Consider the following 57671-nt stretch of genomic DNA (forward strand, 5'->3'; position numbering starts at 1 on the left):
TTCATTAAGTGTTGCAGTATACTTAATTGTAACAACAGATTCTGCTGTTAATGAAGGAGCTGCCGTCTTAAGATTTTCTACTGTAGCCTTATAAACTACACCATCATCATATTTTGATTTCTCACCTGAAGCAGAAAAGCTAATAGCTGTGCCGTCGACTTCAGTGCCATAGTAAATTTTAGCATCGCCATTATATGTAAGGCCAGCAGACATATCATCATAGAACTCAACTGTATATGACTTGTAATTAGCATAGTCAGCAGGAAGTTTAAATGTAAGTGTATAAGGAACGCTATCACCAAAATCATAGTCAGCAGAATCCTTAAGTTCAGAATGATCATCAGCATCTGAATCATTCTGATCGTCTACGTGCTTCTCGTGCTCAACTGTGCCATTCTTAGGAGTGATTTCATAATCCTCGTTAAGTACTGTAAATACGTAAAGTGTATAACCCTCTTCACCTGTTAATGTGTTATCCTTGTCTTTAATAATGTAGTAACCTTCTACAAGACTTACGGATGTCTGTCCATCATCAGCATTTGAAAGAACAGCAACGGGTTCTGAATCAAGCTTAACAAACTGCTTTAAAGCTGTTATCTTGGCCTGATCATCAGCATATGTTGTCCCTGCTATATCAGAAAGACTCTTAGCATCAGCCTGGCTGATCTTAGCTCCTGTTGTACCTGTTTTGGCATTTGTTCCATATGCAAGATCTGCAAGCTGTTTACTGGTACTATCATATCTACCTGTAAAAATCTGATAAATCTCATACTGATGTTTTTTAGCTGCAGTTTTTGAAATACTTACTGTATGGCTAACCGGTGTAGTTGTTGTAGTTTCAGTATTTTCTGTGCCTGAGTTATTGATGGGTGTTTCATCTGCAAATGCTGTCATGCTGGAACCCATAATAAGAGTTGCAGCAAGAATACCTGTTAATAGTTTCTTAAATCCTTTCATTTAACCTCTCTCCTTTTTCGATTGAATCTTGTCTGTTCTAGACGTTTAAAGCTTCTTTATAAGTGCAAATGAGCACTTTGTTTTGATATGCCTTGCGGCATCAAAAACCTTTGTGGTTTAGTACCTGCAGGGAGAAGTCCCCGCAGTACTTAGTAGTTTTTACTCTTCTTCTCGTTTTCGTCTTTGGTTATTTAAGCTAAATCCAATAAACGATGTTACAAGAAGCGCTATTCCTCCAAATGTAAATGGAGAAGTTCCTGTAGAACCTGTGCTGGGTAATGATACAGTTGGAACCAGTTCATTCTGAACTGTAATAGCAATCTTTCTTGGTTGATGATCGTAGCTGATTCCATACAGCTTATAATCAAATACCCTACTGTTCTCTGATATATTCTCTTCAGGCTTTCCTTCTCTTACATAATAATCTATGCAATATAGCAATCCATCGGAGCTTTCATAATATCTGGGTAAGCTTTTCCAGGTATGCTTCCAGTCGCAACTGGGGGTAAGTGTAATAGTTTCAACAACCTGTTCCTGCGTATTTACTGCATCAGTCTCTCCGCTGATTATCACAGGCCCATTTATTGTTACCCCGCTGTAATAATCGCCCATAGTAGTAACATTCAAATCTCTGTTGATCGGAACATAATAAACTAATGTGGCAGTATATGTAGCGGCATCATACGAGATTTTAGATTTTTCAGGCTCAAATGTTTCGCCTTCCGCTTTAACAACTATTTGATCTAAAAGCTTTCCATTTCTCTCTTCATATATCTTTTCAATAATGGCGCTATCAGCATACTTCTGATTAGAATCGTACAAATTGAACCCGGTAACATACTGAACCTGGTTTTTACCCAGAGTGAATTCAAATTGCAGTTTTCCGCCCTTTTGAATAGTAAGGTATTGAGGAACTCCTTTTTGTTGTGCTTTCGTTTGCTGCAGATAGTGATCAGTATATACAACATCACAATTCACTGTTTCAATCGGAACACTACTCAACTGTTTATAAAGAGTCACATCAATTGCTGTTCTGTTCGGATTACTTTCTTTTACAAACTCATCATCAACTATATATCCCCATTCCTTCTCAACGCTGATTTCTATGTTCTTAGGAAGGTCCTTGATAAATATCGTCTCTCCCTTAAACAATTCTTCACCGTGGAAGTCATCGGGAATCTTGCCGACAGAACCTGTTGTTGCATTCAGATCAACCAACGTGAAGTAATAAGGTTCATCCAAAATGTAATAATCATCGGTTTCGGTCTCCGGAAGATCAGGCGCTTTTGTTTCTACTAACTTATAAGCATATCCTGATTCCAATTGATCAAGAGGATAATATCCGTCTTTATCAGTTATGAAATGATACAGTAATTTGTAGTCTGTGCCGTCATATTTATAGAGATCAAATTCTGCACCTTCAAGTCTGATATCTTCATTGAGCTTATCCACTTTATAGAGGTTAATTCCGTCTATATCGGCACTCATATGAGATTTCTGGATCTGGAATTGTCTTTTATCGCTGGATGATACATCAGAAAAGCCATCCAATGTTGCTATATTTTCAGCAGTTATATCAAGTCCTTCTGTTCCCTTGAATAAGTACTGATATTCCACAATCAGATGCTGTTTATCTTTAATCGGCATCGTAATGGTGTTTGTTCTTTCATAATTGTGGTAATATCCATCGCTTCCACTAGATTTCTCTTCGAGCCTGGAATCAGTTGTATAGCTGTATTCCACACCATGCTCTAATACAGTAGCTGTACCATCATCATTTATTCTTGTAACCTTGAATGAGCCCGGAACCAATGTTGCATTAGCATATATTTCCTTTTTATCGTAGGTATAATATTTAAGTCTAAGAACATCAGTAAAGGTAAGTTCATCTTTTTCTTCAAGAAGATCTTCTGCATACTTATTTATTTCAACTTTGTAAGACACGATACCTTCTTCGGGTCCGTTCGCAGTCTTCTTGATAATTTCATTCTTGCGAATTACTTCTTCGTAGTATGAATCTCCGCCAAGCTCGCTATTATTGCTATCATACAGTGTTATCTGATTGTCAAAGCGCTCTACAGTAGGATTGCCCTCACTGTCAATACCCTTCCACTGATAGTTAGGATCAATCTGTCCTTTAATCGCGAAGTAAAGTGTTTTCCCTTTAAGGTTACTGTTGCAGGGTATATTGATTGTCACAACATCGTTATTATCTTCACCATCAGCAACTGTGGCTTTAATCTTCGTGTTATTGTAGGTAACTTCAGCAGTCTTGTTTGTACTTGTCAGATCAAATATTCTTGGACTATGCCCAAGTACATTTTTATCCTCTGATACAGCTAATCCGGTAACACCTTCTGATCTCTCCAAAAGCTTAACCGATCCGGGTAATGTCTCCACCAGTTTAAATTCGCCATCCGGAGCATCACTAGGAATATTTACCAAAAATCCCCATGAAAGAATTCCATCTATATCAGAATACTCTTTAACTTCCTGAGGCTTTTTTGCTTCACTTAAATCCTTTCCGGCGGCAACTGCATCGTAATCATATTTCTCAACATAAGGGGTGTAGTCATATTTTCCTTCTACGGACTTATCCTTAACCGTTCCCTTGTTCAAAATACTTACAGCCGAATTCTTATCAGTGATCTTATAAGAAGATTTGTATGTAAAGCTTATTGACTTATCTTTTGGTAACTCTTTATCAAACCTTATACTAAAACCGGTAATTAACCCATCCTTCTTAACAGGAGTAACTTCTGCTTTCTTTCCGAAATCATGGATATTTTTAACAACTTCTTTTAATTCGTTAATCTGCTGTTCTGTAAAATAGCCATCCGATAATTCGTCATTGTAGGTCCAACCGGGTTTTTGTCCTGGCTCATGGGTGTTTGAAATCTTGCCATGAATAGTAACATTCCATGTAATTTCTATTACATCATCTTTAATTTCACCAGATTGTGCTTCTTTGACTAATTCTCCCTCTCCGGGAATTGTCACCGTTGCTTCAGACTCTGCTACAGTTTCAGGTCCCTTTGAGATTACAACCTTATTAGTAGCTGTAGTCTGTGCCCTTTCTCTCCATTCCTTAGGATCTATAGAATACTCAAACCTGTACTTCTCGTTCTCTGAACTGTAGTTTTCTTTAGTGAACGTATAGGGCAAGTTCACTTCCACAGTGCTTCCATTTGGCTTAGTCAGAATCGCTTTCCCGTGGTATTCTTTCTCGTTTCCATTCTTAGGATCTATATATTTGTCAACAACTTTATATCCACTAAGATCATTGCCATTGGAATTTACTTCAATAACCCAGATAATCTTATCGTTATAATAATCAAAGCTTCCATACTTGCTTAATGTCGGATAAGGATTAAACTCAACGGTATATTCCTGGCTCTTTTTATCTTTACCGGCTTCTGTCGTAGCACTGTTTATAAGCTTTACATGTTCTGCAGGCTTGTATTCGACACTATAGGTTAAAATATATTTTTCACCCGCATTTAACTTAGGTAAGGTGATATTAAAATCCTTAAAGTCGTTTATACCGGTATTTAAAGTAGATTCACTTCCATCTTTTCTTATTAACTTAAGACTTTCTACTTTCCCGTTTCTGATTTGGTTAAGCTGATCTGCTTTTTCCGTCTCATTACCGTTTTTCTCAACCAGCTTTATTTTCATTTTATCTGACAGTGAAATGTCACCATCAGTTCCGTTCATACTGCTTATAACAATCTTGTATACTACCCTGCCATCTTTCTTTTCAGCAGTTTTTTCAAGGCTTAAATCGTGTTTTTCTTCAACCTTCTTAATTGGAACCAGAATATTTACGTTATCGCTGAACTTGAATTCAGCATTTCCTTCCTCTTTGTCAGTAGAAAACAATCCATCAAAATAGAATGAACTCTTAATTGCATGTGTTTCATTCTGTTTCGCAAATAATTCATCAAAAACTACTGTTAATTTTCCGTCAGTACCTAGCTTGTAATCACCAACGTCCATTCCTGATGAGTTTTTAACCTTACCATATTCTTCTTCAAGAGGTCTGACAGTCTTGGGTATATAGCCTTCTATTGTCCGCCCTTCCTCTGTAGAATAATCAAGTGTTCCTCTCGGAACTGTATAATCCATGAAAAAGCGCAGTGTATCACCATTTGCAATACTTACTTCTTCAACCTGAGTATGTTCTTCACCGGAATCATCTGATCCTACATCAACCCAATTTCCATTTTCATATTTCTGGACCTGAACCTTATCAATAACTACTCTGCTATTTTCATCTGATGATCCGCGTGTCGCATATAGAATAACTCTCTCTTCATATTCATTGTCTGCGGCGTATGCTTTCATATACAACAAGCTTGAAATAGCTGCCTTGTTAGCTATAAAAAAAGATTCCAGCCTCCTAAGAGAAGAATAATCATCATTTTGATTATTTTCTTCTACTTCATTTTTTATTTCTTCTTTAACGTCTTCGTTATACGAAATCTTAACCTTATTATCTTCGGTTGTTTCATACTCTCCGGTACCATTTTCCAAAGCAGTTTTTTCTAAATCTACAATTCCGTATTCCTCAGGAATGTCAAAGTAAATATCATCAGACGCCTTTGCTTCTTTTGGAAGTTTATATACGAGGGTAATTCTTACGATGTCGCCTTCGTTTATATCTTCTTCGGAAATCTCTTCCCACTCATCTTCAGAATCGGGAACCATTCTCTCAAATATAGTTTTTGTGACATAATCAGCCAGATTTACTGACTCCGGAATAGTTGAGAGGGTTCCGTCCGTGTTGGGATTAGCTTCCTGTGAATTCTCCAAAGTTTCATCGTCAGAAGAAATTATTTCTGATGAATCTGCATCTGTAGCGTCTGTTTCCTCAGAATTATCGGAAACCACCACTTCATCACTGCCTACTGCCTCATTAGCTGCTTCCGCTTCATCAGTAGCCTGTGCATCTGTATTATCTACTGCCACATCTGAAGCTCCAGCGGCATTTTCTGCAGTCTCAGCATTTTCTTGTTCACCGGTCTCTGCGTCGCCGTTTGATGCAGTACGCTCTTCCTCCGGAATAGGCTCCCAGAAGCTGTCCTCGGTAGCACTGTTGGTACCGGCGGTATCCATAACTACACCGATACTCTCTGCACCGTCCTCCGTCATGGCAGTTGCCGGTTTATTGAGGATATACATTGATACCGTCCCCGTAAGAAGGGCCACACACAGCATCGTGGAGATCCACTTCTTTTTGGTATCATGCCTTCTCAAGTATTTGTCAGCTTTAGTATTTCTTTGTCCCAACATCACTTCATACCACCCATAAATCTTTTACACATAACAGTTCTTAAATACTCTTCTTACTTTTCTTCTAAAAAACCTAAATTACAACCTTCCAAAGCTCTTGAAAGGGAAAATCCTAAACACCACTTCACCGATAAGCTGTTCAACGGTTACGCATCCTACCGTGCTTGAACGGGAATCAATTGATTCTGTTCTGTGGTCACCAAGAACAAAATATCTGTTCTCAGGCACCTGGTAAGGAAATTCTATCTTGTCTCCCTCGCCCACTCCTGTAGCATATTGGCTTGGATCCGAGACATAAGGTTCATCCAGCTCTACACCATTTACAAAAACTCGGCCGGCATCATCGATGTTTATCCAGTCCCCGGGGCTTCCTACAACTCGCTTGACCAGTACCTTGTTGTTGTAGTAGAAAGCAATCAGTTCTCCCGGTTCAAAGGTGCTGTAGTTATAAGCTATAACCAGCTGTCCGGTTTCAAGGGTAGGTGTCATACTGTCACCTGTTACCTTAAGAACCGTGATGAAAAAGCTGGAAACCAGAACCGAAAGAGCTGCTACAACCACAATTACTATAAGGGTGTTCCTCAGTGTCCTTGTGTAGTCGTGCTTCCTGTACTCCCTGTTAAGCTCTGCCCTCAGTTCTTCAAGAGAAGGCTTACTGTCCTTAACTGCGGCCGTAACGGAGCTGCCATCTGACCCGTTCTCTTTATTAAAATTTTCATCCGGAGTTTTGATCACATCCTGATTGTTCTTTTCTTCTGTGCTCATACTACCCACTATTCTTTACTTCCAAATGATTACCCGCAAAAGCGCGCTCTCTCATTATACTAAAAGCCCTTGTCCCAAAAAGTACCGAAAATGAATACTTTGTTTCATAATTCGTACTTGACACGACTATCTATTTATGTTTCTTGCTTTTCTTAGTGATCTGCTCAAACTCTTCTGCTGCCTTCTTCGCTCCGTCAAAAACCCCATTTATTGACAAAAGTGCTTCAGCTAAAGAGCCTGCATTTTCAATCTTGGCGAGCTTGTCATCGACCTCAGCCCTTATGGCTGCCTTCTCTCTTTCAAGGCGTGCCCTGAAGCCATCAAACTCCTTTTCATGCTGTTCGTTCAGTTCCTTTATCTCACGCTCGTAGCGACCCTTGATGCCGTTTATCTCTCTTTCCTGTCTGGCCTTTAACCCCGCGATATCGCCATTACATTTAGATTCATATTCCTCGCGCTGAGCGTTGAACTTTGCACGCATCTCTGCTTTTTCTTCATCAAATTTGGAAAGCAGTTCAGCTCTCTCTTCCGCCATCTGTGCGATCAGCTGCTCTCTCTCCCTGTCAAAGTTCTCCTGCATCTCTTTAACATGCTCTCTGGCTGCCTCAGTTTCCTCCGAGTACTCAACCATCATCTGGAGAAGTTCTTTTCTATTAAGTTTCCTAAGTTCTTTTTGTGCCATAAACTCTCTCTTTATTGCAATAGGGTACAAAAAATAGCCCGTTTGAGGTCAAACAGGGCTACGCATCACCAAAAGAATCTATGATGCCCCCCTCTCTTATTTCTAAGATCCTAAGCGCACCAGCAGCTGGCTATCTGTCCCGACTTAACAAAATCGAAAAAGACCCTTTAGCTTTGCGTCACTACCTTGCGGTAGCTTTGCCCTGCATTCTTCACTTATTATCAAAAATCCTTATTACGTGTTGTTGTAAAATCATATTAGAACTTTTGAAAATAAAAATCAATACATTAGCCTAGTTTTTGTAATATTTTTTTTACGAAAATTTTACGAAAATTTTATTTATTGTATTTCCGCCTTTTCTTTCTTACAATCTCTTCTCCAACAAGTGCCAGTGTAACCAGTGCTATTCCGCCGATTGTGAAAGGAAGTCTTCCCGATCCGCCTGTTGAAGGAAGTGAGTATGGCTGAATATCATTACGGGTATTGGTTATTGTAAACTCTCCGCTGTTTATTCCTACCTCATTGTTCTCAGATATTTTTGCGGTGTAATAAACGGAACTGACTTCTTCGATGTAATAGAGATACTCATACTTCTTAGTTACTGTTTTTCCATCCGCACCCTGTATTGGTTCCTCGTGATATCTGTCCAGTCCGGCGTTCTGATCCAATGAGTTCCATGACCAGTATCCGTCGTTATCCGGAGTAATCGTGATGTACTTCTGGAAGCTTTCATCTTCCACCTCCGATGAACTGCTGCCTGCCCTTCTAAGTCTATCTGAAGAGATACTGGGATGAAGTTCATCCCATCCATCCATCTGAGTGTTGTCTCTAACCGTAACATTCAGGTCTTTATCAACAGGAATGCTGATTTCCACAAACTGCTCACCACTGGTATCAAACAATGATGAAACATCCATTACATTTCCATTTACTGTGACTGTCGGTAAATGTCCATGTGTACTGAGATTTATTCCATATATAGTGAATTTCAGAGTTGATCCCGCTTTTACAGAGGGGAATCCGGTATAATCCGTTATATTGCCATTATCCCCGCTTCTGTGATCAACATGCACCGTGTAATAGGTTCCTGTGGGCGCATCTGCGTTAACTACATACCTTCTTGCAAGCTTTACCGAAATACTGTTTGGCTTTGTAGCAGCATCAGCATTTACCCAGTTCTTGTTTATTGTGATACTGGTCTTTTTGCTTTCATTTACAAAAGGAATTTCCTGTCCCTGAGTACAAATCATTCCGCCAAGCGCCTGAAAATCTTTCGGTATGTTCAATGGGAATTCCTTCTCATCGCTTGCACTTATGTAGAACAGCAGCTCCTTATCACTCTTTAGGTATCCTGCCGGAGGCGTGATTTCAACAAGCTTGTAGGCATTGTTAAATACAATATCCGATATAGCCATTAGGCCATCAGCTGCTGAAGTATATTCTTTTACTTCCTCCCAGGTAGTGCCATTCCACTTATAGAGTTTAAATACAGCATTTGCAAGGGCAGCTCCTGTATCCTTATCTTTTTTAAATACATTTATTCCTTTGACATCTGCATTTACGCCTGCTTTATCGATGACGAATTTTGTATTTTCCTGATCATTGTTTCCGGACACTGAAACCCCCTCCAGAGTTGCAGTATTGCTAATTTCAATTTCAGGCCAGATTTGGTCATTGGAAGCTCCTGTAAAAGTAAAGGTATATCTATACTTAACCTTCAGATGCATCTTGTCAGGTATCTTAAATACTATAGTGCTGGTATTTGAATAATGCCTCCAGTAATCCGTATATGCTGAATTTGTCGTTGTCTCATAACTGTATTTTGTTGAATCAAGCTCTTCTTCCCTTTGATTTCCCTGCTCATCAGTTATAACCTGATATACCTTTATGGAGTCATTCAAAAGAGTAGCAGCTGATTCCGCAGCACACTGTGCTACAAGATTGTCTGTCAGTGTAAGTGTGTCTCCGTTTGGCAAAAGATCCGATGCATTGGGGTTAATATCAAGACTATACTCAACAGTGTTTCTGGTGCCTTCGATACCTGTAATAGCACTCTTCGTTATGAAGGATTCTGTTTTGGTAATTGTCTGAGTCTGTAAATCCGATACTATTTCGTCATTATCCTCGGTGCCTGCTTTAACCGTGTTAGTAAACACACCTTTTTTGAGTGTTGCGAAATCAAAGTCACCATTTATCTTTGCTCTGACTCTGAGATACATATCTACTGACGAACCGGTCATCTCACCCTTAAGTTTCTGAGGGTTGAAAGACACTCTAATATTTCTGCCATCCTTTTCAAGTTTTCCCTCATAGTAAGCAAGAGTGTTTTCTTCAAGCGGTCTTACATAATTGGTATTCTGGAAGCTTTCATCCTGTCCCAGTTCCAAACCATTAATGGTAATACCACTTTTTGTCACATAGCCATTCTCAATCAGTGTGACATTTTCAGGAAGAGTATCTGTAACAACCAGCTTGTCATATCTGGTATTGAGCGGGATTGTAAATTTGATTATCCAGGTAAGAATTCCCTCGTTAAAAAGTGCATCATCGTAATACTCGTATTGTGACGCTCCGCCTACGCGATTGCCGTCCTTTTTTTCTATCTTAAGCTTATCAAACCCTATGCTATCGCCAATCTCTTTGCCATATACAATTGCATTATTGTAAAATCTGATATCCTCGCTTCCATCGCCTCTGTAACCGTATGAGTAGTATGAAAACTTCACATTGGTGTTCAGATCTCCGTAGAAGTACACTTTAAACCCTTTATAGCCGCTTTTGTTTACTCCATTGCTGCCATTTACTGTGATCTGTTCACCCTTCTCAACTCTGATAGTACCTGCGTAATTTACAGCTGTCAGCGCACTCCTTAAGTTGTTCTCGATAACAGTTAACTGATCCTCTGTTATAACCTGCGCTGAATCACGTATTATATCTTCATAGGTCCAGTATTCAGATTTATTAGCTCCATCATTGTTGTATATCGGGGCAAGGAGTGATACGTTCCACTTAAGTTTTACCCAGTTATCGTTATCCCATTCGTAGCCATCATTCTTTTTGTCAGCATAACTGTTATCAGATATTCCTACCCAGCCCTGATACTCATTTCCCTGCTTATCTACATTTAATATAAATGCCTTATTATAGATACCTGAGCCCCAGGAAATATCATCATTTGTGTAGACATAGCTATATGTGAAAGTATAGGTACTATAATCATCAACCTCAAACTTATAGCCGTCCTTGAGGCTTATAGTGCTGCCTTGAGTAAGTGAAGGAGTTACGCCATTACCACCAACTACTGATGTAACCGTTACATTTCCTTCATAGGGCACATACTGTATAGATGAATTCATCTTCTTATCCGATAAAGTAAATCCCTTTAGATTTCTGCCCCTGGTATTAAGTTTTATAGTCCAGGTAACAGTTCTTCTGCTCTTATCTGCAGAACCTTTTTTGTATATATCAGGAAACGTTCCTACATATGTAGTATCACACTCCATGGATACTTCCTGATCTTTTCCATACTTTGCATTTGCCTTGTTATGAATTTTAAGAGCACTACCGTTATTAACGATATCGTCCGGAACTACCAGCTTATAAGTAATGGTATAGCTCTCTCCCTTTTTCAGCCCTTTAAGTGACATACTAAACTTGTTACCGGAAAAGGTAGGCTGAACAGATACTGAAGAATTTTCTCCCTTCATTACAATAATTCCTTTAATAGCCTCAGCAACGTTTATTTTATTGGTAAGCTCATCGTTCTGTCCGTTATTGCCGGAGTAATCATTAAATACTGTAAGAACATCCTCCAGATTGATTTCATCACCTGACCCTTGGTTAGTTGTAAGTTTGATAGAATAATTTATAGTCTTTGTATTTGCATCAAGTGTGGCATTGCCTTTCTTTTCAATACCCAGATCATAGTTGTAAACTCTGACTATTTTTATATCAAAAGTTGCAGGGCCGCCAAAGTCGTAATGAATAGGTTTTTCATTTTCATTCTCATTAAGATTTGCCTTAGCTGCAAAGAAAAATTTACCATCAATAGGCTGAGTATCATTCAGTTTTGCAAATTCTTCTTCAAAATCAAATGTGACAATGTCTGTTTTACTATCAATAAAGAACGTACCTACAAAAACATTATTCTTGTTGTAGATGTATCCCTTTATATCATTTTCCACATCAATTTCATGGTCTGCCAGATTATATTTAGGCACCTCACCTGAACTAAGTGTCCCTGCTCCAAGCTTATAAGACATAGTAAAAAGGAGTGTGTCACCATTTCCAACCTCAGCACCGGATGAAATAGGTGTACCTCCACTGTATGTAAATGCATTATCCAGCCAACCGGGTTGAGGATTTTTTGTAACTGAAAGTCCTGTGATCTGCATGCCGGGAACACTTGTATAAGTCGTAAACTCACCGCTGGAGGTATTTCCGGTATTACCTTCCTCGGCATGAGCCACGATTACGAACTGGTTAAAAAAACTTGAAACAAGTCCTCCCTTTGCAAAAGGATTTATAAAGATAGCACGAAAAAAGCGATTAGCAATGCCGGCGGAGTCATTGCTTTTCTTTCCATTACCGGCATTATCATCACTGTTTTCTTCTGTTGAGTCATCACTCTGGATTTTCTCTTTTATTCCCTGCTTGTGTTCATCAGAATACTGAACTTTAACCTTATTGTCTTCCGATACTTCTACTGTGCCGTCTGCACCATCGATAGACTTTTCAGTACTCTCAACTGTGCCAAATTTAGAAGGAATCTCATAGTGGATATCATCACTTGCTGAAGCTTCTTCAGGAAGCTCATACTTAATTGTTATACGGAGGCTGTCACCGGGCATAATCTGATCTTCTGTGATTTCTTCCCATTCACCATCCGGTGTCTGGCGCTCAATAACTGTCTTCGTTACGTATTTTGCAAGATCTACAGACTCGGGGATTTCTACAGTTTTATCAGTCTGTTCCTCTTCCTCAGAAACCTCTTCCTCTACCTTCTCATAAACGAATGTAAGGTTAGTGTCGAGTTTGATTTCCATAACATCTTCAGATTCATCCTCTTCAGTCTCAGGATCATCCTTTGGAACTACTTCGTAATATTTGTAGCCCTCATCATCAGAAGTAGTATAGATCATAACCGTTATCTTCTCGATAGCGATCTTCTCTGTTTCTTCTTTATCTTCGTTGTAGTACTCGTAGATTACTTCTTTGAAATTATGACCATCAATTGTTCTGGCATCATCCTCGAAGATCATGCTGTCCATAAGACTGATCTTCTTTTCGTCAGCCAGAGCTTCGCCGTCTTCTCCAAGTATAAGCTCGCCGTCCTGATCCACGTAGGAAACAGTAAGCTCTACATCCTGTGTGAGCTCTTCATCCAGTGCGCCAGCTATAGTTTCTATTGAAACATCTTCATTATCAACTGCATCAGCGTCCTCATCACTCGCTTCTTCTGATGCTTCATCTGCAGCTTCCTCTGATACTTCACTTGAAGCTTCTTCGGAGGCTTCATCTGAATAGGACTCGTCCGCGGTTTCTTCAGCAACATCTTCATAAGCATCGATATCCTCAGTACTTTCCTCTTCGGACACTTCGTCTGTATTCTCATCCTCGCTATCATAAGAGGATTCTGCCTCATCTGAAGAATATTCCTCATCGCTGTCTATCTCAGTTGCTTCAGCATCATTGCCCTCTGTCTCAAGGACCATACCTATATCTTCCGCACCTTCTTCTGTAACAGCAGATGCCGCTCTATTCATTGAATACAGCGTTATTGTTGTTACCAGCATAGCCAGTACCAGCATTACAGAGCCCCACCTTCTTGCAAAGGCATGTCTCTTGATATATTCTTCTGCTTTTCTTTGTCCTGAATTTCGTATTGCCATATCAGGTACCTCTCTTACTACCAGGGCGCTTTAGACATAAAAAATGCCCTGTCTGAAACCGCGTCAAACAAGGCACATAATCTAGTAGTAAAAGCTGCACATCATTTGTGCAGGCAGCTGGCTGTCTGCCAGGCAAGCAGACCCTATAGCTTTGCGTCGCTATCTCACGATAGTTTTGCCCTGAATAACTATTTATTTAGTTGTCAAGTACGATGTACAGCCTTTTTCATCGCACTTGAAAGTAAATTTCACACTTACGTTAAATTTATGATAAAACATTTGAAAAGAAAAATCAATATTTATTTCTATTTTTCAAATATTTTTTCATTTGTGATTGCAGTGATATAAATCCATGGTTACCCTTACAATACAACACTATACTTAAAAGCGCCTATTTACAATAGATTACAGACTTTTTTTCTAAAGAATTTATCCTTGTTTATACTTTTTATAATTACATTATAAGAATTTCAATTTTCAGGAATATTGAAAGTGGAACGTAAAGAATAAAAAGAAAAAACGCATCATCCCATGTGGGATAATGCGTCTAGAAAATACCTCATTTAAGGAAGCTCTGCTCTCACTTCGTTCGACAGAGCAACTCCAAAACACTAAATTCGAAAATACCTCATTAAGTGTTTTGGGTTTAAGCAATCTTCTGCTTAGCGATCTCTGTAAGAGTCTTGAAGCCTTCTGCATCGTTAACTGCCATCTCAGCAAGCATCTTGCGGTTGATATCTACACCTGCAAGCTTGAGACCGTGCATAAGGTTTGAATAAGACATGCCGTTAAGACGAGCTGCTGCATTGATACGTGTGATCCAAAGAGATCTCATATCTCTCTTCTTCTGCTTACGTCCAGCGAATGCAGATGTAAGTGCTCTCATAACTGACTGCTTTGCTACTCTGTACTGCTTTGATCTAGCGCCTCTATAGCCCTTTGCGAGCTTTAAAACTCTCTTATGCTTCTTCTTGGCGTTCATGCCACCTTTAATTCTTGCCATTTTTGTTTCCTCCTAAATTATTCTGGTACTGCTCTTAAACGATAATACTTGGATTAAACGTAAGGCAGAATCTTCTTCATGTTCTTAACATTAGTAGCGTCAACAACTGCTGCCTGTCTAAGAGTTCTCTTCTTCTTTGTTGTCTTCTTTGTAAGAATGTGACGCTTGTACGCCTTGTTACGGATCAGCTTACCTGTGCCTGTTACTTTGAAACGCTTGGCAGCAGATCTGTTTGTTTTCATCTTGTGCTGCATAACTAAATCCTCCTATGCTTGTAAATTATTGCTATAGCCTGTCTAAGACAGCGTAATCATCCATGAATGTTTTTGAACAATTACTTTATATGTAACCTGCAATTGCAGGAGACATTACTTCTTCTCAGTAAGGAACATAGTCATACTGCGTCCCTCAACCTTGGGCTGCTTATCGATAACAGCAACATCCTCAAGAGCCTTGGCAAAATCTGTAAGGATATGCACACTTGCTCCCATGTGAGCCATCTCACGTCCTCTGAAGCGAAGAGTAATCTTTACTCTGTTGCCCTTCTCAAGGAACTTCTTGGCTGCATTAACCTTAGTATTAAGGTCATTTGTATCAATGTTGGGTGAAAGTCTGATCTCTTTGATCTCGACATTCTTCTGCTTCTTACGGGCTTCCTTCTCTTTACGAAGCTGCTCATACTTGAACTTACCGTAATCAACAATACGACAAACCGGCGGCTTAGCGTTGGGAGCGATCTTAACAAGATCAACACCGGCTTCATCGGCAAGCTTTCTGGCATCAGCGATAGGCATAACACCAAGCTGCTCATTGTCAACCCCAATTACACGAACTTCTTTGTCTCGGATCTGTTCATTGATGAATAAATCGTTGTTGCTAATTGCTTTGTACCTCCAATAGTAAATAAAAAAGTGGACTCACAAGGAATCCACTTAATAATCTTCAAAACAACCAATGTCATGATAATACAATTCGTAAATATAAACCATAAATCTCATGCATTGTCTGAAAATATTAACACCTGCCAGCGTAGCCGCAGGGTGAGAGTGGAATCCTCTGCTTTGTTTTCATACCTAACTAAGATACAATGTCAGTTCAAATCTGTCAAGCACTTTTTTCATTGTAATCCTTTTTCAATTTATCTTATAGAAGTTTTTGTATCGAATATTGTTTTATTTCAGCAAACTCCTAATGCCTGAAGTTCGCTCTCTACCTGCTCGTAGCTCTTAAAAACAATACCGTTCATGCCAAAATCTCTGGCTGCGATTATGTTCTTCTCGGTGTCATCTATAAACACGCATTCTCCAGGAACAAGATCATATCTTTTGGTGATAAGTTCATAGATAGCTCTGTCGGGCTTAATCACCTTATCCTTATAACTGAGGATGCCGCCATCTATCTCATCTAAAAATTCCTGCATAAAGGGATTGGCATCAAGAGCCTGCTTGGAAAAGTTCGAAAGAACAAGTACTTTATAGCCCTTGCCTTTAAGCTCCTTTATCCAGGGAATGGTCCTTTCTCTTTTTATCAGAAGACCTGTAAGATCGCTAAAAGCCAGTCTTATTTCATCCTCTATCTCAGGGTCATTTTTTACAAATCCATCAATGATTCCCTTTGTATCAAGGACTCCTCTGTCAAATTCATCCCAGGCACTGCTTCTGACACTGGCATTACCAATACGCTGTACCATATCTTCATCAAAGCCCTGTTTTCTGATAATGTTCTCCCAGCTAAAATCCACCAGAACGCCGCCAATATCAAAAATAACCGTCTTTATAGCCATCTCTTCACCTTCTAAATTACTGATCTGTGTTTTCTTTATCTGATGCCCCATCAAATTTTCCGTAGGGATCCGGGGATGCAACTGTTCTCTTTCCTGAAAGAGCAGTGTAAACCCAAAGGATGAGCCATACCAGTATCGGAATTGCTACAGTTGCAGCTGCACATGCAAGAAAAGCGCTGCCGGGGCCTGTCTTACCAAATAATGCTACAAAAAAGAATACCACATATACCAGTAAAAGCAAAACTATGCAGACCCATGCAATTACACGCTTTGCAAGCGGTGTCTTTTTATTTTCATTCTCCATAATTATTCTCCATAAAAAGGAATTATCTCAAATTAGATAAAAAGCCCCGCCGTAATATCAGCGGCGAGGCTATCAGTTACTCTCAAATTATCTGCTAAGAGGGCTCTCACGATAGATGATATCTTCACGTGAAGGACCGTTGGATACCATTGTGATCGGATATCCGATTTCCTTCTCAATGAACTCGATATACTTGCGGCAGTTCTCAGGAAGCTCCTCATACTTCTTGATACCACGGATATCGCATTTCCATCCGGGAAGAGTCTCATAAACAGGCTTAGCCTTCTCAAGAAGGTGTGTTACAGGGAATTCCTTGGTAACCTCACCGTCAATATCATAACCAACACATACCGGAATCTCATCAAGATATCCAAGTACATCAAGTACAGTGAAAGCTACATCTGTAGCGCCCTGAAGTCTGCAGCCATACTTGCTGGCAACACAGTCGTACCAACCCATACGTCTCGGACGACCTGTTGTAGCGCCGTACTCACCGCCGTCACCACCGCGTCTTCTGAGCTCATCTGCCTCTTCACCAAATATCTCTGATGTGAAAGCACCTGCTCCAACTGCTGATGAATATGCCTTATTTACAACTACAATCTGCTTAATATCGTAAGGAGCAATTCCTGCGCCGATTGCACCATAAGCTGCAAGAGTTGAAGAAGATGTAACCATAGGATAGATACCGTGATCGGGATCCTTCATGGTTCCAAGCTGTCCCTCAAGAAGAACAGTCTTATTCTCCTTAATAGCCTTATCAAGGAAAAGAGATGTATCCGCAACATAAGGCTTAACCATATCTCTCCACTGATGAAGAGTCTCAAGAAGCTCAGCAGGATCAATCTCAGGCTTGTGATAAAGCTCTCTGAGAAGAATGTTCTTTGTTACAAGAACTCTCTCAACCTTCTCTTTAAGAAGTTCTTCATCGAATAATTCATTTACCTGGAATCCGATCTTTGCATACTTATCTGAATAAAAAGGAGCAATTCCCGACTTGGTAGAACCAAAGGACTTACCGCCAAGTCTCTCCTCTTCATACTGATCAAACAGAATGTGATAAGGCATCACAAACTGACAACGATCTGAAATTAAAAGATTGGGTGTGGGAACTCCCTTTTCAATAACTGACTGAAGTTCACCGATAAGTACAGGAATATTAAGAGCTACTCCGTTACCTATAATATTTGTTATATGCTGATGAAAAACTCCGGATGGAAGTGTGTGAAGCGCAAATTTGCCATACTCATTTACGATAGTATGACCTGCATTGGCTCCTCCCTGAAAACGTACAACCACATCGGCATTGTCTGCCATCATGTCTGTAATCTTACCTTTTCCTTCATCACCCCAGTTTGCACCAACTACTGCTTTAACCATATTTCCTCCATTCTGTGTTACGCATGGGTTATTCGCAACGTTACAAAGATATCACGAAAATACTTTTTTGACAATGTATTTCCAAAGAACCTTGGTAGGCTTTGGAAGATAATGCACACCATCTCTGGTTTCGATGTACACATTATTTTTTGTATACTTATAAAGATCTATTACACTTACTCTGCTTTTACCCTTTGCCCATTTCTTAAGGCAGCTGTTATAGTGACCAATTATATTAACACCAAAGTAGTGCTCGTCGCCTTCAGGGAAATACTCAGGCTTTACAGCACCAACTGTGCAGAGAATTAAATTCAATCCCCTTGAAAGGAATTTGTTGTAAATCTTTTTATATGGGCTGAAATTACCGTAATTATTTGCTCCGAGCCATGAAACAACCGTGTCATAGTCGCTAAGATCTGTATATTTAAAAATTTTCTCAGCATAGCTGTCAGCAGCTCCGTCAGCGGTGTAAATCACCATGTCATGTTTGACATATCCCTCATAGGTTCCCGGCTTTGCCGTAAAGAGATCCACGCTTCTGGAATCACCTATGAATAATGTTCTTGTACTCTCGTCAGCTACTGAAAGAATTATCTTGAGCTTTCTGCCTGTTTTCTTCTCTTTTACATTAATTACCGTGCGTCCTGTCTTTACAGAATGAATCACGCCATCCTTATCAATAGTAGCAACCTTCTTATTGCTTGATGTAAACTTGCATTTAGCTGGATTCGCCTGAACTTTTCCCGAATAGAGAACCAGCTGTAAATCTTTTCCCAAATCAAGTTTTTTATAATAAGGCTGACTGCTATTTTTTAATGTGTATTCTTTGGTGAGAAGCTCTGCACCGGTCAAGGATGAAGCCTCTACTTTATCGAGTCTGTTATAACCGATAACCCCGGGCTTACATAGAATAACTGGCACAAGTACCAGTGCCAAAATCAAGATTTTTTTTAAAACTTTTTTCATAATACCTAATACCACTTCCTTTACGTTAAAACATTATACTCTTTTTTCCTGTAAATGGAAGAATTATTACTGCTCCTCAAGATGAGCAAGCTTCTGGGCCTGATTGCACCCACCAGCGCAAGTCCTACTGCCTCAAGTACATTCTCATATATCATGGGAAACTTACTCTCCTCCACATATTTAATCTAAGCATACTAAAACATTTTATACTATGGAGAATTTATCAACAAGAATTTGTTGGTAAAATTAAATACAATCTTGCATGAAAGAGATTTGCAAAAACTACTGAAGATTCATAATAAAGTATGAAAATTCATTTGCAAGTTCCTCATGTTTTTGAGACTTGTATAAGACAAAAAATTCCTCATCAGTCTGTCCTGATGAGGGATTTTCATAAGCTTAAACCATCGCAAAATTACTGAATTATCTCATACTCATAGGTAGAGAAATCTGCTTTAAGTGTAATCTTTGATCCGTTGTTCTCCCATGTAAAGCTTGTAACAGAACCGTCCTGAGTAATGCTAAGCTTTGCATCAAAACCAAAAGCAGGATTGGTGTTACGAAGTCTAAGGAGTTCAAGCTGCTTCTGAACTACAGGCTTAGCCATCATCTCTTTAATTGCTTCATTAGAGAGATTTGTGCGGTTGATTTCCTTATGTCCGCCGGCACCTGCTCTCTTAACAGCATCAAGGTCATTCTCGCCTGCAAAAAGGTCAAGATACCATACCTGAGGCTTACCGGGCATAAACATCTGCACTGCTCTTGCAAAAAGCATCTTCTGATCATCAGCACCAAGTGCACTGTAATATGTAGCATTGACCTGATAGTACATATTCTTCTGACCGTGAAGATTCTTTACTAGTCCGCCTCTTCCAACGATGGTCTGGATGAGATTCTCTATCTCTTCATCAGGAATAAATCCCTTAAGATCAAGAACCGGAATACCATCGTGACAGCCAAGCATGTTGACTACGCGGATATTTTTATCCATAAGCTCATTTGCCCATTTAGCAAGAACTTCTCCGCTATGTTTTTCCATTGCATAAATAAGGAGTCCCGGAAGGAAGAAGTCATAGGTCATATAGCCCTTGTCTGCCACCTTCTCATAAATTCCTGCGCTGTAACTGTCATGTATCTCAGGAAGAAGTCTTACTCCGTTCTTATCAGCAATACCCTTTACTCTCTCAAGAACATCCCATGTATCAGGCTCGTTCAGGAAGTTCTTCTTGCCGGGTTCTTTGGGAGCGTATGCAAAAGCATCTAGTCTTACGATTGCTGCACCGTAGCCTGCAAGAGTCTTAAGTGTATTTTCATAATGTTCCCACACAAGATCTGACTTGATGTTAAGATCCATCTGTCCAAGATATTTTCTGCCGTTTGCAAGGTATTCAAGAACCGCTGCGCGATACTCTTCATACTTGCCAAATTCGATCTCTTCAGGCTTCTTGCCCTCTTCAAGACCTTCGCATACGAGCTTTGCGATTCTCTCAGCACTCATATACTGAAGTCTTCCGCCGCCCTGCTCATCTACAGAAGCAGCGCTGCCATGAGCTTCCTTATAATCCTCTACTGCAGCAATTATATCCTGAGCATCGGGCTTTCTGTACTGAACCTCCTGATAGAAGGTGTTCCAGTAAGGAATCTCCTTTCCGTCAGGCATGCGAACCATGAGGATAGGAAGACCGGGTTTTCTGAAAAACATATCCTTGATAAGGTCTTCTCTTGGCTGAATGTAGCCCTCTTCTGTCATCTCGCCGCAGCCATCCCAGAATTTGTTCCAGTTAATGAAAAAGTCAGCGTATTTTGACTTTTCACCGTTTTTCAAAAGATCCTGAAACTGAGGTGAAAGAACTGATGCATGATTCAAAATAAAATCAAGCTTAAGGTCGATTCCAAGAGCTCTTAATCTGTCGAGATCTTCCTTTGAGCCAAGTTCCTTATTGATACCATAATCGATAACTGAGAACCCGCGATCAAGGTCGGTATTGTAAATGCTGGGAAGAATATAGAAGGAACTGAAGGTATCCTTGAACTCTTCTTTTTCAAGCACTGTCACAATATCATTAAGAGTACCGCCCATACTGTCCGGATAAGCATTAAGCATAGGTCCGTTATCTACAAATTTACTCATATTCTCTCCTTTAAATCCAATAATGAAGCCATCAACTCACTTCACAAAATGAGCACACTAAAGTCGTATTCTTACAGTCCCATGAGGGCCTTATATTCATCATAGCTGATGATCTCACCCTGCTTACTTACGATGATCTTAGCCTTGTGAGCCTGTGCCATAAGCTTGTTCTGCTCAAGCTCAAGAACCATCATTGTGAAAGGACTGTCTACCTTACCATCACGAGCTCTGCTTCTTCTGTGCTCAAGAGTCTCCTGAGGTGTGCTGTTAAGAAGGATCGGAATATCAACCTCCTTCATGCAATCTGTATTTCCGTGTGTCCACTCAATAATGAGAACCTGCTTTTTAGACATATCAACTTCGTCATACCAAAGTGTGCTCTCGTCTCTGCCCATTCTCTTGAGCCAGAGCTTATCTGCGCCGTTCTTGAAAGCCGCAAGGATTGAGTCAACTTCTGCAAAATCGGTCTCGTTAGGTGTACCAAGATATGCATCAAGTCCCTTTTTACCTGCCTCAAGATAAGTTTCAAACCAGGGATATTCTTTTACATGCTCTGCATTGGCATCGTCGTTCTTCTCCTGGAAATCCTTGACTACAGCGTAGTTCTCGGGATTCATAGCACCTCCGTCAACCATTCCTCTGATACCGCACTGTCTGAAAGTATGAAGTCTCTCAGCATCGTTATACATAGGAATTCTGTGAGGATAGTTATCACCTGACATTGTGTAGCTTCCGATTCCGCTCTGCTCAAGCATATATGAAAGAAGTGAAGCAATCTCGGATTTTCCTACACCTGATCCTCCGCATACAGTAACAACGGCTCTTCCAAAAGGATTTGCAGCAGTTACCTTTGAGAGCTCTTTAAGGAGCTTAGGGAAAACAGTCTTTGCCTTTGCAATATGGCTCTCGCCAATCTCTATCTTGTCTCCGGGCATATCTCCGTGAGGTATATCAGAAGGAATTGTAAACTCCTTCACACTAAGTGTCTCAACCATTTCATCAGTCACAGGTGTCATGGGATTTATCTTACCAAAAACAGTATTCATCTTTTATTCCTTTCAAAAAAAATCCTTGGTTTTAACTTTAACGCAAAAGTTTCTTATATTATGTGCATTTTCGAGTTTTTGACAGCACTTTTTTCTCGTGCTATGTTAACAATATAATCAATTTGGAACTTTTGTAAAGTAAAATTTTATGACCGGGTTTTTTCATGATTACAATTAAAGAAATTGCGACACAACTAAATATGAGTACCACTACGGTTTCCAACGTTATTCACGGCAAGACCGGAGAAGTTTCTCCTGCCACGATTAAAATTGTGGAGGATTACTTAAAGAAGGTCGATTATGTTCCAAATATCAATGCAAGAAATCTTGCACAGAATCAATCGAAGATAATCGGCGTTGCCCTGAAGGCCCGTGCTGACAAGTACGAGAATCTTCTGATGGATCCTTTCGTTTCCGAACTCATCGGTGGCATCGAGGAATCCATAAGGAACGCAGGCTACTTTATGATGCTCTATATTTCAAGAGATACCGACGAGATAATGCGTCACGTATCGACCTGGAATGTGGATGGTCTCCTTCTCTTTGGTATGATCGACAATGACGGAATCCGTGTCAGTGAAAGGTACAAAAAGCCCATCGTATGCATAGATACCTACAGTATAGAAGGTCTTAAGCACTTCATAAATGTAGGACTAAACGACAGACAAGGCTGCTTTGATATGGTCAACTATATGATAAAGCAGGGCCATAAAAAGATCGCCTTCCTGTCAGATAATATGCGAGGTGTCGACTATGAACGTTTCTCCGGCTACAAATATGCTCTTGAAGGAAACGGCATACATTATGATGAAAGCTGGTTCCTTCAGATTAAGCCCAGAACCGAAGACATTGAACAGTCCCTTGATGAAATATGCAAGCGAGTTCCTGAGTTTGATGCAATCATGTGTGTATCCGACCTGTATGCAGTACAGCTCCTGTGCGCCCTTGAGGACAGAGGAATAAACGTACCGGATGATATTTCCGTTGCGGGCTTTGACGATACTCTGCTTGGCCAGCTCCACAGACCTGCTCTTACTACTGTTCACCAGGATGTAAAGCAAAAGGGAATCATGGCTACGGATATACTACTTAAAAGAATTAAGGGAGAGAAAACTCCAAAACAGGTGCAACTGCCTACCGAGCTGATCATCCGGGATACAGTAAAATGCAGGCTATAACTATACAATCTATACAATAAAAACTTTAAGAATACCGAAAACGTTTGAGCAATATGTATACAAAACATATTGCTCTTCTTTTTTCACTTTTCAAAAATTTAATAATTTTGCAAAGTCAGTGATGACGGGCTTTTGCGCGTAAGGTGTCTTAAAATCTGATAAGTTTATAAATTTTTTTCTTGATATTATTCCATTAACGTGATATTTTACTTGTAGCATAAAACTTATGCGCAAAAGTAACCGCTAACCACTATGCGAGTGGCTAGCAAAGTGCACAACAAGGAGGGTAACATGAAAAAGAAAGTATTATCTATTCTTCTCGCCGGAACAATGGCGCTCAGCATGACAGCATGCGGCGGATCAACCGGCACAACTGACACAGCTGCAGATACTGCAGAGTCAACAGAGACAGCTACAGAGTCCACAGAGGCTGCTGAGTCCACAGAGGCTGCTGAGTCTACAGAGGCTGCTGAATCCACTGCTTCAGCAGGCGCTATCAGACTTCTTAATGGTAAGCCTGAGATCAACGATCAGCTTAAAGAGCTCGCTGAGCTTTACAAGACTGAGACCGGTAATGAAGTTGTTATCGAGACAATCGGTGGCGACACAAGCGCCGGTGATGAGCTCAAGAAAATGTACCAGGCTGACAACATGCCTGACATCTTCGTTATCGAAGCTAACCAGGCTGCTACATGGGACGGAATGCTTGCTGATCTCGCCGGTGAAGAATGGACAGACAAGACAGGCTTCGAGCTTGTTAATGATTCCATGGGAACAATCGGCTTCCCTTATACAGTAGAGGCTACAGCTCTTGGTTACAACGCTGACATCCTTTCACAGGCAGGCGTTGATCCTTCTACTCTTACAAGCCCTGATGCTTGGAAGGCTGCTTGCGAAGCAATCGATGCAAAGAAGGATGAGCTTGGACTTACAGCTGTATTCGCATGGTGCGCAGAGCCCACAAACCTTGGCTGGTCTTCAGGTACACACGTATTTGGTCAGTACCTTGATGCAGGTCTTAAGGCAGACGACACAACATACATCGATCTTCTTAACGACGGCGGTCAGATCGATGAGGCAAGAATGAAGGACTTCGCTGAGTTCGTTGGTATGATGAACCAGTACGCTGACAAGGATCATCTTCTTGTTGACGGAACATATGATGAGCAGGTTGCCGGATTCAAAGAAGGCAAGTTTGCTTTCATCACACAGGGTAACTGGTGTGTAACATCTCCTGATGATGTATCATTCGAAGTTGGTTTTGCTCCTTATGCATTCGAGGATGGCATAAACACAATCATCGCAGGTCCTCCGTCATACTGGGTAGCTTACAAGGACGGCAACGTAGATGCATCTAAGGCATTCTTCAACTGGTGCGCAGGCGATTCAGCTCAGAACATCCTTGTAAACAAGGCTGGTCTTGTATCTCCTTTCGATGATTGCCAGTATGAAGCAACAAATCCTTTCTACAAGAGCATGAAGAGCTACATCGATGCAGGCAACTACAGCGGATGGCACACAATGCTTAAGAAGGACGGTCTTCAGAACGAGACATGTCAGGTATTTGCAGATTATGCAAAGGGATCAATCGCTGACGCTGATGAGTTCGTTGAGAAGATTTCATCTGTAATCAAGGGTTACTACGCTGAATAATTTATAGTCACTTTTATAAATACCGGGCAGAGCAAATGCTCTGCCCGATTTATCTCGTAATACTAACTGATTTTCAACATATTTTACTTATCAAATTATTTACTTAGCAGAGAACTTTAAATCTATTGACAGGCTTTAGGCCATAAAGGAGATTCTTGCATGAAAACACCATCTTCGACTAAAGGAGCTCTTTCCATACTTTGCCTGATCGCAGGGCTAGGACTACTTATATGGTCTCTCGCTCTGGATTTCACTAAATCGGAAGCTTCTTTCCGTGGCACTACACTTATCCTGGGTATTGTAGGCATAGTTTTAGGATTATACTTCTTCCCCACACTTAAGCATCACCGTACAATTATTAACATTCTTTTCTTATTCCCGCTGCTGTTTGCCTTTTTGGTAACAGTTATCATTCCTCTCTTCCTTGGTATTGGTTATTCCTTTACTGATTGGGACGGAATCAGAGTAAGAAATTCTGTTGGACTTACCAATTACACAAGTATGTTTACACAGCCAAGTTTCCTTTGGTCTATATTCCTGACATTCTTGTTCGTTGTATGTAACATGATAATGGTTAACCTGGTAGCATTCCTTCTGGCTCTTCTTTGCACATCCAAAATAAAGGGTCTTGGATTCTTCAGAGCAGCTTACTTCCTGCCTAACCTTATCGGTGGTATCGTACTTGGTTACATATGGCAGTTCATTTTCAGTAACGTTGTTACAAAGTTATTTAACACTCAGTATTCAATGATCGCTGACACAGGAACAGCTTTCCTTGCAGTTATCATAGTTTATATCTGGCAGTACGCCGGATACATAATGCTCATCTACATCACAGGTCTTAATACTATCCCCGGCGATGTACTTGAGGCTTCAGCTATTGACGGAGCTGGTCCCATGCAGACTCTTTTTGAGATAAAGATTCCCATGATCGCTCCCACAATTACAATTTGTACATTCCTTACACTTACAAGTGCATTCAAGCAGTTCGATGTAAACCTTGCACTTACAAACGGTAAGGGATCCGTTGATATTTTTGGAAACTACCTCACAAATGGTACCGAGATGCTGGCTCTTAATATCTATAACACAGCTGTTATTAAGAACAACTACGCTCTTGGTCAGGCAAAGGCCGTACTGTTCTTCATCATTTTGGCCTGCGTATCCATTTTACAGGTTCGCATATCTAACAAGAAGGAGGTTGAATTATAATGCATACCAAGGAAAAAACATCCAGCGTAGTAATCCGCTTAATCATTGCAATTATAATTGCAGCTTATGTACTGTTCCCCTTCTTCCTTGTTGTAATCAACTCCTTCAAGGATTCAAATGAGATCACTGCAAATCCTATCGGATTAAACGGTGCATCCTTTAGCAAGCTGGTCAGAAACCTTGACGAAGTTATTAACAACTCAAGCTTCACATTCTGGCAGACCTTTGGTTATTCAGCACTTATAACTGTTCTGTCTCTCGGTCTCCTTGCTTTATTCGGAGCCATGGCAGCATGGGTTATCTGCCGTAACAAGACTGTATGGTCAAATGTGATCTACTTCACATTCATCGCATCCATGATCATTCCTTTCCAGGTAGTTATGCTGCCTCTTATCTCTACATTCAGAGATGTAGGAAAGTTCATCGGTATTCCGATGCTCAAGTCCGTTCCCGGTATCGTATTTGCTTACCTGGGATTCGGCGGTGCCATGACAGTATTCATCCTTGTAGGATTTATAAAGGGAATTCCTTTTGATCTTGAGGAAGCAGCATCAATCGACGGATGCTCACCTGAGCAGGTATTCTTCAAGGTTATCTTCCCTCTTCTTACACCTGTTATTACAACAGTAACAATCCTTAACGGAATGTGGATCTGGAACGATTACCTTCTGCCTTCAATGATGCTTGGTCAGAACGGTCCGGTTAAAACACTTCCCGTTGCAGTTCAGGCTTTCGTAGGTTCCTACGTAAAGCAGTGGAACCTGATTCTGGCAGCTGCACTTCTTGCAATCCTGCCTATGATCATTCTCTTCCTTATCGCTCAGAAGCAGATCATGGAAGGTATGATCGAAGGTGCTGTTAAAGGTTAACTTTCCATTTTAATAAGCCGTCCGGTTTACTACCACCGGGCGGCTTTTATATTGCATTTTATTCACTTACAGCACATCGCTGTCGATATTTCTAAATTCACAGCCTGCAAGCTGTTTTCGGTAGCGGCAGCTGGATGATACTATCAGCGGGCCACCGCGAAGCCCAAAGGGTATATTTGTTGCATTAATAAAATGGAGCTTTTTTAGGATAGCCCCATCTCCGCTCTCATCATTGGCGAAGGGCACTTCCAAAAGTCCGCCAAGATCAATGAATTTCGAGAATAGAAGTTTGTAGATTCTAATCTTCTCTGCATCATCCTTAGCATCGGTACGATAATCATCTATTATGACCATGTGTCCCTTTGCCTTTTTCCTAAGATGGCAAAGAGCATATCCGCGAAGTCTTCCATTTCTCTCCCTCAGAACTGACCAATAGAAATTAGTATCGGGATTATATGAAAACTTCCAGCGATATATATCCGTTGTATGCATGAAATGACACATGGATTCAGCCCACAGGATGGATATTTCTTCATCGGATATGGGCACGAAAAGCTTCTTCATTTCTTTTTTTACGTTATTCTTATCAAGCTCTCCGTATCCAATCACCGGGAAAAGCTCCAGTTCCTCATTGTCCTTAAGCTCAACCCTCTTTAGTGACAGCATTGCTCTCCAGCCCTTATCAAGGACTTTTGTGGCTATGTTTTTTCCAAATACAAATCCCCAGGGTGCTGTGGCATAAATGTAGTGGCAGAGCCATACAACTCTGTTAAATCCGTAGTGTATCAGCCTTGGATAAGAGTTTTTATTGGGGAGTCCTATTATAAACTCGCACTCCTTGTTTTTCTCTTCGAAGGTCTTAAAAGCCTTGGAATAATGGCCTTTTCCTCTTGCAAAATCGGCTACAGCACCATCTACAGCCTGGACAACCTTCATCACTCTTTTATCGTAAATAAGCTTCATGCCGATAAAAGCTGACAGTCCCGCAGGTTCATCTCCCTCTCTTGAAATAGAGAAGGGCTCTGATATCCTCAAGGGATTACCATAATGCTCGTTGGCATATATCTCAGGATCTATTTCATTATCATAGACCTGATTCATTATGCCCATAGCCTCTTCCAATGATCTGCGCTGGTCTTGTGTCAGTGCATCCAATACGGTCATGTTAATGTCTCCTCAACACTTTTTTGACATATTTAAGAGGATTCCACTCCATGTACTTAAGGTCGATTACTTCATAAGCATCATTGTGACAATAAGAATGGACCCCATCCCCCTTAGGAGCTCCCTTTACTATTATATCATCAGCAGGTATATGCCATTTAGCTTTATCTGCAAGAAGCATGCGCTCTTCACTGTAGGGATAAAAATTCATGGCTATACCATAAGAAGTCTGTTTACTTTCCTGAGCAGCTACATATCTCTTTCCTTCATAGGTAAGGATATTTCCGCCATTTCTGGATTTAAGATCATATTCCTGCGCTCTGTTGAACTTTACGTCCTCTTCGATGCTAAAGCCCTTCTCCTCATCAAAGCTGATAGTAAATTTCTGGAATCTGCACTCGTACTCCCTGTCAGGGCTTATCTCACAGGTCAGTATTCTGATGGTATCCTCTGAAACGTCGATAATTGCCGTATCAACGAATTTTCTTCCAAGCTTGAATACTTTTACGTTCTTCCATTTATCAGGGAATATAACCGCCTTATATAAGCGTATGGAGTCATCGGCACTGGTCTCAGGTATCATATAGGTCTCTCCCCTAAAGTCAAAGACCATAGGGAAGGACATATGGAAAGGTTCGCGGATAATAATTTCCGGTTTGGTGGCACCGGCAACAGTAAGCTCTGTTACCGCGACGGTTCCTATTGCCTTTTTCTTATCAAAGGCTTCCATAAAAAGATAGGAACTGCCGTTTCGGGTATAGAGCACAGGATCTGCATACCAGTATCTTTTACTTACAGGAACCACATCGAACTGTCCATGACCTGTTATTCCAAGAAAGGTATCATCGCTGTATTTTCTGTAGCCTGTCACATATACATCATCAAAGGAAAGAAGCTTCTTTACAACAGTCTTCTTATCCATTTTGGCGATCTTTTTAAGTTTGTTTGTAATACTCATTTACGGCTCCAATTACTCTTCGTCTTTTTTCATTAAGGCTTCAAGGCCGCCCTTGAACATATCCTCAAGGTCCTTGGTCAGCTTAAGCTTAACGGATTTGAACTCAAGTCCTGCCTGTCCAAAGTAGAACTTAAGATAATAGTTGACCATAAATGACGGAGGAAGTTCAACCTCTACTGTCTGCCATTCAGTATCCATACCTGTAAGAGTGATGGTTCGGATGAGATTTCTGTCCATAAATATGGAAAGCGGAAGCTGCGCCATAGCAGGCTGATCCTTTGCTCTCATCACAAGCTCGGCAGTGATAACACCTCTTCTTGCAGTAGTAATGGCAAAAGCTTTTGTCTCTCCTTTTTCTGCCTTTAAGTGCTTAGGATCAAGCTCTATCTCTTCCTTATCCATAAGAACAGGAACCATGCTCTTGAGCATAGCATCATCACCTGCTTCTACAGCCTTTGCAAGCTCCTTATCAAGAGCAGACTCAATACCAAGGCTGTGCTTCCATACAGGTGCCTTAAGAAGGAAATTACAAATGTTTGAAGCACATCTTACAAGCTCATATCTTGTTACTGTTCCAAGCTTAAGTGCTCCGTTAAGGTTATCATCATTGCTGTTGGCACCGGCATCGCTGTTAACCATGTTAAGGTCATTCTGTGCTCTTACCTGTGAAGCAAGGTTCTTGTAGCTGCCCTTTCCGCCTGCTTCATCGTTACCCATTGCCCACCAGTCGGTCATTACAATACCATCAAAGCCCCACTCGCCGCGAAGGATTGTGGTAAGAAGATCGTAGCTACTTGAAGTATAGATGCCGTTTACAGGGCCGTAGGTACTCATTACAGCGCGGGCATCGCCCTCTCTTACTGCCATCTCAAAGCCCTTAAGATAAATCTCACGAAGAGCACGCTCAGAAATAACAGAGTTCACGAAGTGACGCTTAAGCTCCTGAGTGTTGCCGCAGAAGTGCTTGATAACACCTGTGACATCATATTTGTGCATACCCTTAAGCTGAGCCACAACCATTTTTCCTGTAAGCACCGGATCCTCTGAGAAGTACTCGAAGTTTCTTCCGCCAAGAGGACTTCTGTGGATGTTCATTCCGGGGCCAAGAAGGGCATCAATTCTATTTCTTCTAAGATCAAGACCTTCCCATCTGAAAAGTTCTTCGTTTATATCTTCATTAAAAGTACATGCAAGGCAGGTTCCGTTAGGAAGTGAGAATGCATGTGTACCACAGTCCATTCTGATTCCGCTGGGGCCATCAGAGCAGCCGCCAACAGGGATACCAAAGCCCTTAAGATTCTCTGTAACTCCGCCGTATGCTCCTGCAATACCGGGGGTAACCTTAGGTGAGCACATACCCTCACCTCGCATCATAGCGCAAAGATCATCATCTGAAATCTGAGCAAGGAAATCCTCCATGGAAACCTTACCGTCTGCAACATCCTTAAGCTTATAGCCCTTGTCGCCTGTGTATGCCTTAGCTTTCTTAAGAGCTGCTTTTCTCTTCTTATTGGGATCGGAGGTTCTTGTGGGAACATCCTCGTAGCCCTTTGCGAAAAGTCCGCAGGCCTCTTCCGGAATAAGTCTCTTAAAGCTCTGAACAGGAGCATATGCCTCCTCGCACTTAGCTGTAACCTTGAGCTTCTTAATCTCAAACTCGCCTACAGCCTCGGCGCTTCTTATATCAAAGCCTCCATAAATAGTATAAGTACCTTCTTCCATTACATAGCAGGACTTATGCTTTGTTTTTCCGGAATCATCATAGGATGACATCCAGTAGTCGGGAACAGTGATCTCGACTGTCTGTGATGCTCCTGCAGGAAGAATATCAGTCTTGGTAAACCCGACAAGTACTCTTGAAGGCTTTCCAAGCTTGCCCTGAGGTGCCTGCAGGTAAATCTGAACTGCCTGCTTACCGGGAACCTTACCTGTGTTTGTAACAGTGAGCTCTACATTAGCTGCATCCTTATCATATTTAAAGGACTTCTTCTCGATGGCGAACTCTGTATATGAAAGACCAAAACCAAAGGGATAAAGAACCTTATCCTTAGCAAAGGTCTCAAAATAGCGATATCCTACATAAATATCCTCGCTCTGGAAATTCTCCTTCTCAGAACCGAAGTTCTCAGTTGAAGGATAGTCCTCGATGCGCTCTGCAATTGTATCTGCAAGATGACCTGAAGGATTAACGTCACCAGTAAGAACGTCAAGAACTGCGTTACCGCCTTCCTGACCGCCCTGCCATACGTAAAGTACTGCCGCGGGATCAAGCTCCTTCACCCATCTCATATCAATGATATTACCTACATTAAGAAGCACTACTGTACGTGTAAACTTCTTTGAAAGCTTGCCGATTGCATCTTTCTCAGTATCTGTAAGGAGGATACTTCCGGACTCGTTTTTGCTGTCCTGATCCTCACCTGCTGTTCTTCCAATTATGAAAATAGCAACGTCAGATTCCTTTGCAGCGTCTGCTACAAGTTTATCCGTAAGAGGCATCTCCTCCTGGAACCAGGGCTCTGCTGCCCAGCCCACACCTGTATCAAAGGGATGTTCCTTAACGAATTCCTCGTATGCTTTTCTTACTTTCTTGTTAAGCTTGAATTTCTTTGATGCCTCAAGAGCTTCATATATGCCGACAACATAGTCTACATTAACCATACCGCCTGAACCTGTACCGCTCTTGTAATAGTTCATCTGGCTTCTACCAAAAACTGCTACTTTAGCATTTTTCTCAATCGGAAGCGCACCTCTGTCATTTTTCAGAAGAACAATACCTTCTGCTGCTGCAGCTCGTGCAGTTTCCGCAAATTTCTTAATATCCCATGTCTTTCCCATATAAAAACTACCTCATTTTCTGTACTTGGTTGTTAGTGCATATTAAATATTATGCAACATAACATACAGAAAATGAAGTAGCGATATTTTACTTTTGATGCTCTTTTTTTGTTATTTAGATGTACGTTTTTTACATGTAAAAAATAGAATTCGGAAGGTCATACATTTATTTCTGCTGTAAGACCAAGCTCTTCTTTGTTGGCATCAAGGATGGGATTAACAACCTCTGCAAGGAAGCGCTCAACCTGATGTGCACTACAGCCTGTATACTTCCCCGGATCCAAGCACTCCTTGATCTTATCCTCTGTCATGTGGAAAGCAGGATCCTTTACGATCATATCAAGAAGATCGTTGTCGAGACCATCCTTCTTAACGTGGTCGCCGGCGATCATTGAAAGCTCTCTGATCTTCTCGTGAAGCTCCTGACGGTTTCCGCCAAGCTTAACGGCATCCATCATGATGTTCTCAGTAGCCATGAAGGGAAGCTCTGACATAAGGCGCTTCTCGATAACCTTGGGATAAACCACAAGACCGTCTGTAACGTTCATGCAAAGATCAAGGATACCATCGATTGCAAGGAAGCCCTCAGCGATGGAAAGTCTCTTATTTGCAGAATCATCAAGAGTTCTCTCAAACCACTGTGAAATCTCTGTGATTGCAGGGTTAAGTGTATCTACGATAACGTATCTTGAAAGTGAGCAGATTCTCTCACTTCTCATAGGATTTCTCTTATAAGCCATTGCGGATGAACCGATCTGCTTTGCTTCATGGGGCTCCTCAACCTCTTTAAGGTGCTGAAGAAGTCTGATATCCTGAGCCATCTTTGTAGCTGATGATGCAATTCCGGCAAGTACGTTTACAACCTTCATATCGATCTTACGGCTGTAGGTCTGACCTGATACTGCCATGCAGCCCTTAAAGCCCATCTTGTCAGCAAGCATGGGATCAAGCTTATCAACCTTTGTAAGGTCTCCGTCGAAAAGCTCAAGGAAGGATGCCTGTGTTCCTGTTGTACCCTTTGAACCAAGAAGCTTCATATTATCAAGAACATAGTCGAGGTCCTCAAGATCGATAGTGAAGTCCTGAAGCCACAGGGATGCTCTTTTCCCTACTGTTGTGGGCTGAGCAGGCTGAAAATGTGTAAAGCCAAGAGTAGGCAGATCCTTATACTCATCAGCAAACTTTGCAAGGCAGCTTATAACATTAAGAAGCTTTTTTCTTACAAGCTTAAGAGCCTCTGTCATGATGATGATGTCTGTGTTGTCACCAACATAGCAGCTTGTTGCACCAAGGTGAATGATGCCTGCTGCCTTGGGGCACTGCTGTCCGTAAGCATAAACATGGCTCATAACGTCGTGACGAACTTCCTTTTCTCTTGCTCTTGCAACATCATAATTGATGTCATCCTGATGTGCCTTGAGCTCCTCAATCTGCTCATCTGTGATGTTAAGACCAAGCTCCTTCTCAATCTCAGCCAGGGCTATCCAGAGCTTTCTCCAGGTCTTGAACTTCATGTCCTGTGAAAAGATGTACTGCATCTCCTTGCTTGAATAACGCTCTGAAAGCGGGCTGGTGTAACGATCTGTACTCATTTGTTTCTCCTTTTCCCTCATCCGTCAGCTTCGCTGACACCTTCTCCCAGAGGGAGAAGGCAAAAGCTTCTTCTGACAATGATATTTATACTCTTTTTATTCCTCGAACTCGCCCCTGATATCTTCTTCCGGAGGTGCTACAGGATATTCTCCCGTAAAGCATCCCTTACAGATATCGAATTTATGTCCAACGAGTTCTTCAAGTCTCTCTTCTTTAAGATATCCCAGTGAATCTGCACCGATTATTTTACATATATCATCGATGCTTCTATTATAAGCGATAAGCTGCTCTCTTGCAGGGACATCCGTTCCAAAATAGCAGGGCCATAAGAACGGCGGCGAGCTGACTCTCATGTGAACCTCTGTAGCTCCTGCATCTCTCAGCATTCTCACAATTCTGTCCGATGTGGTTCCGCGGACAATGGAATCATCGATCATGATAACTCTCTTACCGTCAACCACATGCTTTAAGGCGTTAAGCTTAACCTGCACGCTGCTTTCACGGCTCTTCTGTCCTGGCTTAATAAAGGTTCTTCCAATGTACTGATTTTTTACAAAGGCCTGTCCATATGGTATTCCTGATTTCATTGAATAACCAAGGGCTGCGCAATTTCCTGATTCGGGAACGCCTACTACAACATCAGCTTCCACAGGTGAATCCTGAGCAAGGAAGCGTCCTGCCTTGATTCTGGATTCGTATACGCTGACACCGTCAAGGATGCTGTCCGGTCTTGCAAAATAAATATACTCAAAAATACAATGGCCGCATTTTACGCTGCCTACCATCTGTCTGTTAGACTCTATACCCTTTTGAGGAGAGATAGTAACAATTTCTCCAGGCTCTACATCTCTGATGTACTCTGCACCAATGGTATCAAGAGCGCAGGTCTCGGATGCAAGGATATAGCAGTTATCTCTTTTTCCTATTACAAGGGGTCTGAAGCCGTTGGGATCTCTGGCTCCGATGAGCTTTCTGGGAGACATGATAACCAGTGAGTATGCTCCCTTAATCTTTTTCATGGCATTTGCCACAGCGCCTTCAACACTTGAAGTATTAAGCCTCTCTCTTGCGATGTGGTAAGCAATGACCTCTGAATCAATGGTTGTCTGGAAAATAGCACCGGTATAAGCAAGCTCTTCTCGAAGCTCCGGAGCATTAACCAGATTACCGTTATGGGCCATGGCTAAAGTCCCCTTAACGTAATTAAGGACAAGGGGCTGAGCGTTTTCTCTGGTGCTTGAGCCTGCCGTAGAGTATCTAACGTGGCCTACACCTATATCACCGTGCATTCCCGAAAGAATGTCGTGATTAAACGCTTCATTAACCAGTCCCATGTCCTTATGACTCGTTACTTTTCCTTTGGGTCCCATTGTCTCGCTGACGGCTATACCGCAGCTCTCCTGCCCTCTGTGCTGCAGGGACAATAACCCGTAATAAATTGATTGTGCGACATCACCGCCATCGAAATCATACATTCCGAAGACGCCGCACTCTTCCCCAATCTTGTCACTTTCACTTAAAAAGTAATTTTTCATATTCCTACCTGCTACTATAAGCAATCTTTTGAAACAAGACTTATAGTAACATTTCAAGGTCTATCTAAGCAATAATCCATAATAAAAAAATTAAGGCTTATACTGCATTAAATTTTGTGCAATACGCTCAGATTTTTGAAAAAGCTTCCTCATCTCCGATAATGGTAAAGTCGGGATGCATCTGAAGAATTGATGCAGGAACCTCAGGGGTAACTCTACCAAAGAGCGCGGTCTTTACTATATCAGCCTTACTCTCGCCGTTTACCACCATCAGAACCTTTCTTGCCTGCATGATGGATTTGATTCCCATGGTATAGGCCTGCTTTGGCATCTCTTCGTCACCAAAAAATCTCTGATTGGATTTAATGGTGCTCTCCGTGAGATCAACGCAGTGGGTTCTAAGCTCGAAGGCTTCGCCGGGCTCATTAAAACCGATATGTCCGTCTGTACCTATGCCAAGGAGCTGAAGATCTATTCCACCTGCTTTCTTAATAACCTCTTCGTATTCACTGCAGACCATGTCACTATCAGGGTTACTGCCATCCGGAACGTGAATATTGTTTTCAGGCACATTTACATGGTTAAAAAACATCTCATGCATAAAGTACCAGTAGCTCTGAGAATGTGTCTTTGGAAGGCCCCTGTACTCATCAAGGTTAATTGTAGTAACCTCTGAAAAGTCGATGTCGCCTTTGTTGTACCACTCAATCAGCTGCTTGTAGGTACCTATGGGCGTAGCGCCTGTTGCAAGGCCCAGCACTGAATCAGGCTTCATGATAACCTGAGCTGATATGATGTTGGCAGCCTTCCTTGACATATCGTTATAATCTTTAGCTCTTATTATTTTCATGAGTAAAAACTCCCATCAGCAATATAAATCGTAGGTATCGATTACAAAAAGCGAGAAAAGAGAATTAGACCATGCAAACCACTCTCTGGTAAATTTTGCAGGATCATCCTTATGGAAGCCCTCGTGCATGTAGCCTGTTCCTGCATCGGTGCTTATAAGCTTCTCTATAAGCTCAGCTCTCTCCTTCTTATCATCACTGGTAAGTCCCTGCATGGACAAAGCGATGTGCCAGATATAATCCTTTGGTGTGTGGGGTGAGCCGATTCCCTTTGCGGCAGTTCCCTCATAATAGTAAGGATTCATGCTACTAAGGACAGCTTTTCTTGTAGCCTTATAAATAGCGTCATTTCCGGATATTGATGTAAGGAAAGGAATTGACATAAGGCTCGGTACATTGGCATCATCCATGAAATTCACATTGCCAAGACCGTCTGTCTCGTAGGCATAGATAGTGTTGCCCTCTGTATCCTTTGTCATGCCATACTTTGCGATACCCTCTTCCACCTTTTCTCTTATGGCCTTTGCTCTTTTCCCAATTTCTTCATTGCCTATTCTCTCAGAGAGCTTCTCAAGGTATCCGAGAACCTCAACTGCAAAGAGGTTTGCAGGAATGAGATAGCCATATTTGCAGGCATCATCGCTGGGTCTGAAGCCTGACCAGATCATGCCGGTCTGTGCCACAGGATTACCCTTTCCTTCAAAGGGAAGGGTGTCTGATTCAGGGCAGTTATCTCTCTCAAAATAGTATGCGGATTTGTTTGTATGATCCTGCTCTGTCTCCATGGTATCAAGGATTTTACCGATTCCTTGAATTACTTCCTCATCAAGTACGGACTCATCTCCGGTAGCATCCACATACATATAAAGAAGTCTTATGGGATAGCAGATAGAGTCAAGCTCGTATTTTCTCTCCCAATCCCAGGGATTGTCTTCCGTTCTGTCCTTTGCCCAGCATCTGCCGTCCGGCTCTTTATTAAAAGCGTTGGCGTAAGGATCGATACATATCTGCTCGAACTGTTTTCTTATGACGCCTTTAACGAGCTCACCGATAGCCCCTGTTTTATCTGTTCCCGCAAAGGGCAGATAGTGGCAAACCTGAGCACTGCTGTCACGAAGCCACATAGCTTCTATGTCTCCTGTAATAAGGAAAACCTTGCCATCCTTTATGCACTGCATTGTGGTATCAGCAGTGTTTACGAAACACTTTTTAAAAGTACTTACAAGCTTATCGTCAGCGCCTTTTTCCTTAAGTCTTGCCGCAAGTACCTCAGAAAGTCTGTTTATACGTTCCTTGATCTCATTTTCTCTGGTGATGTCTCGTTCAAAGCTCATAATCTTACACCTCTAGGTTGTTGTTCTTAGCCCAATCAATAAGTCTGTCAACAGTTGTAAATGCCAGTCCTGTCACTGTGTCTGCGCATCCGTAGTAGATAGCAATTCTGCCTGTAGGAGCATCGCAAAGAGCAGCGCAGGGGAATACTACATTCGGCACATCACCGCAAAGCTCATAGGTCTCTCTGGGTGAAAGAATGTAGAATTTGGATCTGTACTTCACCTTCCAGGGCTCGTCAATATCAAGGATTGCGCATCCCATTCTGTAAACAAAACCGTTACAGGTATTGATTACGCCGTGGTAGATAAGGAGCCATCCCTCATCTGTTTCGATAGGGCAGGGTCCGGGGCCGATCTTTGTGGACTGCCATGCAGACTCATCGCCCTTGTAGGTACCCATTACATATCTGTGGTGTCCCCAGTACTCAAGATCAGGACTCTGGCTGTAGAAAATATCTCCGAAGGGAGTGTGACCTGTGTCACTGGGTCTTGAAAGCATAGCGTACTTGCCGTTTATTTTTCTGGGGAAAAGTACTCCATTTCTATTATAAGGGAGGAATGCGTTTTCAAGCTGAACAAATTTCTTAAAATCGTAGGTATAAGCAATTCCGATTGTGGGTCCGTGATAGCCGTTGCACCAGGTCAGATAATATCTGTCCTCAATGAAAACTACTCTGGGATCATATCTGTACTCTCTCTTGGCAATTTCGCCATCCTCACACTCAAACTTAACAGGCTCAGGATTGATTTCCCAGTTGATTCCATCCTTACTAAAGCCTGCATACAGGTCCATACTTACAGCCATGGAATCACATCTGAAAACTCCTGCAAAACCGCCCTCAAAGGGAACAGCTGCACTGTTGAATACGCTGTTGGATGTGGGAATAGCATATCTTTCTATAATAGGATTTTCGCTATATCTCCATACCGGTTTTGTCTCCCCTTCCGGGCAGTCCTGCCACGGAATATTCTTAAGTTCCTTACCGATTACCTTGCTCATAATTTCCTCCACTTCTCTTCTCTAAAAATTTATTTGCACTCTCTTAGTGCATCAGCGCATTTGCTAAAGACATCGCTTACTCTGAAAAGCTCGCTCTCTCTGCTGTCACTGCGCCATATTTTCTTATATTGATAAAGCCATCTCTCCAGTGCTGTTGCCATGTCATCGCACTTATCCTGAATATCCTTTTCCTCTGAGAAAAGCTTTTGTCCAAGCATGAAAAGAGCTCTGCTCATAAGCTTTTGTCCCTCTGCAAAAAGAATAAGTCTGGCCGTTAGGTAAATACCTTCATCTCCAAAGCTGACTGCCAAATTTCTAAGCTCATCCAGCTTTTTATCCATTAAAGCAGCGTTCGCCTCAGGGTCTTTAACCCCCAGCTCCTCGTAAAAAGCTTTCAGATCTGATGGCTGTGACTTTCCATCCAAATGCTCTATAAATCTGACAAACTGCCACCAGTTGTTGTCCTCAAGCATTCCGATGGATTTGAAAATATCAACAAGCTGCTCCGTATCGTCACCATAGTATAGCCTTGATATTTTTCTGTTTATCTCATCCTCTGCCACAATTCCGGACCAGGAAAAAGCTGCACCGTAGATAAGTCCCGGTATTGAAAAAGCGGGATCCTGAAGGTGTCCGTAATCACCCCAGTCAGTATTCAGAACGCCCTCTGCGTCGTATTTATAAGCATAGCCGCACATAAGCGAGACATTTTTATATGCTGAATCCAGGCGATTTATAAAATGATTCCAGCCATGCACTCCGGGACACAGGTACTGTCTTACCGGCACATCATGAAGGATTCTTGTGTTATCCTCTTTTTCTTCCTCGCCATAGCCCCAGTTCAGACATATGGCTTCCTCTGGAAGCTGTGATGCCTTCTCCGGTGAACCAACGATGATGTCGCCCCAGAACATTGGCTTTTTACCCTTTTCTATGCAGTACTTCATAATCTTATTTACAAAGTCCACATACATCTGTCCGGTGCCGATTTCCTCAGCAAGCTTTTTGCTCTTTCCTCTTCCAAGATCAAAGGTTTCGTCAGCACAGATATTTACATAATCCGTTCTGAAAAGAGGAAGGAATTCATCCAGCTCCTTTTTTACAAATTCAAAGGATCTCTCATCAGTGACATTAAGTGTGTGATGCTGCATTCTGTCTTCAAGAGAAAACTTCTCTTTTCTTGGATCATCCAGCTCGCAAAGATGCTGAAAGCTCTTGGTCCTCAGAACCTTATAGAGATGCCCAAAGGTTGATACGGACGGGATAAGCTCTATATGAAGCTTTGCACAGTAGTTATCAAGCTCTAAAATATCCTCTGCCGTAAGAGGGGTATCATCTCTGCAAACCTCAGTAAAATTACTGAATAAAAACGAATGCTCAACGTAGAGCTGCAGCTGATTCAATTTAAAATAGCTGCATATATCTGCAAGCTTCTTATAGGATGAAAGCTTGCGGATACGGCCTCTTGAGGCATCATGGTAAAAGCCTCTGTTGGGAATCTTTGGCCTGTCCTTAATGAGACAAGCTTCAATCATATATCCGCTGAGATTAACAAGCTGTCTCAAGGTCTGAATGGCATAGAGCATTCCTCTGTCTCCGGAAGCCCTTACAACAATCCCATCCTCTGAAACTGCCAGCTCATACTCTTCTTCGGACAAACCTTCGCATCTTTCCATAAAAATGCATCCGGTTTTCTTTTCACCCTTTTGAATCTCTATGGGGATTCCGGTCTTATCAAGGATAGTCTCCTTAAGAAGCTTTGCAGCGTCATAATCAGTTGCAGGAGCTTTTGCAGAAATGATGATTTCTGTGTCAAAGCAGATTCTGAAAAGTCCGCTTTTTGCCGATGCTTCCGCCGGCGCAGGAATTAAATAATCAAGTGCTGACTGTAACGAATTTCTTTTAATTTCATTTGCCATAGCCCTGTTAACTCCTTCCCTTTGACATAAAGCCCAAAAGAGTTCTGCCTATTTCTTTTCCCTGATCCTTAAGTACCACATCATAGCAGCCGCCCTTTACAGAAGGCTTCATTTGATAATCGTAAAATATCAGATCCTCGGTTTTGAGGTTAAGCTCCAATTCCTTTTCTTCACCGGGCATAAGCTCAATTCGTGAAAAATCCTTAAGCTCGATAACTCTTGCCGTTGTACCTCCTGCATGTCTGTGGATATAAAGCTGAGGTACCGCAACTGCCCCGTAGGTGCCGGTGTTTTGTACCTTCATTTTTATTTCAAGTACTTTCTCATTCGGAGCCTCAACCTCCGGCTCGTTACCGGTCAGTATAAATTCAGGCTGCAAATATTTAATATCTGAATACATTAGTCCTTCCCCAAAGGAAAAAGCAGCTTTCCCATCTGTGTCGCAGTATTTGATTCCTTCATAGGAATCCTTGTAATTGTAGTAAACAGGAAGCTGTCCCGAGCTCCTTGGAAGTGACGCCGAAAGTCTTCCCGTAGGACTTATCTCTCCTGCAATAATCCTTGAAATCGCAGTGCCTCCAAAGGGTCCCGGATAAAAAGCATACAGAAGTGCATCACTTGTATCAGCCATCCTTTCCGTAGCATAGGGCCTTCCGGCTACGCAGACTGTAACTGCGGGAATCCTTCCCTTTAAGTAGCCTTCAATGAAATCTGCCTCTTTGCCAAAGCATTCAAGGTCAGCTCTGTCCATGCCTTCGCCGCATTCCATTCGTCCGCCCTTTGAAAGAGATGCCCCGTTTTTGTCAAACTCAGCGCCCTCAAATCTTGATGAGCTGCCGCCTGTCACAAATAAGACAAGGTCGAATTCATTTACGAGCTTCTCTGAGAGCTCCTGCAGTTTTCCTTCTTCAAAAGCCTCCTGAAGATATGTCACTTTTGCATCACCAAAGGTCTGCTTTAATCCCTGAAGGACAGAAACCATATCCTGAGCTTTTCTTGGAGGTGTGTAGTCTCCCATTAGTGCATATCCGGAGTCTGCATTTTCTCCAATTACAACTATTTTCTTAGCCTCTCTTACAGGAAGCAGGTTGGCCTTATTCTTTAGAAGAACCACAGATTCTTCAGCCATCTTAAGGGATAGCTTATCTATTCCGTAGTCCTTTTCAGAGCCCATGTTTTTATCCATATAAGGATGCTCAAAAAGGCCTCTCTCAAATTTCATCACAAGAACAGGAAGCAGCGCTTCGTCTATATCCGCCTCTGTTATAAGCCCACGGTTTACAGCTTCTTCAAGTCTTGTAAAGCCCTGATCCCAAAGGCTTATGTTGACTCCGCTCTTAAGAGCCAGGGCCCCGCTTTCTACATTGTCATCCGTAACTCTGTCGAGGTTATCTATAGCGCAGCCATCAGCCATAACAACGCCCTTAAAGCCCATTTCATCTCTTAAGATATCCTTTAAAAGATGGGCATTGGCATGACAGTTTACACCGTCTATCTCGTTATAGGCCGCCATAACTCCCATGGCTCCTGCTTCCACAGCGCCTTCTGCAGGAGGAAGATGAATCTCTCTAAGCTCCCGCTCTCCAATTCTTGCTGCACTGGCATTTACGCCTCCTGTGGTTTCGCCCTGAGCACAAAAATGCTTCGCAACGGAATAAACTCCCGTTTTCTGCATTCCGGTAACCGCTGCAGCTGAAAGCCTTTTACAAAGTACCGGGTCTTCGGAATAGCACTCCTCGCATCTGCCCCATCTTGCATCTCGCAGCACATCAAGCATTGACATAAGAGCAAAGTCCACATGGCCGTCCCTTAGCTGTCTGCCGCAGGCTTCATAGGCTTCCTCCAACAGCTTTTCATCAAAGGTTGATCCAGCTGCCGTATTAACAGGAAGTATTCCTCCGCCAAGAGCCTGATGTCCATGGGGACATTCCGTAGATAAAAGGGCAGGGATTCCGAGCCTTGAGTGCTCAATCACATAGCGCTGAACCATGTTGTAGACTTCCATGCTCTTTTCCGGAGTAATCCCATTGTCTTCTGTTTTACCGGTCCAGGGATCTGCTCTGTAAAGTCCGTAGATTGTACCGATTCCGCTCCATCTCTCCACTTCAGACTTAAACTCATCTGTAAGCTTCATTTCAGGCTCAGTCTCGTAAATGGCAAATCCATAGAGTCTCTGATTAAGTTGTCCGATCTTTTCATTAAGGGTCATTTGCCCCATCAGGTCCCTGGCCCTTTCCCTCGGGCTTAAATCGGGATTCCTGTAAAGAGGACTATTACTTTTAGCCATTTCCCCACCTCGAATTGAGCCGGCCCGATCCGCGCAGTTTTACGCGAATCAGGCTCCGGCAACGGCCTTTCGAAAATTAGTAGTCTATTCTGAAGGTCTTGATCTCGAAAGGCTTGATTGTAAATGTGAACTTATTTCCATTTGCATTTACATCTGCAATATCCTTTTCCATAAGATCCGTCTCTTTTACGCTCTTAATATCCTTACAGAAGGTGAGCTCAGTCTTTGTTCTCTTATTGTTAACTTCGTAAAGTCTTACGATAATTCCGTTTCCATCCTCTGCCCTCTTAACGGTCTCAAGGATTACGTTATCGCTGTCAACAGACATGAATGAGAAGTCATTTCCTGCACTTCCGCCCTTAAGAGTTCTGAGAGGTACGTTTACATTGAAGCTCTCTGCAACTGTGCCTGCTTCCTTCCAGGTACCCTCGTGAGGCATGAAGGAATAGGTGAAGCTGTGAAGCTCAAGGTCTGCTGTCTCGTTAGGTTCAGTACCTGCCTTAAGCAGTGTGATTGAAAGGTTGCCGTCAAGTGCTGAGTAGCCATACTTACAATCGTTCATAAGGCTGACACCGTAGCCGCCCTCGGACATATCTGCCCACTTGTGTGCGCAGCTCTCGAATCTTGCCTCATCCCAGCTGGTATTCTGGTGAATCTTGCGGGTAAGGTTACCAAACTGGATGTCGAAGGTTGCTTCATCTGTGTGAACATCAACAGGGAAGTGAACCTTTACAAGGTGCTGACTGAGCTTCCAGTCAATAAGTGTCTCGAAGTCGATTCTGGGTGTGCCTGCATAGAAGTGGATCTTCTGAACGAACTCGTTATCAAGCATTCTCTTTGTAACCTTAAGAGTTGCTCTTACAGGACCTTCCTCAATCCATTCGCACTTGGCATCATCAAGAACGGGCCAAGATTTCTCTGTGTAGAATACGTCCACATTCCAGTTATCAAAGCTTCTGGGCTTATCCTCATAAACTCTGAGCTCGTTACCGATAGCGCCTTCCTTAAGAACCTCTCTGTCCTGTCTCTTATCAAATACAGAAGTAAACTGTCCTGCTTCGTCAATCTTTATCACATAGTAAGGAGTCTCAATGCCATCTGCGGTTATAACAAGGTCATTTGCGCTGTCAGCCTTAGCTGCTGTTTCAAGTCCCTTGTAGCCCTTTGAAGGTATATTCTCGATAAAGGCAATTGCTCCATCCTCAGTCTGCTGAACCGCATAGGTCTTAGTACCATCTGTAACAGCCTCTGCCTTAACATCACCGAGAACTACTACATCGTTTCTGTTAAAGCCAAGAGTATTAAGTACGGAAATGCCATCTCCTGAAGGAGTGATCGCATCCATTCTCTCATCAAGAAGCTTGCCGCTCTTTTCCATGATCTCAGCGTACTCAACATCGGTAACATCATATGCTTCCTTAATAGCAGAGCCGGGAAGAATATCGTGGAACTGGTTCATAAGAATTGTCTTCCACATAGCATCAAGCTCTTCTGCGGGATATGCTTTCTCATTCATTGCAAGTACAGATAAAAGCTCAAGCTCCATCATTCTGTACTCACTCTTTCTGTTATTCTTTTTATTCTTTGCCATAGAGGTATATGTGCCTCTGTGGAATTCAAAGTAAAGCTCACCTACCCATGAAGGAAGTCTCTTTGAATCCTTAACTCTCTCGTAAAGCTCCTCGAAATACTTGTGGGAGAACTCCTGGCGAACCTTCGGAATTCCCTTGATGCCCTTCTCCATTCTTGTGGAGGTCTCAAGCATCTGTCTTGTGGGGCCGCCGCCTCCATCACCGTAGCCATAGGAGATAAGTATGTCGTTGTTAATATCCTTCTGCTGATATCTGGTCCATCCGCCCATGATGGCATCGGGATGAAGCATACCATTGTAGGTTGTAAAGAAATCGGAGGTAGGCTGGCCTACTCCAAGGGTTGTAATAAGATGTGTAAAAATCTTACTTCCATCTATACCTTCCCACATGAATGTATCCATGGGGATCTTGTTGTATTCATTCCATGCAAGCTTTGTGGTCATGAAGTACTTGATGCCGCTCTTTTTAAGAATCTGAGGAAGAGCTGCGCTGTAACCAAATACATCGGGAAGCCAGAGAATCTCGTTATCCTTGCCAAACTCATCCTTGAAGAATCTCTTACCTACAAGGAACTGTCTTACCAGGGACTCACCGCTTGTAAGGTTACAATCTGCCTCTACCCACATGCCACCTTCGGGTTCCCATCTGCCTTCAGCGACTCTGTCCTTAATTCTCTGATAGAGATCGGGATGACGCTCTTTTACAAAAGCATAGAGAATAGGCTGGCTGGACATGAACTTGTAGTTCGGATACTCATCCATAAGCTTAAGAACGGTAGCAAAGCTTCTGCAGGATTTCTGTCTTACCTGTGCTACTGTCCAGAGCCATGCAACGTCGATATGTGTGTGTCCGATGCAGGTTGCGATTACATCTTCAAAGCCTGACATCTCAGGATTCTCATAGAGTTCCTTGCGAATATACTCTCTTGCAGCTCTTACGGACTCATAGAATTCCTTACTGCCAACAGCACGAAGATCGATATGGTTTGTGGTCTCGTTGATGATCTCAAGGATTCTTCTTGCTGTTCTCTCATCAGCGTCCATACGCTCAAGTCCCCAAAGCGGAACCTGAATGTCATAGTAGAGATCCTTTATCTCATCATCTCTTACCTCTACGTCTGCAAGGAGCTTGAACTCACTGTGGAGCGTTCCTGTATAGGACTGCATATCTATGCGGACTTTAGTGCCTGCCTTTGCCTCTTCAAAAAGAAGAATCTCTCTGTGGTTGATATCAAGTCCCTGTACGGGAGTTCCATCGATGAAAACAAGGAACTGAGGATTTCTTCCATCATCCCACTCTTCAAGCTGGGTTCTGACATGAAGCCATACCTTCTTACCCTCCATAGACTCAGGGATGGTAACATCTGTTCTAAACCAGTAGTGGGTGTCCTTGCCGTACCATCTCATGGTCTCAGCATCAAAGCTCTCCCACTTATTCTCAGCCTTATCGGCATCCTCAGGAGTTATATAGCAGCCGTCTTTTTTCTGCCACTCCTTAATATTTATCTGCTCTCTTACGATTTCCTTTTTGAGCTGATTGCAAATCACATTAACTCTGTCTTTTAAAAACTTCATTAAAACCTCCATGCTTTACGCTTTTTCTATCCACGCAGCTGTGTGCGCCGGAACGATATCATCAGGGATTCCCATGTTGTCAAAGGTCCCTGTGACAACTCTATAACCTTCAGGCAGTTTGTACATTAACGACCTGTGATTAACTATCACGATACCATTTTCAAATACCCCTGTCTCTAGACTTTTTTGTCTAATTGGAGATGCAGGAACAAGTTTTTCATACATGATATCTTTGAAAATATTTGAGCCGGAAAGAGTCAGCGGATACATCTCTTTATTTCCCTGATCATAGGGTACGTGGGGTATGTTCTTGGGCGTATAGCTTGCACCGAACATAACTCCAAGAGAATAAACCTTACCCTCTCCAAAGCTGTGACTTACTATGCAGGACTCGCCGTTTACATAGCTTGCAATGACTTCGCCGTCATGGTAGCTGCAAAAAGCATTTCCCTGGGGGATAATCTTCTTTTCACCTTCTCTGTAGTAAGGAAGCTTATCGCACTTTGTTCCGGTTATTCCGAAAACATTTTTTGCAAGATCATCAAGGGGTCCGTGAATCAGTGTTCCTCCCTTTTCCACAAACTCTCTGATTTTCTTTTCGGAAAGCTCGTGACCGACTGCCTTGTAGCAATCATTTGCAGGAACGATGAGAACAGCATAATCATCAAGTCGTCCCTTCTCTATCTCATGGGTGCTTATCACATCAACCTGATAGCCCAGGTCGCAGCAGTATTTATAATAACCAAGAAGATCAAGTCTTCTTGTGGTATTTCCTTCTATCTCAAAGGGTTCAAAATCTGACATCTCAAGAGGGAACAGAATTGCCACCTCCTTTTTCCTTGAGCCCTTCTTAACTGCATTCAGTCTTGTTAAGAATTCGTTTCCTCTCTTTAGGGAATCCATGAAGGTGTCGTCCATCTGATTCAGAACGCCGCCATCATCAAGGCCGTTCATACCATAGGCGTTGTAGCCGTCTATACCGCAGGCTGCCATGGTTCCGATTATTTCTTCCGGAGTGATGATCTGATAAATATCTCTGTAGATGTATCTGCCAAAATAGATACCACCAATCATCTGCCTTCCCTCATTCATGACACGCATCATGCTGTGCTGGCATGAGGTCACATAGGCATCGGGATGTCCGTCCGGCAAAACCGGTACTGTTATAAAATGAGTGCAGTCAAGATACGGTGAAAGTGCATACATATCTATTCCGCGGACCGAGGTATCCCACAGATCGCTGTAGTCGTTGTCATCATCAACCTGTGTTCTTCCGTCTATATTGAGGAAATATCCCCACTGTGAAAGATCGGGGCAAAGGAAAAGACTATTGTCCACATCCTTCAATTTATCCTTCATCTTCTCAAAATATGAATTCAGCTCAGCGATCTTCCATAAAAGGTTATCCCTTTTTATCCTGAATTTTACTGTCATATTCTGAACGTCAGCTGCTTCGAAGAGTTTATCGAATCTTACTTCGTACCAATAATCCGAAGGCTGTATTTCATCGAAGCTTTTTGCATTTATCTCATAGGCGTCATTAAGCTTTTCTATGTCGCCTTTATACTCATTTTTAAGAAATTCCCTGTATCTGTTTATGCCCTCTTCATCAAAGCTTGAGCACACAACAGGATCCCACATGCTGCATACAGGCTTAACTGTTTTTCCATCATCATCACATTCGCAGTAATTGTCAGCATAGAGCTCCATCATCTGCTTTACGTGTTCAGCCTGTGTATCCTGGGATTTTTCTGACCAGTATTTATACCATCTTCCCGGCTCTCCGCCGTACCAGGTAATACCTTCTCCCAGTACCGGAGGACTGAATCTGATGTGTGGATAAAGATTGTCTCCGTTTAAATAAAGAAGTAAAAAGTTGAAGCTAAGGCCATTTTCCTTAGCAGAGCGCATCATGAATTCCTGCATCTTAACGTACTGACTTGCAGGGCCAGCTGCCACTCTTTCTCTGAAATCCTCAGAGTCCTTGGTGTCCAGCATTACGCTGTTAAAACCAAGCTTTCTAATAAGTCCCATAGTCTCATGAACGAATTTCTCATCGTCATAGCCCGGGCAGTAAAAGTTACCGAATATTATATTTATGTAGGGTTCTTTAGTTCTCTTATCTATCATGTCTTTCCAATTTTGCCTGTGAAAGGCCTTTACATATTTAAGGACCGCAACCTTTATGGCAGCGGTCCCTATTATTCAGTTCAAAAATCCAGCCGCCAAATATAATTATTTGCTTGCCATGAATTCGTCAACCTGTGCCTGTGCAGCAGCAACCAACTCATCCCAACCTGCAGCTTCAAGTTCAGCCTTAATCTCCGGAACAGCTGTCTCAGGATCCTGAACACCTGTGATTACCTCACTCTTGTATCTTGACCAGATCTCTGTGCAGTTAGCAAGCTGATCAGAAACCTCTGTTGTGTCAAATGTGAATCCAAGAAGAACTGAAGGTGTTGCATTCTCGTTAAGTTCCTTAACCTCATCCCACTGATTGAACTCGTCAGCAGCGTTCTGAGTAACTGTGAAGAATGTTCCCTGTGTGTAACCAGCCATTGTCCAGTCCTCGTTGAGCTTCTCAACCTTGCCGTCAGCTGTGTACTGGAAGTTAACGCCCTCTTCACCATAGTAGAAGAGATCTCTTACCTTAGTATCTGTGTTAACAAGATCAAGGAACTGGAGGCACTTCTCAGGATACTGAGTATTAGCGGATACCATGTTGAGTGATCCTCTAACTGTATCGTTTGAAAGGATTGTCTCACCGATCTGTGAAACCTTAACATCCTTACCCATCTGAGGACCCCATGCTGTTACAGCTGCTGAAGGCCAACCCTGAGCTACTCTCCACATGTTGTAAACACGGCCTTCTGAAAGTGTTGAAGCATCTGAGTTGATAATGCCATCTTCATACCACTGATGAATTGTCTTAAGCTCTGAGAAGATGTCATCCTGCTCAAGTGTAAGGCAAACCTTAGCATCCTTGTCATCATATCTTACGCCAAGAATCTGGAGACCTGCACCAAGCTGATCATACTTATCAAAGATGTAGTAAAGGCCATCGTTCTTTACATATACAGGATAATCGTTCTTGTCTGCCTTAAGCTGTGTAAAGATCTCTGTCTTTGCATCAAGGCTCTTAGCAAGATCATCGATATCAAGGCTGTACTCGTCAACAAGCTCTGCATCCCAGATATCATAGTTTGAAAGTGAGCTGTCCTTGTAAGTAGGAACACCGTAAACCTTACCGTCAACAGTTACTGCATCCCAGTATGTCTCAGGCATAAGTGCTGTTAAGCCGGGCATGTTGTCCTTTACAAGATCAGAAATATCATAGTAAGCACCAAGTGCTACGTCTGATGTGAAGTTACCGCCGTTACCGAAGATGATATCGTAAGGCTCATTTGTGCTGATGATGATGTTTCTTCTGTTATCCCAGTCACCCCATGAGATAACTTCCATCTCTATGTTTACACCGATCTTCTCAGCGAGGTACTCATTAAGTGTTGCTGCCCATGAATCATAGTTGTCAGGCATACCTGAACCGATTGTAACCCACTTAAGAGTAACTACATCTCCTGATGCTGCAGCATCTGTAGACTCTGCTGCCTCCTCTGTAGATTCTGCCTCTCCGGCATCCTCTGTAGCCTCAGCCTTCTCTTCTGAAGCTGTGTCAGCTGTCTCCTGTGCTGCTGTGTCATTTCCGGCTGTCTCGTTTGATGAACCGGAGCCGCCGCAACCTGCAATAAGTGAAGCACCCATTGCGCATGTGAGCAGCATTGACAATACTCTCTTTTTCATTTCTTTCCCTCCTAATTAAGAATGAATATTTATCTTAACCCTTTAGGGGTTAGATTCATAAGGAAGTTCAGCCTTTAACTGAACCAATAGTTAGACCGGAAATAAAGTATTTCTGGAAGAACGGATATACACATGCAATAGGAACGATGATTACTATTGCTATAGCCATCCTTACACTCTCTGTCGGCATTGTTGATTTGTACTGCTGCATTGACAATCCGCCATAGGGGTTGTTTGCAAGGTACTCAATGTTGTTCTGAATGTTGTTAAGCAGTGACTGTAATGACTGCAGGTTCTTATCTGAGATATACAGTGAAGCCTGGAACCAGTCATTCCAATATCCGAATGCTGCAAAAAGTCCGATTGTTGCAAGGATGGGCTTGGAGATAGGGAGAATAATCTGGAAGAAAATTCTCATCTGACTTGCTCCGTCCATCTTGGCGGATTCTACTATCGAATCCGGTATCGTAGTTTTAAAGAACGTCTTACAAATAACGACATTGAAGGAGGACACCGCCAGCGGCAGTATAAGCGCCCATATGGTGTCTCTTAAATGAAGGATATTTGCATTTACCACATATCCTGCAAGCATACCGCCATTGAAGATCATGGGGATGAATACGAGCCATGTGTAAAGACCCTTAAGTGCATAATTCGGTCTTGAAAGTACATATCCCATTGTGGTGGTGAGCAGAACGGAAATCACGATACCAAGCGCCGTTACAAGTACTGATATGAAAAGCGCATGGAGGATTGTTCCTCTCTCATTCCACAAGAACTGATAAGCCGCCGATGAAAGCTCGGTAGGGATTATCTGATATCCATACTTCTGAATTCCCGCTTCACTTGATATTGATATGGAAAATACGAATACCACAGGAAAAATACAAACAAGTGAAAGTATAAGGAATATTATGTTGAAGAACGCATCTGTTCCTCTTGAAATCTGATTTATTGGTTTAGCTGTAACTATGTTTCTTCTTTTTCTTCTTCTGTGTCTCATGTCATGTCCTTCTGATTAGATAATTGCACTGTCCTCATCGATCTTACTTACGACGAAGTTAGCTAAAAGTATAGTCGCGCAGCAGCATACCGACTGGAAGAATGAAGCCGCAGCCGTCTTACCGATCGGAGCGCTGGACTGAATAGCTTTATAAATGTATGTATCAAAGGTTGATACCGTTGTGTAAAGTGACTGCGGAATTCCACCGGTTACCTGATAGAACAGACCAAAGTCAGAATAGAAGATCTTACCGGTATCAAGTATCAGCATCATTACAAGCACTGTCTTAATGGAAGGCATTGTGATGTATTTTGCCTGCTGCCACTTGGTAGCTCCGTCCATGACCGCTGCCTCATAAAGTGAAGGATCAATTCCAGTGATTGCTGCCAGGTAGATAACCATTCCGTATCCCATGCCCTTCCAGATCTTCATGAAGGTAAGGAAGAAGGGCCAGTACTGAGGTGACTGGTACCACATTACCTTTTCTCCTCCGAAGTGCATTATCAGTGCATTCAGATAACCCTTGTCGGGAGTCAGGATCGCATACACGATATAGCTGACTACAACCCATGACATAAAGTAAGGGAAGAACATCATAGTCTGATATGTCTTGGAAAGCATCTTGCTTCTTAAGTTGCTGAGCATAAGTGCAAAGCCTACTGCAACGGCAGCTCCGAGAATAATGAATATGATGTTGTAAACTATTGTGTTTCTAAGAAGCATTGCGAAGGCGTTGGACTTAAAGAAATATGTGAAATTGGACCAACCTACCCATTCGCTGTGAAGCAGACTGTAAAGGAAACCGTGTCCGCCGCTAAGCTTATAATTCTTAAACGCAATGATGATACCGAACATTGGAAGATACGCAAAAAGTATGAACCAAACTACTGTCGGTAATGAGATCAGCGTGAGATCAAGGTCATCTCTGGTGAATCTCCTGCGCTTCTTTACTTTTTTCTGATTCTTCATTTCTATAGCCTCTCTGTGTTAGCAATTTTCGTTAACAATTTTATCGTTTTGTTGTTAACATGATTTATCATTTATAAACACGAGTTTAATATTTTATTAAATTTATGTCAACAGCAATGTGCAGTTTTTCTATTTTGCATAATAAATTATTGCTCTTTTTGGCTGTTTTTATTAAAAACCAGTAAACTCTATAAATTATTTTTAGTTTCGTTATTTACTTTTTGTTAACATTATGTTAATTTAGATAAAAGAAACTTTTTAGAGGGTGTTAATATGCGTAAGGTAACAATGCAAACCATAGCAGATGAACTGGGCGTATCCAGAGTTACTGTATGGAAAGTATTCAACAATCAGGCAGGTGTATCGGACTCATTAAAAGCCGCTGTACTTAACAAAGCGGAAGCACTTGGCTACTTCAAGGGAGTAAATGAACTCAATCAGGCTTCTGTTCCAAAGAACATTGCCCTTGTGGTATCAAGACCCGAGTCATCCACATTCTGGACAGGCATCATCCACAGCATGGCTGAGGAGTTTTCCAAAAACAATGCCAATCTTATTTACACAAGTATCGATCCTATCTACTCAGATGGGTTCACTCTTCCCATCGGACTAAGGAACGGTTCCTGCGACCTGGCGGTTGTTTTGAACGTTTACGATGCCGAGATTGTAAAAAGAATAAATGCCATTTCCATACCCAAGGTTTTCCTTGATACTGTACCGGAACTCACATCTGCCGATATAACAGGTGACCTTCTTCTGATCGAGGGCTATCACACCACTTATAACATCACAAAGTCAGTAGTTAAGCAGGGTGCGAAGACTATAGGCTTTATCGGTGATATACATTACGCATGGACTAACGCAGACAGATATAAAGGATACAACCAGTGTCTCTCAGATAACAAAATAGAAATCAGAAAAGAATTCTGCATGACAGACAGAATCGATATTTTCTCATATAAGCAGACCTTATATGATTATCTGGACAGCCTTACAGAGCTTCCTGAAGCCTTTGTATGTGCCAGTGACTTCATAGCTCACTTCGTACACTTCTATCTAACCGAGCACCCGGAGCGCATTCCAAACGGAATGATAGTTACAGGCTTCGATGCCAGCGAAGAATATGCTAACGTAGAAGGTCTTATTACAACAGCTGATGCCTGCATCGACCTTCTCGGTAAGCGTCTTGCACAGCAGAGCCTCTACCGCATAGCTACTCAGGATGCACCCTTCGAGCTGACCTATATCAGGCCGAAGATCATGTACAGAGAATCAAGAATTACAGTATAAACAATGTTAAGGTAGGGTTATCAAAAATAAAATCCTCGTGCAAGCATAAAAAAGCCGGGCGATCACAAAACGTGATTCCCGGCTTTAAATATGTCTATTCTCTTTTCATATCCGGCTCAGGCTCCGGGATATTTCTTTTCAAACTGATCAACCATATCAAGTATCTCAGCGCGATAAACGGGATAATCCTTAACAAGATCCTGAATCTCATTCTTTGCATTTCCCGCAACAACGTCCCTGTTATAATCCATCTGCTTACGAAGCTGCTGTCTCTGCCCCACAAGTGAGTGTCTTATCTCAACCTCTTCGTTGTGATCTATAAGGGCCCCCGCCTGATGAATCCATATCTCAGGGTCCTTGATCCTATATTTTCTAAGAGTATAAACAAGGTTCTTCTGGTGACTGTCAAGGTATTTTGCAGCCTCTGCATACCTTGCGCGTTCCTCTTTTTCCAGCATAAATTTGTTGTAGAGCTGATATAGCTCCTTAGAATTCTCTACGCCGTACTTAAGGCACTCGTAGTCAATCAGATTCTTATTATTTACATAGCGGATTTTTACAGTGTTCTGAATCTGAATCAGTCTGGCTATGGTATTTAAAACAACCTTCTTTTCCTTCCTGTATTCAATGCGCTTCTGATTGTAGACAAGAAAAACAAGGGCACCGATAACTATAAGAAGCATGTAAGCATAGGAAACATCTAGCTTAAATGCTACGGATAATACAGCCAGAATGATGGTCAGAGCTATAATTACACAGGAGCCGATGATTATGAGCTTGTGCCAGTACTCTGTCGCCATCTCGATTTCAGCTTTTCTGAATTCATTGGCCTTACGCTCACCGTCCAGCCTTCTAAGGTCATTTTTGACCTTCTTTCGATATTCCTCCGCTTCCTTAAGAGCATTCGCTCCCCTTAAAACATCACCGGAAAGCCTCTCCATTTTCTCGTACTCTTCATCAGTCATACGGGTTCTGCGCTTGTTGAAATTCTTCTGCTTTTCCTCGCTCTCAAGGATTCTGTCAGCAATCTTGTTGATCTCAGCTCTCTGCTGTGGAGGAAGTGCATCTATTTCCTCCATATCCCTAAGGTGTGAGGTCACAGCCCTGTACTCAAACTGAAGAGAATCAAGGTCGCGGCTGGCTTCAGCCATCTGATTAAGGCAGTTCTCCACGTACTCACGTCTCTGAACCGGATCATCCATGTCTATATTTTTCCTGGTATAGGCAATGTCATTCCAGTTCTCCAGCGCGTGCTGTTCCTGCCTCTCGGCGCGATATGTGTCTTTTTTCCTGAATAAATCTAAGAACCCCATTAAATATCCCCAAAAACCAATTACTTCACCAGATCGCGATATTCAGTCTTCATATCCTGCGTCAGGCGTTCTACTTCCTCGTAGTACTCAGTCATCTTGGCACCGCTTCTGTAGAGCTCAAGACTTCTGAGTTTTATATTTGCACTGCTTGAATCATAAAGATCGTTGGCTTCATCCATGCGCTGCTCGAGCCTCAGAGAAAGATTTCTGGCATCCTTGTTCTCCCCAACAAAGGTAATATATTCTCTCTCGGTCATGGTCATGCGCTTGCTGGCAAGATAGCACATATATGATTCTTCATCGCCACCATCCTCGTATGCCTTTAAAAACATCTCGCCTGCTCTGTCATACATAAAAAGATGGGCGTATAAAACACCTTCATTGTGTTCTATCCTTGCTTTTACATTAACGTCCAAATCAGGCATGTTTTTAAGTATGGTCTCATACTCATCAAAGGCCTGGCTCACATGGCCCTGCTTCATAAGAAACTCGGCTCTTGCCATGCGCTTTTCATAAACATCCATGCCGGCATTGCCACGAAGTATATCTACTGTTTTGTCGTAGTCCTCCTTGGTGGTGTAGCCCACATAGTCAATGATCATTCCAAAGAACGAAGCCGCGGAGCACTTGTGAACCACCATGGTCCTCAGCTCGTCAGCCAGCTTTTTAAGCCCCAGCTCCATTTCAATCCAGTCTATAAGATCCATATCAAAGGAGTCGGTATCGATCATGTAAGCATTCTGGACAATGCAATAGCAAAGCTCTTCTATGGAATATATTCTTCTTCCGATTTTCTCTAAATAGTACGGTCTAAGAGCATATCTTCCCGTACACAGAAGCGGCGCGCTCATACCTTCACCTCCTCTGTCCAGCTAAGGCCGGAGCTCTCATACAGCTCTCCAAAGCCCATATCTTCAATGTGAATAACTATTCTCTCGGCCGATGTCATTTTGATCTTCATCCTGATTCTCGAGGTCCTTGCAGGCCTGAGAGGAATATCAGTGAGTTCTATCCTCTGAATATGCTTCTCACCGCCCGTAAGAGGAGTGATCATAATCTCAATATATGGCTCCTGCTCAAGGATAAGATCAAGACTTCCGTTTACATCATACCAGTTTTCACCGGCATCAAGGAGTGCATGATACACTTCCTTTCCCTGTTTTTTAACCATAAGGCCCACATTTGCTTTGAGCTTGTCGGCATCAAGAAGCACATATTTCGAAAATCTGTCGCTCTCGCCAACCTTTTCTCTTGCAGCAATGCTGGCACCTTTACTGAAAAGGTTATTGCCCTGAAATACTCTTTTCCCTCTGCATAAAAATTCCAGGGATTTCTGGGTCCACTGATCCTTATAGCCATCTCCTAAAAGGAAAACAGAGCTTACAATTCTGCCTTCCATCAGCCTCTCAGACAGCTCGAGGAGTTTTTCATCAAGATGCTTTTTCTCTTCAATTCGCTGTGACGGATCCTCTGAAAAGCCTGACCCCGAAAGCGCAAACTCGTCATAGTTCTCCTTATCTATGGTCACAACGATGGGCTGCGTCTTATGATTAAGCTTCATATCATAGACCGTCAGCGTGCCGAAATTATAATAATAAGCGATAACCGAATGGGTCAAAAGGTCATCGGGCTGATAAAGCATATAGTTGTAGAAGCTGTCCTCGTAGCTCTGATAGAAGATGTTTTTAACAGGAAGAGATAACGCTCCCGTAACCTCTGATAAAACCTCTATCATTCTGGCATCCATAGTCGATGTGGTGAAAACTATGGCATCCACCATGGTCATGGACATCTCCATGGATAACAGCGAAAGGGTTCTTTTTACAAAAAGAGTAAGCAGTGATACCGGATCATAGCCTGTTCCGTTTATTTCAATTCTCTTACCATCCCTTGCCTTCTGGATAAGGTTGTCGACCTTTATTCCATCCTCGTTTTCAATTCTGGAAAGAGCTTCCTTTCCATAGAACCACTGATTTACTTCACGTCTCTTACACAGAACCGTAGGTATGTTGTAAAGCTCAGCACCTGCCAGTGTCGAAAGTGTCTCCGGCAAATCGGAATCGGACGCAAGGAAGCTGATCTGCGAGACTTCCTCCCCCAGATCATAGCCAAGTACATATCTTCTGGTATTTTTTACCCCCCTCAGTAGCGACATAACACTCAAATTCCTTATTTCATCCTGAATAATTTATTAGTCATAAATCTCTTTTTATAATATTCGGAAAGCAATCTGTTTACGGTTTCATAGTCCTGCAATGTCTTACCTATCATAATGTCATTGATGATAGAGTATCTGCCTGCTATTACCTCCTGTACGATATCGCTCTTGGTGAGCATTCCGGACTCCGTGAGCTTTTCACTGCGGCCACCGTTGCCCTCCTCAGTTATATAGTACTGAAGCTGTTCTCCGAAAAAGAGTACGAATGATGCCTCATAGATGCCGGGATAAACCTCCTGCATCTCTACCGTATGGTATTCGTCATCATCCTCTGCGCCGCCCACATAGTGAACGATGCATTTTGTTCCCCTGGTTGTGCGATATTCAATGATGGTCTTATCACAGAACATCTGCATCTTGGGAAGCTCATTTGTATAATGCGTAAAGAACGCAAAGTAAATATTTTTATCAAGAAGATCCGCAAGGAACCGCTTAATAATGCTGTTATTTTCCTTAAGGTCCTCTCTGTGAGGTTCTGTAAACCTCTTAAGATATGCCATCTTACAAACATCGTTAAGCTCACAGCCCTGATCCGCCAATACGCCTATACGCTCAAAAATGTAGTTATCGGTAACCATGTTGTGAACAAAATAGTCGTTGGCTTCCTGGGCAAGGAAGGCTCTCTCAAGGTCATCTCCTCCACCGGCTCTCATGACATAACCTCTGTAAATCGAGGTCTTATCTCCTATATGGGCACCTGTATAAAGCATCTGAATCAGCATCCTGCCGGCGAGATCATAGGAATCTATGCTGTGGGTGGTTGCTGCCTTCCACAAATCCCTCATCTCTCTTAGGGTACCGTTATAGTTCCTTACAAGGTATGATAAAAGCTGCTCGTCATACTTGGCATTCTTAAAGGCATAGAAAGCTATCTGCGAATTCTCTTCGCTGTCCTCAAAGCTCTCCTTATCCATGAGCCTTCCGCACATGCGCATGACAATTCTTGGATCCAGCTTATACATTCCGAATCTTCTGCAAAGCTGGTAGGCCTTGTCATAGTTTCCGGACATTACCATAAGCTCAAACATGGCTCCGCGCTCCTGGGTGGTAAGCTCTGCAAGATTAACCTCATCCAGATATTCTGAGAGCTGTCTCTCGAAATCATTATCATAATAGAACCGGATAAGGCATTCTCTTATAAGGGTGCGGCACTTCTTACGAACCTGCCCCGAATCAGCAAGCTCTTTATACCTTGCCACGTTTTCCATGGTGATGGTGTAGGAGCTTTTCTCAAGTTCACAAAGGAAAAGCTCAAGGCTTTCTTTACCCTTTTGAATATAGGGCTGAACATACTGACTGATATGTCCCGCAAGCATCAGC

Annotated in this window: 38 protein-coding genes and 2 riboswitches (2 of these 40 cut by a window edge); of the genes, 5 read left to right on the forward strand and 33 right to left on the reverse strand. The window is 42.2% G+C overall.

Going from position 1 to position 57671, the window contains the following annotated elements; all coding sequences use genetic code 11:
* The 14 genes from G608_RS19820 to G608_RS0104065 all read right to left on the reverse strand — a co-directional run.
* Nucleotides 1-957 carry the 5' portion of an isopeptide-forming domain-containing fimbrial protein gene (locus G608_RS19820; RefSeq protein WP_051208811.1) on the reverse strand. Its footprint begins 627 nt before the window's first position, so 957 of the gene's 1584 nt are visible here — the first part of the coding sequence; the start codon lies at nt 955-957; the stop codon falls past the left edge of the window.
* A 159-nt stretch (nt 958-1116) separates the two neighbouring features.
* Nucleotides 1117-6252, reverse strand: coding sequence for an LPXTG cell wall anchor domain-containing protein (locus G608_RS0104000; protein WP_155833210.1), 5136 nt, complete (start codon nt 6250-6252; stop codon nt 1117-1119).
* Nucleotides 6253-6330: 78 nt separating this feature from the next.
* The gene (gene lepB / locus G608_RS0104005) at nt 6331-7017 is read right to left on the reverse strand and encodes a signal peptidase I (RefSeq protein WP_081677291.1); all 687 of its coding nucleotides are present in this window, start codon (nt 7015-7017) and stop codon (nt 6331-6333) included.
* Between the two features lie 130 nt (nt 7018-7147).
* Nucleotides 7148-7699 carry a hypothetical protein gene (locus G608_RS0104010; protein ID WP_026494945.1) on the reverse strand — a complete coding sequence of 184 codons (552 nt, stop codon included), beginning with the start codon at nt 7697-7699 and terminating at the stop codon, nt 7148-7150.
* A gap of 118 nt (nt 7700-7817) precedes the next feature.
* Nucleotides 7818-7911: riboswitch (cyclic di-GMP riboswitch) on the reverse strand.
* Nucleotides 7912-8034: 123 nt separating this feature from the next.
* On the reverse strand, nt 8035-13590 hold the full coding sequence (locus tag G608_RS0104015) for an LPXTG cell wall anchor domain-containing protein (protein WP_026494946.1): 5556 nt from the start codon (nt 13588-13590) through the stop codon (nt 8035-8037).
* Nucleotides 13591-13699: 109 nt separating this feature from the next.
* Nucleotides 13700-13780: riboswitch (cyclic di-GMP riboswitch) on the reverse strand.
* Nucleotides 13781-14236: 456 nt separating this feature from the next.
* Nucleotides 14237-14593: a 50S ribosomal protein L20 gene (gene rplT, locus G608_RS0104020; RefSeq protein WP_026494947.1), complete on the reverse strand. Its 357-nt coding sequence runs from the start codon at nt 14591-14593 to the stop codon at nt 14237-14239.
* A 53-nt stretch (nt 14594-14646) separates the two neighbouring features.
* Nucleotides 14647-14847: a 50S ribosomal protein L35 gene (gene rpmI, locus G608_RS0104025; protein ID WP_026494948.1), complete on the reverse strand. Its 201-nt coding sequence runs from the start codon at nt 14845-14847 to the stop codon at nt 14647-14649.
* A 114-nt stretch (nt 14848-14961) separates the two neighbouring features.
* Nucleotides 14962-15498 (reverse strand): translation initiation factor IF-3, encoded by a 537-nt coding sequence (infC, locus tag G608_RS0104030; protein WP_196810138.1) that lies wholly within the window; start codon nt 15496-15498, stop codon nt 14962-14964.
* Nucleotides 15499-15770: 272 nt separating this feature from the next.
* Nucleotides 15771-16427: an HAD family hydrolase gene (locus G608_RS0104035; RefSeq protein ID WP_051208812.1), complete on the reverse strand. Its 657-nt coding sequence runs from the start codon at nt 16425-16427 to the stop codon at nt 15771-15773.
* Nucleotides 16393-16680 carry a hypothetical protein gene (locus G608_RS19825; RefSeq protein ID WP_051208814.1) on the reverse strand — a complete coding sequence of 96 codons (288 nt, stop codon included), beginning with the start codon at nt 16678-16680 and terminating at the stop codon, nt 16393-16395. The genes G608_RS0104035 and G608_RS19825 overlap by 35 nt, the downstream gene beginning before the upstream one ends.
* A gap of 87 nt (nt 16681-16767) precedes the next feature.
* On the reverse strand, nt 16768-18060 hold the full coding sequence (locus tag G608_RS0104045; RefSeq protein ID WP_026494951.1) for an adenylosuccinate synthase: 1293 nt from the start codon (nt 18058-18060) through the stop codon (nt 16768-16770).
* Nucleotides 18061-18111: 51 nt separating this feature from the next.
* The gene (locus G608_RS0104050) at nt 18112-19026 is read right to left on the reverse strand and encodes an Ig-like domain-containing protein (protein ID WP_026494952.1); all 915 of its coding nucleotides are present in this window, start codon (nt 19024-19026) and stop codon (nt 18112-18114) included.
* Nucleotides 19027-19441: 415 nt separating this feature from the next.
* Nucleotides 19442-21157, reverse strand: coding sequence for an alpha-amylase family glycosyl hydrolase (locus tag G608_RS0104060; RefSeq protein ID WP_026494953.1), 1716 nt, complete (start codon nt 21155-21157; stop codon nt 19442-19444).
* Between the two features lie 71 nt (nt 21158-21228).
* Nucleotides 21229-22203 carry a hypothetical protein gene (locus G608_RS0104065; RefSeq protein WP_330366877.1) on the reverse strand — a complete coding sequence of 325 codons (975 nt, stop codon included), beginning with the start codon at nt 22201-22203 and terminating at the stop codon, nt 21229-21231.
* A 164-nt stretch (nt 22204-22367) separates the two neighbouring features.
* Here G608_RS0104065 and G608_RS0104070 point away from each other — a divergent pair, with 164 nt between their 5' ends.
* The 4 genes from G608_RS0104070 to G608_RS0104085 all read left to right on the forward strand — a co-directional run bounded on the left by G608_RS0104070 (nt 22368) and on the right by G608_RS0104085 (nt 27115).
* Nucleotides 22368-23381: a LacI family DNA-binding transcriptional regulator gene (locus G608_RS0104070; RefSeq protein ID WP_026494955.1), complete on the forward strand. Its 1014-nt coding sequence runs from the start codon at nt 22368-22370 to the stop codon at nt 23379-23381.
* A 291-nt stretch (nt 23382-23672) separates the two neighbouring features.
* Complete coding sequence (locus tag G608_RS0104075) at nt 23673-25034, forward strand: ABC transporter substrate-binding protein (protein WP_026494956.1); 1362 nt, start codon at nt 23673-23675, stop codon at nt 25032-25034.
* Between the two features lie 159 nt (nt 25035-25193).
* Complete coding sequence (locus tag G608_RS0104080; protein ID WP_026494957.1) at nt 25194-26246, forward strand: carbohydrate ABC transporter permease; 1053 nt, start codon at nt 25194-25196, stop codon at nt 26244-26246.
* Nucleotides 26246-27115: a carbohydrate ABC transporter permease gene (locus G608_RS0104085; protein ID WP_026494958.1), complete on the forward strand. Its 870-nt coding sequence runs from the start codon at nt 26246-26248 to the stop codon at nt 27113-27115. Before G608_RS0104080 ends, G608_RS0104085 begins: the two co-directional genes overlap by 1 nt.
* A 66-nt stretch (nt 27116-27181) precedes the next feature.
* Here the strand turns inward: G608_RS0104085 and G608_RS0104090 are convergent, their stop codons facing one another.
* The 15 genes from G608_RS0104090 to G608_RS0104160 form a co-directional block, all read right to left on the reverse strand.
* On the reverse strand, nt 27182-28279 hold the full coding sequence (locus tag G608_RS0104090) for a hypothetical protein (RefSeq protein ID WP_026494959.1): 1098 nt from the start codon (nt 28277-28279) through the stop codon (nt 27182-27184).
* 1 nt (nt 28280) lies between these two features.
* Nucleotides 28281-29237, reverse strand: coding sequence for a glucosamine inositolphosphorylceramide transferase family protein (locus tag G608_RS0104095; protein ID WP_026494960.1), 957 nt, complete (start codon nt 29235-29237; stop codon nt 28281-28283).
* A gap of 12 nt (nt 29238-29249) precedes the next feature.
* Complete coding sequence (locus tag G608_RS0104100; protein WP_026494961.1) at nt 29250-32075, reverse strand: glycoside hydrolase family 3 protein; 2826 nt, start codon at nt 32073-32075, stop codon at nt 29250-29252.
* Nucleotides 32076-32233: 158 nt separating this feature from the next.
* Nucleotides 32234-33667, reverse strand: a complete 1434-nt coding sequence (purB, locus tag G608_RS0104105; protein ID WP_026494962.1) for an adenylosuccinate lyase — start codon at nt 33665-33667, stop codon at nt 32234-32236.
* A gap of 96 nt (nt 33668-33763) precedes the next feature.
* Complete coding sequence (gene purF / locus G608_RS0104110; protein ID WP_026494963.1) at nt 33764-35203, reverse strand: amidophosphoribosyltransferase; 1440 nt, start codon at nt 35201-35203, stop codon at nt 33764-33766.
* A 127-nt stretch (nt 35204-35330) separates the two neighbouring features.
* The gene (gene nagB / locus G608_RS0104115; protein WP_026494964.1) at nt 35331-36053 is read right to left on the reverse strand and encodes a glucosamine-6-phosphate deaminase; all 723 of its coding nucleotides are present in this window, start codon (nt 36051-36053) and stop codon (nt 35331-35333) included.
* Nucleotides 36054-36068: 15 nt separating this feature from the next.
* Nucleotides 36069-37385 (reverse strand): glycoside hydrolase family 125 protein, encoded by a 1317-nt coding sequence (locus tag G608_RS0104120; protein WP_035794641.1) that lies wholly within the window; start codon nt 37383-37385, stop codon nt 36069-36071.
* A 4-nt stretch (nt 37386-37389) separates the two neighbouring features.
* Nucleotides 37390-38385, reverse strand: coding sequence for a glycoside hydrolase family 130 protein (locus G608_RS0104125; protein ID WP_026494966.1), 996 nt, complete (start codon nt 38383-38385; stop codon nt 37390-37392).
* Between the two features lie 29 nt (nt 38386-38414).
* A complete protein-coding gene (locus tag G608_RS0104130; RefSeq protein WP_051208816.1) occupies nt 38415-40304 on the reverse strand; it encodes a glycoside hydrolase family 20 zincin-like fold domain-containing protein in 1890 nt (629 codons plus the stop codon).
* Nucleotides 40305-40311: 7 nt separating this feature from the next.
* Nucleotides 40312-42591 (reverse strand): beta-glucosidase family protein, encoded by a 2280-nt coding sequence (locus G608_RS0104135; protein ID WP_026494968.1) that lies wholly within the window; start codon nt 42589-42591, stop codon nt 40312-40314.
* A gap of 76 nt (nt 42592-42667) precedes the next feature.
* Nucleotides 42668-45757: an alpha-mannosidase gene (locus G608_RS0104140; protein WP_026494969.1), complete on the reverse strand. Its 3090-nt coding sequence runs from the start codon at nt 45755-45757 to the stop codon at nt 42668-42670.
* Between the two features lie 15 nt (nt 45758-45772).
* Nucleotides 45773-47887, reverse strand: a complete 2115-nt coding sequence (locus G608_RS0104145; RefSeq protein ID WP_026494970.1) for a beta-galactosidase trimerization domain-containing protein — start codon at nt 47885-47887, stop codon at nt 45773-45775.
* A 105-nt stretch (nt 47888-47992) separates the two neighbouring features.
* The gene (locus G608_RS0104150; protein WP_026494971.1) at nt 47993-49558 is read right to left on the reverse strand and encodes an ABC transporter substrate-binding protein; all 1566 of its coding nucleotides are present in this window, start codon (nt 49556-49558) and stop codon (nt 47993-47995) included.
* A gap of 67 nt (nt 49559-49625) precedes the next feature.
* The gene (locus tag G608_RS0104155; RefSeq protein ID WP_035794644.1) at nt 49626-50561 is read right to left on the reverse strand and encodes a carbohydrate ABC transporter permease; all 936 of its coding nucleotides are present in this window, start codon (nt 50559-50561) and stop codon (nt 49626-49628) included.
* 15 nt (nt 50562-50576) lie between these two features.
* Nucleotides 50577-51530 (reverse strand): ABC transporter permease, encoded by a 954-nt coding sequence (locus tag G608_RS0104160; RefSeq protein WP_026494973.1) that lies wholly within the window; start codon nt 51528-51530, stop codon nt 50577-50579.
* 273 nt (nt 51531-51803) lie between these two features.
* Between G608_RS0104160 and G608_RS0104165 the strand changes: the two genes are divergently transcribed.
* Nucleotides 51804-52820: a LacI family DNA-binding transcriptional regulator gene (locus G608_RS0104165; RefSeq protein ID WP_026494974.1), complete on the forward strand. Its 1017-nt coding sequence runs from the start codon at nt 51804-51806 to the stop codon at nt 52818-52820.
* A gap of 116 nt (nt 52821-52936) precedes the next feature.
* Here the strand turns inward: G608_RS0104165 and G608_RS0104170 are convergent, their stop codons facing one another.
* The 4 genes in view from G608_RS0104170 to G608_RS0104185 are tightly spaced (at most 20 nt apart) and all read right to left on the reverse strand, a layout consistent with a single transcriptional unit that may run on beyond the window.
* On the reverse strand, nt 52937-54133 hold the full coding sequence (locus G608_RS0104170) for a hypothetical protein (RefSeq protein ID WP_026494975.1): 1197 nt from the start codon (nt 54131-54133) through the stop codon (nt 52937-52939).
* Nucleotides 54134-54153: 20 nt separating this feature from the next.
* Complete coding sequence (locus G608_RS22195; RefSeq protein WP_051208818.1) at nt 54154-54984, reverse strand: hypothetical protein; 831 nt, start codon at nt 54982-54984, stop codon at nt 54154-54156.
* A complete protein-coding gene (locus G608_RS0104180) occupies nt 54981-56288 on the reverse strand; it encodes a DUF5716 family protein (RefSeq protein WP_026494976.1) in 1308 nt (435 codons plus the stop codon). The genes G608_RS22195 and G608_RS0104180 overlap by 4 nt, the downstream gene beginning before the upstream one ends.
* A gap of 14 nt (nt 56289-56302) precedes the next feature.
* On the reverse strand, nt 56303-57671 hold the end of the coding sequence (locus G608_RS0104185) for a DUF5717 family protein (protein ID WP_026494977.1). It continues 2213 nt past the right edge of the window; only the last 1369 of its 3582 coding nucleotides appear in the window; the start codon falls outside the window, past its right edge; the stop codon is at nt 56303-56305.

Origin of the sequence: Butyrivibrio sp. WCD3002 (assembly GCF_000424265.1) — a bacterium.
Taxonomy (GTDB): Bacteria; Bacillota; Clostridia; order Lachnospirales; family Lachnospiraceae; genus Butyrivibrio.

What these genes read in the sequence shown, in the direction of transcription:
- G608_RS0104000 (WP_155833210.1), bottom strand. Translation starts at nt 6,252, where the DNA reads ATGTTGGGACAAAGAAATACTAAAGCTGACAAATACTTGAGAAGGCAT.
- lepB (WP_081677291.1), bottom strand. Translation starts at nt 7,017, where the DNA reads ATGAGCACAGAAGAAAAGAACAATCAGGATGTGATCAAAACTCCGGAT.
- G608_RS0104010 (WP_026494945.1), bottom strand. Translation starts at nt 7,699, where the DNA reads ATGGCACAAAAAGAACTTAGGAAACTTAATAGAAAAGAACTTCTCCAG.
- G608_RS0104015 (WP_026494946.1), bottom strand. Translation starts at nt 13,590, where the DNA reads ATGGCAATACGAAATTCAGGACAAAGAAAAGCAGAAGAATATATCAAG.
- rplT (WP_026494947.1), bottom strand. Translation starts at nt 14,593, where the DNA reads ATGGCAAGAATTAAAGGTGGCATGAACGCCAAGAAGAAGCATAAGAGA.
- rpmI (WP_026494948.1), bottom strand. Translation starts at nt 14,847, where the DNA reads ATGCAGCACAAGATGAAAACAAACAGATCTGCTGCCAAGCGTTTCAAA.
- G608_RS0104035 (WP_051208812.1), bottom strand. Translation starts at nt 16,427, where the DNA reads ATGGGGCATCAGATAAAGAAAACACAGATCAGTAATTTAGAAGGTGAA.
- G608_RS19825 (WP_051208814.1), bottom strand. Translation starts at nt 16,680, where the DNA reads ATGGAGAATGAAAATAAAAAGACACCGCTTGCAAAGCGTGTAATTGCA.
- G608_RS0104045 (WP_026494951.1), bottom strand. Translation starts at nt 18,060, where the DNA reads ATGGTTAAAGCAGTAGTTGGTGCAAACTGGGGTGATGAAGGAAAAGGT.
- G608_RS0104050 (WP_026494952.1), bottom strand. Translation starts at nt 19,026, where the DNA reads ATGAAAAAAGTTTTAAAAAAAATCTTGATTTTGGCACTGGTACTTGTG.
- G608_RS0104060 (WP_026494953.1), bottom strand. Translation starts at nt 21,157, where the DNA reads ATGAGTAAATTTGTAGATAACGGACCTATGCTTAATGCTTATCCGGAC.
- G608_RS0104065 (WP_330366877.1), bottom strand. Translation starts at nt 22,203, where the DNA reads ATGAATACTGTTTTTGGTAAGATAAATCCCATGACACCTGTGACTGAT.
- G608_RS0104070 (WP_026494955.1), top strand. Translation starts at nt 22,368, where the DNA reads ATGATTACAATTAAAGAAATTGCGACACAACTAAATATGAGTACCACT.
- G608_RS0104075 (WP_026494956.1), top strand. Translation starts at nt 23,673, where the DNA reads ATGAAAAAGAAAGTATTATCTATTCTTCTCGCCGGAACAATGGCGCTC.
- G608_RS0104080 (WP_026494957.1), top strand. Translation starts at nt 25,194, where the DNA reads ATGAAAACACCATCTTCGACTAAAGGAGCTCTTTCCATACTTTGCCTG.
- G608_RS0104085 (WP_026494958.1), top strand. Translation starts at nt 26,246, where the DNA reads ATGCATACCAAGGAAAAAACATCCAGCGTAGTAATCCGCTTAATCATT.
- G608_RS0104090 (WP_026494959.1), bottom strand. Translation starts at nt 28,279, where the DNA reads ATGACCGTATTGGATGCACTGACACAAGACCAGCGCAGATCATTGGAA.
- G608_RS0104095 (WP_026494960.1), bottom strand. Translation starts at nt 29,237, where the DNA reads ATGAGTATTACAAACAAACTTAAAAAGATCGCCAAAATGGATAAGAAG.
- G608_RS0104100 (WP_026494961.1), bottom strand. Translation starts at nt 32,075, where the DNA reads ATGGGAAAGACATGGGATATTAAGAAATTTGCGGAAACTGCACGAGCT.
- purB (WP_026494962.1), bottom strand. Translation starts at nt 33,667, where the DNA reads ATGAGTACAGATCGTTACACCAGCCCGCTTTCAGAGCGTTATTCAAGC.
- purF (WP_026494963.1), bottom strand. Translation starts at nt 35,203, where the DNA reads ATGAAAAATTACTTTTTAAGTGAAAGTGACAAGATTGGGGAAGAGTGC.
- nagB (WP_026494964.1), bottom strand. Translation starts at nt 36,053, where the DNA reads ATGAAAATAATAAGAGCTAAAGATTATAACGATATGTCAAGGAAGGCT.
- G608_RS0104120 (WP_035794641.1), bottom strand. Translation starts at nt 37,385, where the DNA reads ATGAGCTTTGAACGAGACATCACCAGAGAAAATGAGATCAAGGAACGT.
- G608_RS0104125 (WP_026494966.1), bottom strand. Translation starts at nt 38,385, where the DNA reads ATGAGCAAGGTAATCGGTAAGGAACTTAAGAATATTCCGTGGCAGGAC.
- G608_RS0104130 (WP_051208816.1), bottom strand. Translation starts at nt 40,304, where the DNA reads ATGGCAAATGAAATTAAAAGAAATTCGTTACAGTCAGCACTTGATTAT.
- G608_RS0104135 (WP_026494968.1), bottom strand. Translation starts at nt 42,591, where the DNA reads ATGGCTAAAAGTAATAGTCCTCTTTACAGGAATCCCGATTTAAGCCCG.
- G608_RS0104140 (WP_026494969.1), bottom strand. Translation starts at nt 45,757, where the DNA reads ATGAAGTTTTTAAAAGACAGAGTTAATGTGATTTGCAATCAGCTCAAA.
- G608_RS0104145 (WP_026494970.1), bottom strand. Translation starts at nt 47,887, where the DNA reads ATGATAGATAAGAGAACTAAAGAACCCTACATAAATATAATATTCGGT.
- G608_RS0104150 (WP_026494971.1), bottom strand. Translation starts at nt 49,558, where the DNA reads ATGAAAAAGAGAGTATTGTCAATGCTGCTCACATGCGCAATGGGTGCT.
- G608_RS0104155 (WP_035794644.1), bottom strand. Translation starts at nt 50,561, where the DNA reads ATGAGACACAGAAGAAGAAAAAGAAGAAACATAGTTACAGCTAAACCA.
- G608_RS0104160 (WP_026494973.1), bottom strand. Translation starts at nt 51,530, where the DNA reads ATGAAGAATCAGAAAAAAGTAAAGAAGCGCAGGAGATTCACCAGAGAT.
- G608_RS0104165 (WP_026494974.1), top strand. Translation starts at nt 51,804, where the DNA reads ATGCGTAAGGTAACAATGCAAACCATAGCAGATGAACTGGGCGTATCC.
- G608_RS0104170 (WP_026494975.1), bottom strand. Translation starts at nt 54,133, where the DNA reads ATGGGGTTCTTAGATTTATTCAGGAAAAAAGACACATATCGCGCCGAG.
- G608_RS22195 (WP_051208818.1), bottom strand. Translation starts at nt 54,984, where the DNA reads ATGAGCGCGCCGCTTCTGTGTACGGGAAGATATGCTCTTAGACCGTAC.
- G608_RS0104180 (WP_026494976.1), bottom strand. Translation starts at nt 56,288, where the DNA reads ATGTCGCTACTGAGGGGGGTAAAAAATACCAGAAGATATGTACTTGGC.